Here is a 50,130-nt window from a genome sequence, read left to right as displayed (position 1 = left end):
GGATAAAGCCTAAACGTAGAGTGAAGTAAATACCCACACCCACTAAAAGATAAACCAGAATCGATCCCCAAAGCAGATCGTTCATTAAGTTAATTAAGTCTGTCACAAGAACCTCTCGTAGAGTGATTGCGCTGATCTGAGTGTCACTCAGCATGACAAATGCACTTTCGCATCCCGCGAAGTTATCTGAATTGTGGTTACATTTGATGCCATTAAGCCAGCCGAAAAGGCTGTCCAAATAAACCAGCGTATTTTTTGACGGGCGGATAATGCAACCTGAGGTGGCAAAAATCAATATGCAATGTATTGCTTTTGATTGTTATTTTTTACTATAAAATCACTATTCATTAACACGCAACCAATCAAACCAGCTACAACAACAGAGCAAAATACTATCTTTTTCGCAACATTTCAGAGCAAAAAGCAACCATAAAAACCTTATTGCATAAAGTTAATCTCACCCCCTGAGAATAAAGGGGTTCGACGTTCAGGCAGGGAAATTTGTCAGTAAAAAGTCATATTTTGAAATCAATTGGACATTTATTAACCACTCAATCATTCCACCGCGAACTCGTCAACACCTTTTTAACAACCGCTTGAACGCAATAAAAACGTTTGCGCGATTCAACTGCTGCTTTTTTACTCAAAAATTTGGCCTAAAAACTGTGAATCACAGTAAAAAAACTCATCAAAGCTTCATCCAAACGAAACAAATGAGAAACAAATCAAAGTTACGCTTCGGCTAACTGTGCTATTTAGACAGCACTCATGAAATGATGACAACGACAATGAGGCTAGATTATGGATGACTTGCACTTCGATGAACTGTTGGATAGGGAAATCACGAAGATCCGCGCGAACCGAGCCAAACCGGTCAAGCGTATGTGGAGAGAAATCGAAGCCATTCGTGATAAGAAGCGACTGGAAAAAGAGCTTCTCGATATGGATATTTGTCTGGAGATCAACGACATCAAATTATGAAATAAAAAGGCACCTTCGGGTGCCTTTTTATTTCCGTGCATTGACTGGCATCAGGTGCATTCAGATTCGCTTTTACGGACGCGACGCGCCAATTGCGCGAACCGCTCAGCGATGGTTTCCCCAAACACCGGATCGTCTTCATTTTCATTCCATTGTGATTCGACGTTCTGCCAATCGCTGACCGTAAAGGTACGGTTGATCAGCGGTAGAATGGACTGTTCTTCCATCTCCAAGTGGCGGCGCTGCGCATCGATAAACGCTTCCAGCTTCTCAATGATCACCGCTTGAGGCACCACGGCATCTTGCAAAATCATCTCCACGATATCGAGAAACGCATGCGTCTGCTCAGACAACGTCACGTGTTCCTTCTCCAAATCGGCCACGGTTTGAAGCTCACCATAATGCGCCATATAGTAGCGGTAGATGATGTCCTCTTTTGGGTGATGGACCGTTTCAGAGTGACTGCCCAGGTAATCCACGATTTCTTTTACCAAGGTATAATTGATGGCCTGTTCGGATTTGAGCAATTTCAGCTTGTCACGCAGAATCGCCAGTAACCGAGTCATATAGCCATGCTCGCGTCTGATTCTCTCAATCATCATCGTGTTTCTCCCTTACACATACTTTCTGTAAGTGTATATAAGGTTTCAAAAACACGCTTTGATTCTGGTCGAAAAAACGCCAATCTATCGGTTAATCGAGGTGCGGTTGCCAATCGATCGGGGCTTTGCCTTGCGCTTCAAGCAACTGATTGGTTTGCGAAAAGTGGCGACACCCTAAAAAGCCACGATGCGCTGATAACGGGGACGGGTGCGGCGCCATCAGCACATGATGACGCTGACGATCAATCATACGGCCTTTCTTCTGAGCATGTGCCCCCCACAACAAGAACACGATGCCTTCGCCATTCTGATTGAGCGCATCGATCACGCGATCCGTAAAGGTTTCCCAGCCCGTGTTAGCATGCGAATGGGCTTTGCCCTGCTCCACCGTCAAGACGGTGTTGAGTAAGAGAACGCCTTGGTCAGCCCAGCTTTTGAGGTAACCGTGATTGGGGATTTGAAAACCGGGAATATCTTGCGCCAGCTCTTTATACATGTTGACTAAAGAGGGCGGTGTTTTGATGCCGGGTTGCACAGAAAAACACATCCCGTGAGCCTGATTCGGCCCATGGTAAGGATCTTGGCCCAGAATCACCACTTTGACTTGGTCAAATTCGGTGTAGCGAAAGGCGTTAAACACATCTTTGGCTGGCGGAAAAATCACCTTCCCCGCGTGTCGCTCCGCTTCCACAAATGCCAGTGTGTGCTGAAAATAGTCTTGCTGTTTCTCTGTGCCAATAACGTCATGCCAAGTCAGTGACTGAGTCATAAAAGATCCTTATTCCTTGAACAATAAGGGCGATTGTACCCTGATTTGCTCTTCGTCGTCAGGCGTCTATGATGACTCAGTGTTTGACGGGCATCGCACCAACTAATGGTGGGGACGACTACGTTGTGGTGAACGATGATGCCCTTGCCCATGCACATGGCGGTTTGGCACCGGCATGCGAGGAACAGCGCGAGCAATGGCGTGAATTGCAACAGGGTGAGCTGAGTTCATATTGACATCCTTACTGACATGACACTTACACGAAAATGTAATGAAAGAAAGATGCCAATAGTGTGAATCCGCTTGAAATTATGACACCTGACGATGAAATTCGCGCAATGTGTTGATCTCATCCGCCCAAATATCCGGATCAATCGTTTCTAAAATCAATGGGATACCATTGAAGCGAGGATCTTTGGCAATGTATTCAAAGCAGTGCCAGCCGATCTCCCCTTTCCCCAGCGAATGATGACGGTCGACACGGCTGCCATGGGCCGACTTTGAATCATTAATATGCATTGCCCTTAAATAGTGCATGCCCACAATGCGGTCGAATTCGGCGAATGTGGCTTCACACGCTTCAGGGGTGCGCAGGTCGTAACCGGCGGCAAAGGTGTGGCAAGTATCCAGACACACACCGACGCGCGATTTATCTTCAACCTGATCAATGATTTCCGCTAAGTGTTCAAAACGCCACCCGAGGTTAGTCCCCTGCCCAGCAGTGTTCTCAATGACCGCAATCACCTCAGGAACCGCCTGATGCGCAAGGTTGATTGATTCCGCGATCGTACGCAGGCATTCGCTTTCGCTCACTTGCTTTAAATGACTACCGGGATGGAAATTCAACAGCGTGAGCCCCAATTGCTGACAACGTTCCATCTCATCAATAAAGGCTTCACGTGATTTTGCTAGCTTGTCAGCTTCCGGCGCGCCGAGGTTAATCAGGTAGGAGTCATGCGGCAAAATATGTTCTGCGGCAAAGCCCAAACGCTGGCAATTGGCTTTAAAGGCACGAATGGTTGCCGCTTCAAGCGGTTTGGCCACCCATTGGCGCTGGTTTTTGGTAAACAGTGCAAACGCATTGGCGCCAATCTCTTTGGCACGCAATGGCGCCTGATCAACCCCACCCGAGGCGGACACATGGGCGCCAATAAACTTGTTTTCAGAATCGATTTTACTGTTTGTCATTTAATCACTTCACACTTTCAGTTTGGCCGCCTAACTGCCTGATCTCATGTCATCGCCGACGGGTTATAGGTTTATTTTGTAGTAAAATTACAACAAAATACAAATTAAACTATGTTTTAAACTTTAAACTAAATTGTAAATACTTTGTTTTTAAACAACTTATTGACCAAAATCAAAGTATTCCCCTTGAAGAAAATAAGGTTTTTTGTTGTTTTTTGACCTAAATCAATACTATCATCATGGATATTGGCTATATAATACGAAGCTCAATAAAATTTGAAAATTAACACCAATAAATGCCACGTTTGTGGACTAGGAGATAGTGATGATCCAAGGTATTCAAATTACTAAAGCCGCTAATGATGACCTACTTAACTCCATTTGGCTAATCGACAGTGAAGCCAATGAAGCACGTTGTGTTGCCGCCGTTGCCGGTTACGACGCTGATCAGGTTGTTGCGATCAATGAACTGGGTGAATTCGAAAGCCGTGAAGTGGCGATTGAAACCACACCTCGTATTGAAGGGGGTCAACACCTGAACGTGAACGTGCTAAAACGTGAAACGTTGGAAGATGCGGTTGCGAATCCAGAAAAATACCCACAGCTGACCATTCGCGTGTCAGGCTACGCGGTACGTTTTAACTCGCTGACGCCAGAGCAGCAACGTGACGTGATCGCACGTACATTTACAGAATCTCTGTAATCTCAGATGCATGAAAAAAGCGGCGCCGATGAGGGCGCCGCTTTTTTATTCTCTTTAGCCACTCACGTGAGCCAATTAAGGCTGCACTTTGACCAGCAAGGCTTTCAGTGCGTCAAAGTCATTGTCGAGATCAACCGACAGCAACTCCATGACCGCATGTTTGGCAAGCGGCGCCGGCAGTTCGATATCCGTCCCTAAAATCTCATCGACGACTTCTTTAAATTTCGCCGGATGCGCCGTACACAAGAACAGACCGGTTTCGCCCGGTTGCAGTTGCTCGTTGAGTACGCGGTACGCAATCGCGCCGTGTGGTTCACACAAATAGCCGAGCGCATTGAGCTCTTGCACCGATTGCGCACTTTCGTGGTCAAGCACCGCCCCTTTGCCCAATGTTTCCAGGCCCCAATCTTTCAGGCGGCATAGCTCTTCAATGCGTGGCCAGTTGTTTGGCTGACTCACATCCATTGCATTTGACGTGGTCGCGACCGTCGGTTTCGGATCCCATTGACCGGTTTCCAGATAACGAGGCACCGTATCGTTGGCGTTCGTTGCGGCAATGAACCGTTTGATCGGCAGACCCAGCGCTTTGGCCAGCAGGCCCGCCGTCAGGTTACCAAAGTTACCACTCGGGACCGAGATCACCAGATTCTCGCGCTCTGCCTTGCTCATCTGCGATGCTGCTTCAAAGTAGTAACAGATTTGCGCCATCAGGCGGCTGATATTGATCGAGTTCGCAGAGTTGAGGCCGATCTGCTGACGCAGCTCAGCGTCATCAAACGCTTTTTTCACTAGCGCCTGACAAGCATCGAAGTCGCCATTGATGGCCACAGTATGAATATTTTGACCCAGCGTGCAGAACAGCTTCTCTTGCAATGGGCTGATCTTGCCTTTCGGATACAGAATCACCACGTTGATGTCTTCCATGCCGTAGAAGGCGTGGGCCACCGCCGCACCGGTATCGCCCGATGTTGCGGTCAGAATGGTGATTTTACCGCCGTTCGACACCGCTGCCAGAGATTGGGCCATAAAGCGCCCCCCGAAGTCTTTAAACGCCAGGGTTGGACCGTGGAACAGCTCCAGCGCATAGACGCCATCTTTGACTGACTGAATCGGCGCAGGGAATTGGAATGCCGCATCCACCATCGCATTCACTTTGTCTTCCGGTAGCTCATCGCCAATCAGCGCAGACAGAATCTTGGTGCTGCGAGAGACGAAATCTTCCGCCAGCAGCGCATCAATATCGTCAAACTTGGGTAATTCCGACGGGAAAAACAGACCTTGGTTGCGGCCTAACCCTTGGCGCACGGCTTGGCCAAAGGAGACTTGTTCATCATTTTCTTTTATGTTGTAAAGCTTCATAGCTCACTTCCTGTAACTTTCGAACCGTTCTTGTCGAGGCGACAAATGTGCACGAATCCTTCTTCATTTTGGACGTAGTTTTGTTCAAGCCAACGAGCGACACGCTCTGCGACATCTTTATCTTTGCATACGCTAAACAGCGTTGGACCACTGCCTGATATCCCGGTCGCCAGTGCCCCTGCAGACGCCGCGTATTTACGCGCATCGGCAAAGCCCGGCAGCAGTTTCTCACGATATGGTTCTGCGATCACGTCTTTGATCATCTTCGCCGCCAGCTCCGGCTGGTTGGTATGACACGCATGAATAAAGCCCGCCAGATAACGGCCGTGTGCGATGATGTCCTGACGACGATATTGCGACGGCAGAATCGCACGTGCTTCCGCGGTCGAGACTTTGATGCCCGGATACGCCATCACCCAGTACCACTCATCAAAACAAGGCACTTCCTGGCTGATGATACCGAGCTCTTCCAACATCAGTTGCACGCCGCCCAAATAGCATGGCGCCACGTTGTCGTAATGCACACCGCCGGAAATTTTACCTTCCATTTCTCCCATCAGTGCCAGCAACTCAGTGTCGTTCAGCGGTTGGCCATGGAAACGGTTCAGTGCATCGAGTGCAGCCACAATCGAGCAGGCACTGGAACCCAGTCCTGAGCCGATCGGCATGTTTTTCTCCAGCGTCATGTCCAGCGGTTTGAGGGCAATCTGCTTTTTATCCAGCTCGCGCGCAAACACGGTCCAACAGTCGTACACGATGTTTTCTTTGGGATCCGTGGGCAGCTTAGAGACGAAGCTGCCCGCTGTTTTCAGTGTGAATGGTTCGCTGCCCGACTTGACCTGCACGCGGTCACCCAACAGAGTGCCGTCGACTGGGGACACCGCGGCCCCCAGCACATCGAACCCCACACTGACGTTACCAATGGATGCCGGCGCATAAACAACGACACTCATATCACTTGAACTCATGGATTAAACCCCTAATTTCCAGCCTAACGTACGCATCACATCCGCGAATACGCCTGCGGCAGTTACTTCTGTCCCGGCGCCATAACCGCGCAGCACCAGAGGAATTGGTTGATAGTAGCGGCTGTAGAACGCCAGCGCGTTCTCGCCATCTTTAATTTTGAACATTGGGTCATTTTCATCGACCATCGCCAGACGCACGCGGCATTGACCATCGGCAATTTCACCCACGTAGCGCAGGACCTTGCCCTCTTGAGCCGCTTGATCGCCCAAGGACTTAAAGTACGCATCGGCCTGTGGCAGACGTGCCATAAACTCATCCACACTGCCCGACGCATCAAAACCCGGTGGCAGTGCCTGTTCCACGATCACGTCGTCTAGTTCTAACACCATGCCCGATTCACGCGCCAAGATCAGCAGCTTACGTGCCACATCCATGCCCGACAGGTCATCGCGCGGATCCGGTTCCGTAAAGCCTTTGTCTTTGGCAACCGAGGTCGCTTGGCTGAACGACAGCCCTTCATCGAGTTTGCCGAAGATAAACGACAGTGAACCCGACAAAATACCGTTGAATTTTTCCAGCTCATCGCCTGCGGCAATGAGGTTTTGCAGGTTCTCAATCACCGGCAAACCCGCACCAACAGTTGTTTCATACATCAGCTTACGGCGAGAGTGACGCGCCACTTCACGCAACTGGTAGTAATACGCCATGCTGGCGGTGTTGGCTTTCTTGTTGGGGGTAACCACATGGAAACCCGCGGCCAAGAAATCGGCGTATTGACGCGCGATGTCATCGCTTGACGTGCAGTCCACCAACACCGGGTTAATGATGTGGTTGCGTTGTACAAGAGCAATCAAACGCGCCAAAGAGAACTCTTCGGTGGCAGCGGTCATGCGATCGCGCCAGTGATCTAGCGGCAGGCCTTCGCTATCAAGCAGTAACCCTTTGCTGTTGGCAAGGCCACATACGCGGATCACGATGCCTTTATCGGCCAGTTTGCTTTGTTGACGGTGGATCTGATCGACCAGCTCACCGCCCACACCACCCACGCCGACCACAAACACATCAAGGAAGTGTTTGGAATTGAAGAGGTTCTCGTGACACGCTTTGATCGCCGAAGAGACTTTGTCTTCTGGGATCACCGCGGAGATCGCGCGCTCAGATGAGCCCTGCGCAATCGCAACAATGTTGACGTGCGCTTCGGTCAGTGATGCAAAGAACTGCGATGCAACGCCACGCGAAGTTCGCATTCCATCGCCCACCAACGTGATGATCGATAGATCTTCCATGAACTCAACCGGCTCGAGCAGGCCATCTTTGAGTTCAAGCTCAAAGGTTTCCGCCAACGCTTGTTGCGCCAGTTGTTTGTGCTCTGCTTCAATACAGAAGCTGATGCTGTATTCCGACGACGACTGTGTAATCAGCACAATGGAGACGCCCGCAGCGGACATGGAGCCAAACACGCGGCTGGCCATCCCGACCATGCCTTTCATGCCTGGGCCAGACACGTTCACCATGGTCAGGTTGTTGAGCGTGGTGATGCCTTTGATGGCCAGCTTATCTTCGCCGGTATCTTGGCCAATCAGTGTGCCTGGGCCTTGTGGATTGAAGCTGTTTTTAATTAAGCAGGGAATGTGGAATTGAGCAATCGGCGCGATGGTTTTCGGATGCAGAACGGACGCACCGAAATACGAGAGTTCCATCGCTTCTTGATAACTGAGGGATTTCAGCAGGCGCGCATCGTCTACCAAACGCGGGTCACAGTTGTAGACGCCATCCACATCGGTCCAGATTTCGCAGCACTCGGCGCGCAGACACGCGGCCAAAACCGCCGCTGAATAGTCGGAACCGTTGCGGCCAAGGCAAACGAGCTCGCCTTTTTTGTTCCCCGCGGTAAAGCCCGGCATGATGTTGACGTGATGCGCTGGCAGTGGATTTTGCTTGAACAGCTGTGTCGACGCATCGACATCCACCATGGCTTCTAAGTAATCGCCTTTGGCCAGTAAGTACTTCACGGGATCAATCAGGTTGGCAGCCAGCCCTTTGGCTTCCATCACCGCTTTCATCAGTTGAATGGAAATACGTTCCCCTTTACTGATGATGCGCGCATTCACGTTGTCGGGACACATGCCCAGCAAGCTAATGCCGTGCACGTACTGACGCAGTTTCGACATCGACGTACGCACTTGGTTGTCAAAACCGCTGCCGTCCAGATGGGGCAACACCGCTTTGATCGCGTCAAACAGCGCTTGGAATGATGCTTCCAGCTCGGCGATCTGTAATTCCGCCTCACCATTGCGCAGTGCATTCTCAATCACAGCCACTAACTTATTGGTTGTTTTCCCTGGCGCGGACAGTACAACGGCCACTTCTTCCTGCTGTGCATTGTTGGCAATGATGTCAGCCGCTCTTAAAAAACGGTCAGCATCTGCTAACGATGAACCTCCAAACTTTAATACTCGCATCCCTTCCTCCAAACTCTCTGAAAATTGGTATAAAAAAAGGCCTGTATCGGTTGGGATACAGGCCTTTTTTGTGAATTTTTTACGCTCAGCAGCCTGCCCCAACATGCGTCATGTCGGTAATAATAATGGTCGTGGTCATTACTACTAGGCTGTTATTAATCATAGGAATCTTGCGTAACTCGTGTGTTTGCGTGCCTTTACGTTTAACCCATTTTTGCGCAAAGAGTCAACGAAAAATTTGTTTTTTTTCGCTTCTCTTTCAATTCTTACGTCTAAATCGCTAAATCATCAGGATTCATATGCTAGGGTGACACACAGATAACCGAACCATCATTCCGACATAACCAATCGCTATAACAATTTGAGCAGCAACCGGTGATATTTTGTGCTTAAATTGGGGTTGCCGCAGTGGAAAGCGAACACCCAATCATCACAACAAGGAGGGTATCATGAAGCACATTCTTGGTATGGTATGCCTCGTGATGGGTTGTGCCGCGCACGCCGTAGAACTCCCCGCCTTGCCTTCCGAACAAAACCGGTCTTCACACAGTATGTTCTTGTACAGCGAACCGGGTAATCAGGGCTTTGACAGTTGGGTGGTCGATGGCGGGTACATGTATAACGTATTTCGCAATGTGGATTTATATGTCGGCGCACGCGTCAACTCATCGATAAACGGCGGCGAAAATGGGTTTCTCAGTGGCGTCAGCTACAAGGTGAGCGAGCGCTTCTCACTCAAAAGCACCCTCTATTCGGTGAACAAACTTAGCGAAGACAATAAACGCGTTGACGTCTTGTCGGCCGAAGTCTCCAGCCGCTTGCACCTCACCGAAAATCTCGATTTGCACGCCACTCTCGACTATCAGGAGTGGCAGCAAGGCATCGAGTTCGGTCTCGGCTTTCGGTTCTAACTCAGCGTCAGCTCAACAGGCGACAGGAGAACCCCATTCCAGTCGGCGTAGAGGTAATCGCCCGGCTGAATCATCTGGTTATGAATCGTCAATGTGACATTGACATCCCCCGCACCGCGCTTCTCTGTTTTGAACGGGCAAGCCCCCAGCGCTTTAATGCCGAGATCCATCTGGGACATCGCCACCACATCGCGCACCGCACCATTGATGATCACGCCTTCCCATTCATTCTCAATGGCGGAAATGGCAATTTGGTCGCCCATCAGCGCTTTTTGGCAAGAGCCATGACCATCGACCACCAACACTTTTCCTTTGCCGTTTTGGCTGAGTATTTCTTTCACTTTCGAATTGTCGTGATAACAGCGTACGGTGACGATTTGTCCCCAGAAGGCACTGCGCATACCGAAATTTTGTAACGGTAGCTCCAACAATGTCACTTGCGATTCATATTGATCACAAATATCCGGTGTAATATCTCTCATCATTCCTCCATGATTCTTGTTGTGCTTGTTATTTAAGTTTTTCTTGTAACGAGCCTAACGACACCGCCCTCCCGTCAATACAAGAGTGCAACATCAGCTCATCGTTCATAACGTAATAAATCGCATTCTGGTCAAAGTCTCTGGCCAGCTGCAGCGCCGTGTCTAAAGGCATGACCACGGCAAAACTCTCTTCAAACCAGTCGAAATGGTCATCTCCGACCACCACTTCAGACCAATCATAATTCATCAACTTCTGTTGTAAACGTTGATTATTTACGCAATTCTCATTATTCGACAACCTTTGGCTTTTCGGGTTCCATGCCGTGATGATGGCGAACGATCGCTTGCGCAACGGGGATTCAAAGGCAAATCGGACACGGGAGTAGGCTTGCCACAGTTTTTTATCTATCGTCATTGTTCTCGTATTTTTACAACTCGTTATTACTATTCATATCTGTTACATTCCAACTCTTGATGTAAATCAACAAAGTTGTTGGAATTAACAACAGGCCGTTGTTAGCATGCTGTTAACATTATAGAATTCGCTGCAAAGCCTAGTAGAACTGTCGAGGTATTGGATCTCAATCGCTAGTGTTATCCATGGATGGCGGGCAATCAAAGTCGAGACTTTGTCTAAAAACTTTGGTTTATTATCAACATAATTTTACTTGTATGTTATGTTTTTGCCTAGAATGAGTTCTATTAGCACATTTTTTTCACAAGTTTAGGTACCGCCAATGCAAACCCCGCAGATTCTAATCGTTGAAGACGAGCAGGTAACTCGTAACACTCTTAAGAGTATTTTTGAAGCAGAGGGATACGCTGTTTTTGAGGCCAGTAACGGTGAAGAGATGCACCATGTGCTGTCCGACAACCCAATCAATTTGGTGATCATGGATATCAACCTGCCAGGTAAAAACGGCTTGCTGCTGGCTCGCGAACTTCGCGAACAAGCAGATGTAGCGCTGATGTTCCTGACTGGTCGCGACAATGAAGTAGACAAGATTCTGGGTCTGGAAATCGGTGCAGATGATTACATCACGAAGCCATTTAACCCACGTGAACTCACCATTCGTGCACGTAACCTGCTTAGCCGTTCAATGAACGCAAGCACAACACACGAAGAGAAACGTTCTGTTGAGAAATACGAATTCAACGGTTGGGTACTGGACATCAACAGTCGTTCACTGGTTAGCCCTGACGGCGACAGCTACAAGCTGCCGCGTTCAGAGTTCCGTGCACTACTGCACTTCTGTGAAAACCCAGGCAAGATCCAGACTCGTGCGGATCTGCTGAAGAAAATGACTGGCCGTGAGCTCAAACCTCATGACCGCACCGTAGACGTGACCATTCGCCGCATTCGTAAACACTTCGAATCTGTGTCTGGCACACCGGAAATCATCGCAACGATTCACGGCGAAGGTTACCGTTTCTGTGGTGATCTGGAAGAGTAATTTTCCAAATCAACGAACACAAAAAAGCCTCTGCATGCAGAGGCTTTTTTATGCTTTACCGATCAGTACACTTTGTCGATCGTGACTTTGTGTTCTACCAGCCAAGTTTCGCCTTGGCTGTCACTTAAGCCCAACGCCACGCTGACTGGCTTGTTCAGATCGATTTCAATGTCACTCTGGAACACCACTTCCCACATGTTTTCACTTTGGGTACGCAGTTCCACGTCATCACCGTCAATGGTCCACATCTCATCGCCCTGCTTAATCACCACCATGCTGACATTCAGATCCGCCGGAAGCTGACCGGACGTTTCCAGCGTCAAGGTGCCGTTGAGATTCTGCGAATCAACATCCTCTCCGACCTTAGGCATTTGATCGGTCCAGAGGTTACTTTTGAGCTGAATCGCCGTGTCTGAGAACATGGCCAAATTGCTGTGCTGCCAGTTGACGGTATGCGTCGCACACGCGGCCAAAACTGTACTCGCTAAAACCAAAAGCCACTTTTTCATGTTATTTCCTCTGCGCTAACCACTGTTTCAGCACCAGAATATCATTCTGGTATTCATTTTTAATTTCATCGACCCAATCGGTGATGTTTTCCCACCATGCCGGCGCATCCGGCGATTGCGCTTTCTGGGCCACACTCTGAATGTGTTTCAAACCAATCGAGCCTGCCGCCCCTTTAATTTTGTGCGCTTCCGACGCAATCCCCGCCTGATCTTTGGCCACCATATTGGAATCAAGAACCTCGATATAGCTTGGCATCATCTCGGCAAACATTTCAATACTGTCGAGCACCGGCTGCGGCCCCACAATGTCAATGTAGGACTCCAACATGGGCAAATCGAGTAAACGTTGATACAACTCATCTTGCGCATCCAGCAGCTCTGGCTGCGGCGAAATGGCCTGCACACTCGGTTTGTCGATGTGATGCACCACCTTGTTAATCACATCCTGCACGGCTTGTACGGACAGCGGTTTGCTGATCACATCATCCATGCCTTTACGTTGATATTCGCCTTTGTCTTTCAGCACGTTGGCCGTCAAAGCCACCAATGGCGGCAGATGCGGATACGTGTCTCGGTAGTACTGAGCAATGTCAAAGCCGGTCATGTCCGGCAATTGAATATCGAGGAACACCAAATCGTATTGATCCGGTTCGAATACGGCTTTGGCCTCTTCCCCGGTCATCGCGACCGACACGGTATGACCTAAGCTTTCCAGCAGCGAGCGAGCCACGGTGACGTTGAGTTCAATATCTTCCACCATAAAGATATTTAAGCTCTGTTGCTGTATAGGTTGCGGCTCAGCCACGCTCGCGTGTGACAATGGCACGCATATGGTGACGGTGAAGGTGCTGCCAAATCCCTCTTCACTGCTAACACTGATGTCGCCGCCCATCAGATTGATCAACTGGCGAGACACCGCCAGCCCAATGCCGGTGCCGACCGCGTGTAAGTTATCTTTGCCTGATTTAACCTGATAATACATGGCGAAGATCTTATCGAGCTCCGATTCTGGAATGCCGATCCCGGTATCTTCAATGTCCATCACGATATTGGCGAAATCCCCCTCAACCTCAGCGCTGACCGACATCACCACGCCCCCTTCTTTGGTGAATTTCATCGCGTTGCTGATCAAGTTCCACAGCACCTGACGCAGGCGCGTCGCATCCACTTCCACCAGCGCTGGTAAATCCGTCAACCGTTCGAGATCAAAACGCAGTCCTTTCTGCTCGGCCATCAACGCCGAGAGGCTTTCGAGCTCAGCAACAAACTCCTCGAAATTGAGCGGCGCCGGGAATAACTCCAGTTTGCGACGGTCAAATTTATCCATGTCGATGATGTCGTTGAAGATATTGCCCAGCGTCACCGCACTGACATTGATGGTCTGCATGTGTTTACGCTGCTCGGGATCAAGCTGGGTATCCAGCAGCATACGGCTTAGCCCCACAATGCCGTTGAGCGGGGTACGCAATTCATGGCTGATGGTCGAAATAAAGGTAGTTTTGTCACGGCTGGCTTTTTCCAAAGACTCTTCATGACGCTTACGTTCCGTGATATCGCGCCCAAAGCCCACCAAGCCCAAATGACGACCATCTTTGCTGTAAAATGGCACTTTGCGCAGCTCGAAATAACTTTTACGCCCATCCGGGTATTCCAGCCACTGCTCATACGTGAGCGAACGGTTGTTATCAAACACTTGCTGGTCGGTTTCAACGATCGACTGCGCGATCTCTTTGCGATACACATCCCATGGCGTCAACCCAACCAGATCACTTTCGCGCTTGCCGGTCAGCTCTTCCATGGCGCGGTTACAGCCGGAGAATTCACATTTGGAGTTGCGGTAGTAGATCAGATCCGGTGACGCATCGATGAACGAGCGCAGCAGCGCAGTCCGTTCTGCCAATTCAACCTGGGTTTTTTCACGCTGATAGACTTCGTTCTCCAGATCCACCATCGCCTCTTCACGCGCTTCTTCGGCTTTGATCCGCTCTTCAATTTCTTGATTGAGCTTGACGATGTTCTGTTGCAGCTTCTGATTGAGTTCCTGATCGCGTGATCGCATGTCCTTGAGCTTAGAGACCAGTTTGGACAAGCGTTGACGTGACTCTTCCAACTGATCGACCACCACCGACAGGAAATAGACCGCCCAGGGCGTGATCAACAAGCCAAAAAACACCGAGCGAACAATATCAATGTCGTCGACAAAACCTTTCAGCGCCAGCGTGATGCCAACTTGCACTACCACGGCCAAAGCCACTAAGGCCAGCGCCAGCAAAATTGAAAAACGGAGGATGCCCAGCTTGACCAGCAGATCGACATAATACTGGGCGAGATTTTTCATGGGTTTCATGCAAAGCTCCAGGATAAACGTTGGCGTTAGTCTAGCGTGTTTGGCCTATGAACGTCAGCCATAACCGTGATAAGTCGTGGATGAATCCCCCCACGCATGCTCAAAGTGAGATGGGGTGCACGCTGGTTTGATTGCGGCCATTGGCTTTGGCTTGATACAGCGCGCTGTCGGCCCAAGCCAACATGGTTTCTGGGGTATCCTCGGGTTGAGGAATGCAGGTCACCACACCAATACTGATGGTGATATAAGGCGACACAGTAGAACTCTGGTGCGGGATCGCGAGTTCTGCCAAACGATCGTGAATGCGCTGCGCCACCAATTGAACGCCCGCCAACTCGGTGTTGGGCAAAATGATGGCAAACTCTTCCCCACCATATCGGGCGACGCAATCGGACGAACGGTTAATCACGTCATTGAACGCTTGCGCCACCAAGCGAAGAATATCGTCCCCTTGTAAGTGGCCATAGCGATCGTTGTACCCTTTAAAGTAATCGACATCGCACAGCATCACGCTCAGTGGACGCTTTTCACGGGCATGTAGGTGCCACAGCGCTTGCATCTGCGCATCAAAACGGCGTCGGTTTGCCACTTGCGTCAAGCTATCTAAGTAACTCAACCGCTCTAACTCTTGGTTGGCCGCTTCCAGTTTTTGCGTGCTGAGATAGCGCTCCGACACATCTCGCGCCATGATCAGCACGCCTCGCGTCCCGGAAATGGGATCACGAAAAGGCGATTTCACCACGTCGTACCACACTTGACGCCCGTTGGCATAGTCCACTTTATCCAGATAACGCAGCGAGTGGCCACTTTCCAGCACGCTGCTGTCGGTTTCCGACAAACGGGCATACACACTTTCTGGCACCACATCTTGCAAGCGCTTGCCGATCAATTCACGCACATCATGCAGCCCCAGCGCGTCAATAAACGGTTCATTACACGCTTGATAAACCATGTTCTCGTTGAAAATGCCGATGGAATCGGGGCTGGCATCCAGAATGCTTTGCAAAATCGTATCGCGCTGCGCCAGTGCCACTTCCGTGTCTTTGCGCTTTTCCATTTCATCACGCAGATTGCGCTCAATGTTGTGCCAGTCCGTCACATCATGACTGATACCCAACACGCCCAAGTTCTCGCCACTGGGCGACATCAGCACCGTTTGATGGGTTTCCAGCAGACAACTGCGCCCATCCGGTGTGGTGGTCCAGCGCTGCTGACTGGCGCGCCCTTTCATCACACCGGAAAATGCTTCACTGCCTTCGGCTTCACGGCCATGCCAGAATTGATCAAACGCGCGGTTGGTGGTGATGCGTTGCCCATCTAAGTCTTTGACGTAAATCAGTTCCGACAGAGAATCGAAGGCGGTTTTAGAAATGGTCAACGTATTGAGTTCGTGGTGATGTTCAGAGGCAGCATGGTGGTAAGCGACCGCATTGACCAGCCAGACTTGCTGGCCACGATAATGGGTCGCGCGCGCGGTCAGTTCAATTTTGTGTTCACCGCCACTGGACAGTGGCCAGTCAATCACCGCCGCAACATGTGTTTCAGCGCAGCCCGCAACGGTTTGCAGCAGCGATTCTAGCGCCTGCGTTGGTAATGTATGAGGAAAGAAAAAATTTTTGCCCACGCGGCGAATGCCAAACAGCGAGAACGCGGCTAAATTGGCAAACACCAATTCGCCTTTTTGTGCTTGAAATAGCAGCAGCGCCGCCGGTGAACTGGCCATCAGCAACACCAAATGCCGCTGCAAACGACGATACAGATAGAGGAAACCGGCGCCGATCACGGCGATCAGCGAGACAAACCATCCCCAGTGTTCCATAAATCCTGTCGCTGCCCACTGCAGTTGATCCATGCTGATGAAAACCTTCAAACACTACCGTTTATTGAGAGGGCAAAAGATAACAGTTTCTCTCGGTTTGATCCGCAACTATTCGATTGAGTGATATTGAAATGGCCGTGCGATGAAGGATCCTTGAGCGCCGTCACGATCCAGTCGGCGTCCAATCTCCGTCATCGCCAGCCAGCGGTTCTCACACCACAACGGTGACAGCAGGGTTGGCCGACGTGCCGACGAAGCCACGCGATGAAAGACCACCTCTGGCGGTGTGCGCTGAATCATTTCACACGCAATCGCGACGTATTCGTCTAACGTCGGCGCTTCCAATTTGCCCGCACGCCATGCTTTGGCCATGGTGCTGCCTTCGACAATGTGCAGACCGTGCAATTTGATGCCGTCAGTGCCCACGGCAAGCACTTGCTCTAAAGTGGCGAGATTGTCGTCTCGCCCCTCTTTTGGTAGCCCGACGATCAGGTGCGTACAAACCTTGATACCTAGCGCGCGGGCTCGACGAGTGATTTCAGCGTAACAGGCAAAATCGTGGCCGCGGTTGATGCGTTTGAGTGTTTGGTCGTTGGCCGTTTGCAGCCCCAATTCAAGCCAAATCTCAAACCCTTGCTGCGCGTATTCAGCCAGCAGTTCCAACACGGCATCCGGCACACAGTCCGGGCGCGTTCCAACACACAAGCCGACAATATCCGCCGCTTTGAGCGCCTGTTCATACATCGATTTCAGCACCTGAACCTCGGCATAGGTACTGGTATAAGCCTGAAAATAGGCCAGATATTTCTTCGCCCGCTGCACTTCACCCGCGCGATCGGTCAGCTGGTCTTCAATGCTTTTGGCCTGGCTCGCTTCATCGGCAAACGACGCCACATTGCAAAAAGTACAACCGCCGCGGCCAATGGTGCCATCGCGATTCGGGCAACTGAATCCGCCATGTAAGGTCAACTTATGTACACGCACTCCGTAGCGGCGCTGGAGATCTTGTCCAATCGTGTTCACTAACTCATGTAACTGCATGGCGACACCCAAATAAATACAAATAATTCTCAATTACAAAATGTAATTAAATTACATAATTACACTATTTAGTCACAAATTTTAGGTGTATGAAACGCAGACATCTCTAACCAAAATCAATAAACATTCATAAAAACAGCATTTAACCCTTAATGTTTTACAAATGTTAAACAAGTTATGCATTTGCAAACAAAAAAAGCCCGTAAAAATCGCCTACTTTTCGTTGCATTTTTGCACAACAAAATTGTAGGATACTTACAGTTTTGCGCTGTTTTTTGATTATTTTATTACAAGAAACGCTGCGAAACGTCGGTGATATTCCGCTCCTACCTATATAAACCACTACAAAAGTGGCCTGACAAAAGGGATATCACTAAGGATTGTTTTTCTCACAAAATTTTTCCTGTGAGAGACGGAAAGGAAGCGAACCCGCCACCACTGGCAGGTTTAGATTCATAACAATAAGGACAGGATACAGCGCTGGGGCTTGCCTTGGCTTGCTTGTGTCCGCTTGAACTGGAAGGATGTATCTATGGTAGATCGAGAGCAACGTTCGCGAGGTCTTTACACGCCGGAACTCGAGCATGATGCTTGTGGTATCGGTTTTGTTGCCCACCTCAAGAACCGCAAATCTCACCAAGTTGTGACTCAAGCACTGGATATGCTGGCACGCATGGAGCACCGCGGTGGTCAAGGTTGTGACCCTTGCAGTGGCGACGGCGCGGGTATTCTGCTGCAAAAACCACACGAATTTCTATTGGAAGAAGCCGTAAAGCTGGGCATCAAATTGCCAGCATTCGATAAATACGGCGTCGGTGTGGTGCTGTTTCCCCAAGATGAGCACAAACGCGCGCAATGTCGCGATATTTTAGAACGCAACGCCAAGCGTCTGGATCTGGACGTGATTGGTTACCGCGTATTGCCAACCGACAACAGCATGCTGGGTGCAGATCCGTTAAGCACCGAGCCTCAATTTGAGCACGTATTTATTTCCGGCGGTCCGGGCATGAGTGCCGACGAGCTGGAACGTAAACTGTACGTCTTGCGTAATTACACCGTCCGCGTTTGTCTCGAAAGCGTGTCGAACATCGGTGATGACTTCTACATCAACTCGCTGTCGTACAAAACGCTGGTCTACAAAGGCCAGTTGACGACCGAGCAAGTACCACAATATTTCCTAGATCTACAGAATCCGACCATGGTGACGGCGCTGGCGTTGGTGCACTCACGTTTCTCCACCAACACATTCCCGAAATGGCGTCTGGCTCAGCCTTTCCGTTACATTGCGCACAACGGTGAAATCAACACGGTACGCGGCAACCTGAACTGGATGAAGGCGCGCGAGGCGATTCTGCAATCGAGTTTATTTACGCAAGCCGAAATCGACATGTTGCTGCCGGTGTGCCAAGAAGGCGCGTCTGACTCTGCCAACTTCGACATGGTGCTTGAGCTTTTGGTGCTCTCTGGCCGCAGCCTGCCACATGCCCTGATGATGATGATTCCGGAAGCGTGGCAAGAAAACAAAGCCATGGATCCGAAACGTCGTGCGTTCTACCAATACCACGCCAACGTGATGGAACCGTGGGATGGCCCAGCCTCGGTCTGCTTTACCGATGGCGTGCAAGTGGGTGCGACGCTAGACCGCAACGGCCTGCGTCCGTCTCGCTACACCGTGACGAAAGACGACTTCCTCATCATGGCGTCCGAGTCGGGCGTGGTGGAAATTGCACCGGAAAACGTTGAATACCGTGGCCGTTTGCAACCGGGTCGTATCTTTGTGGCCGATTTAGAACAAGGCCGCATCATTTCGGATGAAGAAGTGAAAGATGGCATTGCCAACGCCCAGCCCTATGAACAATGGGTAGAAGAAAACCTGCTGAGCCTGAAGAAGCTGCCGGATGCCGATAACGTGCACAGCCAGCCTTCGCCAGAACGTCTGCTGCATCGTCAGCAAGCCTTTGGAGTCAGCAGCGAAGAAGTGAACGACATCATTCTGACACTGGCGCAAACCGGTTATGAACCGCTCGGGTCGATGGGCGCCGACTGGCCTGTGGCCGTGCTGTCGCACCAGTCCCAGCATCTGTCGAACTACTTCAAGCAGCTGTTTGCTCAGGTGACCAACCCACCGATCGACCCGATTCGTGAACGCATGGTGATGTCACTCAACACCTACATCGGCCGCGATCAAAACCTGCTCGCTGAAACGCCTGCGCACTGCCGTAAAGTGGAACTTGAATCGCCCGTGATTTCCAACGCTGAGCTGGAAAAACTGCGCGCGATCGATAACGAACACCTGCAAGCCAAAACGCTGGATATCGTATTCCAGGCCAGCGGCGAACCGGGCAAACTCGAACGCGCGCTAAAACGCATCTGTCAATACGCAGAAGACGCGGTCATCGACGGTTACTCGATCATTCTACTGACCGATCGCGCAGTGAACTCCAACCACGCTGCGATTCCTGCCATGCTGGCTGTGGGCGCAGTGCACCATCACTTAATCCGCAAAGGTCTGCGCTCGAAGTGTGGCATTGTGGTTGAAACTGGGGATGCGCGTGAAACGCACCACTTCGCGACCCTAGTCGGTTACGGGGCCAACGCAGTCAACCCATATCTGGTCACAGAGACCATTTTCGATCTGAAACGCCGCAACAAACTGGATGCCGAGATTCCGGTCGACAAATACTTCGAAAACTACCGCAAAGGCATCAATGCTGGCCTGCTAAAAATCTTCTCAAAAATGGGGATTTCAACCCTGCAGTCCTACCATGGTGCGCAAATTTTTGAAGCGCTGGGGATCAGCAAAGCGGTGGTCGATAAATACTTTACCGGCACCATCACCCGCATTCAGGGCATGACGCTGGATGACATCGCCAAAGAAGTGGGCGTGCGTCACCGCATCGGTTACCCAACGCGTGAAATCCCGCTGCAAGTGCTGGATGTCGGCGGTGTGTATCAGTGGAAACAACGGGGTGAAAAACACCTGTTCAACCCAGAAACGATCCACCTGCTGCAACACTCGACGCGCAACAAAGACTTTGAAGAGTTCAAGAAGTACGCCGCAGAAGTCGACAGCCAAGGCGACAAAGCCGTTACTCTGCGCAGTCAGCTCGACTTTGTGAAAAATCCGGCCGGCTCGATTCCAATTGAAGAAGTGGAGTCAATTGACAGCATCGTTAAACGCTTTGCCACGGGCGCAATGTCGTTTGGTTCGATTTCTTACGAAGCGCACTCCACATTGGCAGTTGCGATGAACCGTCTGGGCGCGAAATCAAACTCGGGTGAAGGCGGCGAAGATCCAATGCGCTTCCTGCCAAAAGAGAATGGCGACTGGGAACGTTCGGCGATCAAACAGGTGGCGTCTGGCCGCTTTGGGGTGACGTCGTATTATCTGACCAACTCGGAAGAGATTCAGATCAAGATGGCGCAAGGCGCGAAACCGGGTGAAGGCGGTCAATTGCCGGGCGATAAAGTCGATGACTGGATCGGCGCAACGCGTCACTCAACCCCGGGGGTCGGCCTGATTTCGCCACCACCGCACCACGACATCTACTCCATTGAAGACTTGGCGCAGCTGATCTTTGACCTGAAAAACGCCAACCGCAAAGGCCGCGTGAACGTCAAACTGGTCTCGGAAGCGGGTGTTGGCACCATCGCATCTGGCGTCGCCAAAGCGAAAGCGGATGTGGTCCTGATTGCTGGCCACGATGGTGGCACGGGCGCATCTCCGGTGTCGTCGATTCGTCACACGGGTCTGCCGTGGGAACTAGGTCTGGCTGAAACGCATCAAACCCTGCTGAAAAACGGCCTGCGCAACCGCATCGTCGTGCAAGCCGATGGTCAGATGAAAACCCCACGCGATATCGCGATTGCGACGCTGCTGGGCGCTGAAGAATGGGGCGTGGCTACCGCCGCACTGGTGGTTGAAGGCTGTATCATGATGCGTAAGTGTCATAAGAACACCTGCCCGGTCGGCATTGCGACACAAAACAAAACGCTACGTGAACGCTTTGACGGCCGCGTCGATGACGTGGTGACCTTCTTCCAATACATGGCGCAAGGTCTGCGTGAAATCATGGCAGAGCTGGGTTTCCGCACCATCAATGAGATGGTGGGTCAGGCGCACAAACTGAAACTGCGCGACGATGTTGGCCATTGGAAATACAAAAATCTGGATCTGTCTCCGGTACTGTTCCTTGAGCCGCCGCGTGAAGCCGATGGCATCTACTGTCAAACGCAGCAGAACCATAATCTGGAAAGCGTGCTGGATCGCCAGTTGATCGAGGTCGCTAAACCGGCGCTGGAGAAAGGTGAAGCGGTGCAAGCACAATTCCCGATCATCAACACCGACCGCAGCACTGGCACCATGCTGTCGAACGAAATCTCCAAAGTCTACCAAGACCAAGGTCTACCGCAGCCAATGCAGGTCAAGTTCAACGGCAGCGCCGGACAATCGTTTGGCGCATTCTTGGCCAAAGGCGTGACATTTGAAGTGGAAGGTGATGCGAACGACTACTGGGGTAAAGGGTTATCCGGCGGCACGCTGGTGCTCTACCCGAACCGCGATTCCAGCCTGATTGCCGAAGACAACATCGTGGTCGGAAACGTCTGTTTCTACGGTGCGACGTCTGGCGAATCTTACATTCGTGGCCTGGCGGGCGAGCGTTTCTGTGTCCGTAACTCCGGCGCCAAAGTCGTGGTTGAAGGCGTGGGCGACCATGGCTGTGAATACATGACGGGCGGCGTGGCCGTGATCCTTGGCGCAACCGGTCGCAACTTTGCGGCAGGCATGAGCGGCGGAACCGCCTATGTCTGGAATAAGTCGGGTGACTTCGAATCAAAACTCAACCCTGAACTGGTGGATCTCGATCCAATTGAAGCAGAAGACAAAGCGCTGCTGAAAGCGATGCTCACCAAACACGTTCAGTTCACAGGAAGTGAAGTGGCACAGTCCTTCCTCGACAACTTTGAAGCCAGCCTTGCCGATATGGTGAAGGTGATGCCGCGTGATTACAAAGCGGTACTTCAAAAACGTCAGGAAGCAGCAGCGGCAGAAGTGGAGGCAGTGTAATGGGTAAGCCTACTGGATTTTTAGAATTTGGTCGTGAACTACCGAAGAAGATCGACCCGAAAGAACGCATCAAGAACAACAAAGAGTTTGTGTTGAACGCCGAATTTGGCAACAAGATCAACCAACAAGCGTCACGTTGTATGGATTGTGGCGTGCCGTTTTGTCATAACGGCTGCCCGATTGGCAACATCATTCCAGAGTTCAACGATGCGGTGTATCGTGAAAGCTGGGAAGAAGCGTGGCACATCCTGAGTTCAACCAACAACTTCCCGGAATTTACCGGTCGTGTGTGTCCGGCGCCGTGTGAAAGCGCGTGTGTGCTGGGCATCAATCAGGATCCGATCACCATTTGTAATATCGAAAAAACCATCGTTGAGCGCGCGTATCAAGACGGCTATGCTAAGCCCAAAACGCCGCGCACTCGCACCGGTAAATCGATCGCCATTATTGGCTCTGGCCCAGCAGGGTTAGCTGCTGCAGAGCAGCTCAACAGCGCGGGCCACACTGTGACCGTGTTTGAGCGTGATGAGAAAGTCGGCGGCCTGCTGCGTTTTGGGATTCCGGATTTCAAACTGAGCATGGATGTGATTGATCGCAAGATCAATCTGATGGCCGAAGCGGGCGTGAAATTTGAAGTCAATGCGCATGTCGGCGTCGACATCAACGCCCAGCAACTGCGTCAGGAATTCGATGCCGTGCTGCTGACGGGCGGATCCACCGTCCCACGCAACCTGCCGATTCCGGGCCGCGAGCTGAGTGGTGTGTATTTTGCGATGCAGTTCCTAGCGCAAAACAACCGCCGTGCCAACAACATGGATCTCAAAACCGACGAGATCCATGCCAAAGGTAAACACGTGGTAGTGATTGGCGGTGGTGACACCGGGTCTGACTGTGTCGGCACTTCAAACCGTCACGGCGCGGCAAGCATCACTCAGGTGGAAATCATGCCCATGCCAGCGGACAAACGTCCGGCGAACATGCCTTGGCCGCAATACCCTATGATTCTGCGTACGTCGACCTCCCACGAAGAAGGCTGCGAGCGTCATTGGAACATTCTGACCAAAGAGTTCATTGGCAACGCCAACGGTGAGGTCACCGGCCTGCGCATTGCTGATATCGTTTGGAAAGAAGCCGCAGCGGGCGAGCGTCCGAGTTTCGAAGAAGTAGCAGGCAGCGAGCGAGTGATTCCATGTGACATGGCGTTTCTGGCGATGGGCTTCCTCCATCCGGAACCGCATGGCGTCTTGGCTCAGCTCGACATCAAACTGGATGAACGCGGGAATGTGGCTACACAACACTTCGCGACCAACCAAAAAGGGGTGTTTGCTGCGGGGGATATGCGTACGGGCCAATCGTTGGTGGTTCGTTGCATCAACGAAGGTCGCGAGTCTGCGCGTGCCGTCGATGAATACCTGATGAGCAATACGCATCTCGAAGCCAAAGCCGACTCTTTGATGCTTTCAGCATAAAGGTCTATTCAACAAGGTTCTTAGAGAGTATCTCCCTAGGAACCTTGCTGTAAACACAACAAATTCCTTCCAAACAGTTCCTATTTGGCTAGCCCTCCCGCTAGCCTTTTTTCTTTGTTTCTCATCTGGCGAGATTTAAATGTTAAAAAGTCGTAACATTTAAAAACCTATCATATTGAATTTATTGATATTAATTAGAGTAATGCTTGGTAAATCGCTGACACACATGATTAATCACCAAAAACTTGACCTTTTTCACAATAAGCTATAGGTTGTGAATTCAGTGCAAATTAAACTGTCCGAAATTGTTAAATTTTTAATCAGTTTTAATTAATAATTATCTAAATAATAACAATATAAACGAATAGTTAGTCATTTACTGTCTGGATGACAGAGAAGCAAAGGGAGAATTGCAATGGCTCTATATGATCCAAGTCTTGAGAAAGACAACTGTGGATTCGGCTTGATCGCGCATATGGAAGGTCAAGCCAGTCATAAATTGGTTCGCACCGCGATTTCTGCTCTCGACCGCATGACCCACCGTGGCGGTATTGCCGCCGATGGAAAAACCGGTGATGGTTGTGGTCTTCTACTCCAAAAACCCGATACTTACTTGCGCCTGATTGCTGAAGAACAGCACTGGAAGCTGGGTAAGCAATACGCGGTTGGGATGATATTTCTTAGCCGAGATCCGGTCAAAGCGCAGTCTGCGCGCGACATCATCAATAAAGAGCTAGCGCAAGAAACACTCACGGTCTCCGGCTGGCGTACCGTGCCAACCAATACGAAGGTGCTGGGGCCGATCGCCGCAGCTTCACTACCGGATATTCAACAAGTCTTCATTTCTGCTCCCGCGGGCTGGCGTGAACGCGACATAGAACGTCGCCTATACATCGCGCGCCGCCGCATCGAAAAGCAAATCTCCGAAGACAAAGATTTCTACATCTGTTCGCTGTCGACGCAGGTTATTGTTTACAAAGGCCTGTGCATGCCAGCGGACTTACCGCGTTTTTATCTCGACTTGGCCGACCTGCGTATGGAATCGGCGATCTGTCTGTTCCACCAGCGTTTTTCAACCAACACGCAACCCCGTTGGCCATTGGCTCAGCCGTTCCGCTACTTAGCGCACAACGGTGAGATCAACACCATCGAAGGGAACCGTCAGTGGGCGCGCGCGCGTGCTTACAAATTCTCGTCGCCGCTGCTGCCAGACTTACAAACGGCTGCACCTTTTGTGAACGAAACCGGTTCAGACTCGTCCAGCCTCGATAACATGTTGGATCTGTTCCTCGCGGGCGGTATGGATATCTTCCGTGCCATGCGGATGCTGGTGCCGCCTGCGTGGCAAAACCACCCGGATATGGACGACGAACTACGCGCCTTCTACGACTTCAACTCCAAACACATGGAGCCGTGGGATGGCCCGGCGGGTATCGTGTTATCCGATGGCCGCTACGCCGCGTGTAACCTTGACCGCAACGGTCTGCGCCCTGCCCGCTACGTGATCACCAAAGATAAGCTGATCACGCTGGCCTCGGAAGTCGGTATTTGGGACTACGCCCCGGATGAAGTGGCAGAGAAAGGCCGCGTGGGTCCGGGTGAACTGCTGGTGATCGATACGCGCAAAGGCAAGTTATGGCAATCGGCCGAGATCGACAACGATCTTAAGAGCCGCCACCCCTACCGTGAGTGGATGCAAAACAACGTTTATCCATTAACCTCGTTTGCTGAACTGCCAGACAATCAGGTGGGCGAGCGCAGCTTTGATGCGGATCAGCTCAACACCTATCAAAAGCAGTTTGCAATGACCAATGAAGAAGTGGATCAAGTGCTGCGCGTCATGGCCGACATGGGTCAGGAAGCGGTTGGTTCAATGGGCGATGATACGCCGATGGCCGTCCTCTCATCGAAAGAGCGCCTGATCACGGACTACTTCCGTCAGAAATTTGCACAAGTGACCAACCCGCCGATCGATCCGCTACGTGAAAAACACGTCATGTCGCTGGCCACCAGTATCGGTCAGGAGATGAACGTTTTCTGCGAAACCGATGGTCACGCACACCGAGTCACGTTTGAATCGCCGGTGCTGCTCTACTCGGACATGCAACAGTTGCTGACCCTGAGCGATCAGCACTATCGCAATACGATCCTCGACATCAACTACGATCCGCAGGAACACGATCTCAAGCAAGCGGTCTTGGCGCTGTGCGATCAAGCCGAACAAGTGGTGCGCGAAGGCACCGTGCTAATCGTGCTGTCGGATCGTGCGCTGACCAAAGGCAAGCTGCCGATCCCAGCGGCGATGGCCGTTGGCGCCGTGCAAACGCGCCTCGTGGAATCCAACCTGCGTTGTGATGCCAACATCATCGTCGAAACCGCCACCGCGCGAGACCCGCATCAATTCGCGGTGCTGATCGGCTTTGGGGCCACGGCGGTTTACCCTTACCTCGCATATGAAGTGGTCGGTAAATTGGTCGATGACGGCGTATTGGAGAAGAGCTATCGCGATGCGATGCAAAACTACCAGTACGGCATCAACAAAGGCCTGTACAAGATTATGTCCAAAATGGGCATCTCAACCGTGGCCTCTTACCGCTGTTCACAGCTGTTTGAAGCGGTGGGTCTACATAGCGACATCGTCGAACTGTGCTTTAAAGGGGTCACCACCCGCATTCAGGGCGCCAACTTTGACGACTTCCAGCAGGACTTGTTTAACCTATCGCGCAAAGCATGGACCAAACGCAAGTCAATGGAACATGGTGGTCTGCTGAAATACGTGCACGGCGGTGAATACCACGCCTACAACCCTGATGTGGTTGGCACGCTGCAAACGGCGGTGAAATCCGGTGAAACATCAGACTACGCTCAGTTTGCCAAACAGGTGAACGAGCGTCCGGTGGCGATGCTGCGCGATTTGCTCAAACTGAAAAAATCAGACAACCCGCTGGCTCTAGAACAAATTGAGCCGACCACTGAGCTGTTCAAACGCTTTGACTCGGCCGCCATGTCTATCGGCGCACTGAGCCCGGAAGCGCACGAAGCGCTGGCGACCGCGATGAACCGAATTGGCGGTCACTCGAACTCCGGTGAAGGGGGCGAAGATCCGCGCCGTTTTGGCACCGAACGTAACTCGCGCATCAAGCAGGTCGCTTCGGGTCGTTTCGGTGTGACGCCACACTACCTGACCAACGCTGACGTGCTGCAAATCAAAGTCGCGCAAGGAGCAAAACCGGGTGAAGGCGGTCAGTTGCCGGGTCACAAAGTGACGGCGGAAATCGCGAAATTACGTTACTCCGTACAAGGCGTGACGTTGATTTCGCCGCCTCCGCACCACGATATTTACTCGATTGAAGACTTAGCCCAGCTGATCTTCGACCTAAAACAGGTCAACCCGAAAGCGCTGGTGTCGGTCAAACTGGTTTCTGAACCGGGCGTCGGCACGATCGCGACCGGTGTGGCCAAAGCTTACGCCGACCTCATCACCATTTCCGGCTATGACGGCGGCACAGCGGCGAGCCCACTGACCTCAGTAAAATACGCGGGCAGTCCTTGGGAACTGGGGCTGGCGGAAACTCAGCAAGCCTTGGTGGCGAACGGTCTGCGTCATAAGATTCGCCTGCAAGTCGATGGTGGTCTGAAAACCGGCCTCGATGTCATCAAAGGCGCGATTCTGGGTGCAGAAAGCTTTGGTTTTGGGACCGCGCCCATGGTAGCCATGGGCTGTAAATTCCTGCGCATCTGTCACCTCAATAACTGTGCAACCGGGGTGGCGACTCAGGATGAAACCCTGCGCCGAGAGTACTTCAAAGGTCTGCCTGAGATGGTGATTAACTACTTCACCGGCTTGGCTGAAGAAGTGCGTGGTTATCTAGCTGAATTAGGCGTAGAAAAACTCACCGATCTGATTGGCCGAACCGATCTGCTGGAAGCGGTACAAGGCATGACGGCGAAACAGAGCAAGCTGGATCTGTCTGGCATCCTCGAAGCACCGGTGTCACCGGAAGGTTTGCCACTGTTCTGTACTCAACCGAACACCCCGTTTGATAAAGCGGCGCTGAACCAGAAAATCGTGGATGACGCACTGGAAGCGATTGAAAACCAGTACTCAACCGAACTGTACTACGACGTGATCAACACCGACCGCTCCGTCGGGGCGCGGTTGTCGGGTGAAATCGCGAAACGCTACGGCAACGCAGGCCTCTCCGCCACGCCGATCAAAGTGGTGTTACAAGGCACTGCGGGTCAATCGTTTGGCGTATGGAACGCGGGCGGTGTCGAGCTGTACCTGACGGGCGATGCCAACGACTACGTCGGTAAAGGCATGGCGGGCGGTAAGATTGTCATCAAACCGCATCTGGGAACGGCATTTACCTGTAACGAAGCCACCATCATCGGGAACACCTGTTTGTACGGTGCTACTGGCGGCAAACTGTTTGCAGCCGGCAAAGCCGGCGAACGTTTTGGCGTGCGAAACTCTGGCACTATTGCCGTGATTGAAGGGGCCGGTGACAACGCGTGTGAATACATGACAGGCGGCATCGTGGCGATTCTGGGGGCAACTGGCGTCAACTTCGGCGCGGGGATGACGGGCGGTTTTGCTTACGTCCTTGACGAAAATGGCGATTTCCAAGGCCGCGTGAACGAGGAATCTGTCGAAGCGATTGCGCTGAACGATCTCTACATCCATCAAGAGCACCTGCGTGGCTTGATTGCAGAACATCTGGAAGAAACTGGCTCTGTTCATGCCGAACATATCTTAGCGAACTTTGATGAATGGATTCCGAAGTTCTACCTTGTTAAACCTCAGGCAGCGGACCTGCAGACTCTATTGGGTCACCAAAGCCGCAGCGCTGCTGAACTGCGCGTTCAAGCACAATAATTGGAAGGAGCCGAAGTCATGAGCCAGAACGTATACCAATTTATTGATGTCAACCGAGTGGACCCGGCAAAAAAGCCGCTCACCATTCGTAAGATTGAATTCGTAGAGATTTATGAACCGTTTACCAAACAGCAAGCCACCGCTCAGGCGGATCGCTGTCTGGATTGCGGCAACCCGTACTGTGAGTGGAAATGTCCGGTACACAACTACATTCCTCAATGGCTGAAACTGGCCAATGAGGGCCGCATTCTCGAGGCAGTGGAGTTGTCACACCAAACCAACAGCCTACCCGAAGTGTGCGGCCGTGTGTGCCCACAAGATCGTCTGTGTGAGGGGTCGTGTACGCTGAACGCCGATTTCGGCGCCGTGACCATTGGGAACGTTGAAAAATACATCACCGATACAGCCTTTGAGATGGGTTGGAAACCGGACATGTCCAACGTGGAATGGACGGATAAGAAAGTCGCCATCATCGGGGCTGGCCCGGCAGGGCTTGCCGCGGCTGACGTCCTCGTTCGCAACGGTGTGAAACCGGTAGTGTACGATCGTTATCCTGAAATCGGCGGCCTGCTGACGTTTGGTATTCCGTCATTCAAACTGGAAAAAGGCGTGATGGAAAACCGCCGCCGCGTATTTAGCGAAATGGGGGTCGAATTCCGCCTCAATGTTGAAGTGGGCAAAGATGTTCAACTGCAACAACTGATTGACGAATATGATGCGGTGTTCCTTGGCGTGGGCACCTACAAATACATGCGTGCGGGTCTGGACAACGAAGACGCGCAAGGCGTGTACGATGCGCTGCCATTTTTGATCTCCAACACTTACAAAGTGATGGATCTGCCGTCGCCAGAGCGCTTCATCGACATGGCCGGCCAGAAAGTCGTGGTACTCGGTGGCGGTGACACCGCGATGGACTGTGTGCGCACGTCGATTCGTCAAGGAGCCTCACGCGTCGTGTGTGCTTACCGACGCGACGAAGAGAACATGCCTGGTTCTCGCCGTGAAGTGAAGAACGCCAAAGAAGAAGGCGTGGAGTTCATGTTCAACCTGCAACCGCTGGGCATTGAAGTGGATGCATCCGGTCAAGTGACGGGCGTGAAAGTGGTGCAAACCGCCTTGGGTGAACCGGATGACGCAGGTCGTCGCCGCCCAGAACCGGTTGCAGGCAGTGAACACGTGCTAGAAGCCGATGCGGTGATCATGGCATTTGGTTTCCAACCACACCACATGAGTTGGCTGGAACCGTTTGGCGTCGAGCTGGATCAATGGGGCCGCATTAAAGCGCCGCTCAGTCAGGCATTTAAGTTCCAAACCAGCAATGAGAAAATTTTTGCTGGCGGTGATGCCGTGCGCGGTTCAGATTTGGTGGTGACCGCCATCGATGAAGGACGCAAAGCAGCGGAAGGCATAATGGATTACCTCGAGGTATAAAATCCGTGACCTAACTTCACGGTTGAGCAAAAGGATTCATCAACGATGAATCCTTTTTTCATTTTCGGCCTATAATTGTCACCAGTTGTAACGTATTGACATGACAGAGGAATAAATCGATATGCTGACCACCTCTGCTCACTCTGAATTCCATAAGGCAGCATGCATGTTAAAAACTGTAACCCTATCGATGGCTGTGGTCCTGCTGAGCGGCTGTAGTCAGGGAGTGGCTCCGATGACTGACCGCACCAACACCCTTTGTGGCGACAAGCCCAACTGCGTGTCGACCCAAGACAATCGTGAGAAATTCACCCTCGCGCCGTTTATTCTGCGTCCGGGCGTGACATTAGAGCAAATTGAGCGCGTGGCGCTGACCCTGCCCGGCGCGAAAACCGCCGACAAAGATGGCCCGTACTTACGCATCGAATGTACCACGCGCATTCTGCGTTTTGTCGACGATCTGGAGCTGAAATTGACCGATGATCACCTACTCGTCCGCTCAGAATCACGCGTCGGCTACAGCGACTTTGGCGTCAACCGCCGCCGCGCAGAAAGCCTGCGTGAAAAACTGGCCGAAGCCGGCATGCTGCGTCAACCATAACGCACACCGAACCTCGCGCAAACGACTCGGGTCGTGATAAACTTCGCCCTGATTTTTCGTAATTCAAAAAGAGACACTGCATGAAAATTGGCATCATCGGCGCAATGCAACAAGAAGTCGCCATTCTGAAAGACGCACTGAACAACTGTCAGGAAGTCAGCAAAGGCGGCTGTACTTACTATTCTGGTCAGCTGCATGGCGTTGACGTTGTGCTCCTGCAATCGGGGATCGGCAAAGTCGCCGCAGCCATTGGCACCGCGATCTTGCTCGATGAATACCAACCAGATGTGGTGATCAATACCGGGTCTGCGGGCGGTTTCGATGCAACCCTCAACGTGGGTGATGTCGTGATTTCAACCGAAGTGCGCCACCACGATGCCGATGTGACCGCGTTTGGTTACGAAATCGGCCAAATGGCAGGTCAACCTGCGGCCTTCCAAGCCGACGAAAAACTGATGGCTGTGGCAGAAAAGGCGCTGGAATCCATGGTCGGCAAACACGCGGTTCGCGGTCTGATCTGTACCGGCGATGCGTTTGTCTGCACTGCAGAGCGCCAAGCGTTCATCCGCGCAAACTTCCCATCCGTGATTGCGGTAGAAATGGAAGCCTCTGCGATTGCACAAACCTGTCACCAATTCCAAGTGCCGTTTGTAGTCGTGCGCGCGATCTCCGATGTGGCGGATAAAGAGTCCCCGATGTCGTTCGATGAGTTCCTGCCGCTGGCTGCACAGAGTTCATCAGAAATGGTGAGCAAAATGGTTGAATTGTTGAAGTAACCGATACGCCCTCATGGACGAGATTTTTCACACGATCTATGCCAACGGTGCGCTCCTCGTCATGTGGGGCGCATTGTTGTTTCATCTGATCTTACCGATCCCGCGCGGCGCGCATCCGGTGACTTTGTGGCACAAGTTTGCTGAAATACTGGCGGACAAGGTCAATACCAACGCCAGTTATGCGCAAAGCCAGCTCTCCGGCACACTCGCTTGGCTACTGATGATATTGCCGGCAATGGTGGTATGCATTGCGCTGAAACCATTGGTGTGGCAACCGCAATTATTTGAGCTGGCACTGCTGTTGCTGGCGCTGGATTGGCGTAGCCAAGAGCAATTGGCCAATCGCATGGCCGTTGCACTGGCCAAAGAAGACAAAAAACTCGCGCGCAGCTTGTTGATGCCATACGTCAATCGCGACACCGCGACGCTTTCACCACTGGGCCTTGGCAAAGCGGGTGCCGAAACTATCATTATGGGCTTTGGCCGCAATGTGGTTTGCGTGTTGTTTTGGTATGCGCTGCTGGGAGGAATTGGCGCATTGATCTATCGATTGATGGTGGAATTGGCGCGCGCTTGGTCGCCATCGCGCCCACGATTTCAACCATTTGGTCTGCCTGTAGTGCGAGCGGTCGCGGTGCTTGAATTCATTCCACTGCGCCTATTCAGCATGCTGATCATTGCTGGGCATCACGCGGCACAAACGCTGCACCGAACGCTGCAACAAAGCCGCTCATGGCCACTGCCTGGCCCCGCTTGGCTGCTATGCGCCGTGGGCAACAAACTCGAACTGTCACTCGGTGGTCCGGCAATTTACGGCGAACAAAAAGCCGTTCGCGTCAAAATCGGTGGCCGCATCGCCCCTTCTGCTATTCATTTATCCCAACTGCACACGCTACTGGCTTGGCGAATTTTCGCTTGGATCCTGATTGAAAGCCTGTTGCTGGTTGTGATTTATCGAGGAGTTTAAATGCGCCTTTGGACGCTGACGCTACTATGCTTCACCTCTATCTCCGATGCGGCGCACCCCGTGCAACGAGTCATCAGCCTTGCACCACATGCCACCGAACTGGCTTTTGCTGCCGGGCTGGGTGACAAGCTGGTCGCGGTGAGCGAATACAGCGATTACCCGCCGCAAGCACGTCAGATCGAAAAGGTATCCAACTACCAAGGCGTCAAAGTTGAACGCATTGTGGCGCTGAAACCAGACTTAGTGATCGTCTGGCCTGGAGGCAACCCGGCACGTGAATTAGACAAACTGAAACAGCTTGGTTTGCCTCTGTATGAGTCCAACACGCGCACGCTGGACGACATTGCTACCAACATCGAACAGCTCAGCCAATACGCCGACGATCCAACCATCGGGCAGCGTGCCGCCGACGACTTTCGCCACCAATTGACGACGTTGCGTGCGCAATACGCCGATGCCAAGCCTGTGCGTTACTTTTACCAGCTGAGTGAAAAACCGATCATTACACTTGCGCAAGGCAGCTGGCCCAGCGAGGTCTTTCGTTTTTGTGGCGGAGAGAACGTGTTTGAGCGCAGCCCAAGCCCTTATCCGCAAGTCGGTTTGGAGCAAGTTCTGCTCGCGCAACCCGAGGTGATCTTCACCTCCGAGCATGCCATCGACAACGGCAACATGTGGCAGCGCTGGCAAGCACAGCTTCCAGCAGTCAAACAGAACCACGTCTGGGCCTTAACATCGGATTGGTTAAACCGCCCCACCCCCCGTACACTCAATGCGATTCAACAAGTGTGTCATTACTTCGATCAGGTGCGAAAATAAGTAACAGATCGAACAAAAATCTCGTACAATTTGCGGCCAATTTTGCCCATGACTGACTTAACTGAGCGATACACACTTTGGATACTTCACTGCTCTATCTGATCGATATGTTCGGTACCGCTGTTTTTGCTATCTCCGGCGTTTTGCTTGCTGGCCGTCTAAAAATGGACCCATTCGGCGTCATCGTTCTGGCCAGCGTCACCGCGATCGGCGGCGGAACCATTCGTGACATGTCGCTTGGTGCCACCCCCGTATTCTGGATTAAAGATCCCACCTATCTGTGGGTCATTTTCATCACTTGTATTCTGACCATGCTGATCGTGCGCCGCCCTAAACGGCTGGCGTGGTGGATCCTGCCGGTGTGTGACGCAATTGGTTTGGCGGTATTTGTCGGTATTGGCGTTGAAAAGGCACTTATTTATCAAGAATCATCGCTAATCGCGATCATCATGGGCGTCATTACTGGCTGTGGTGGCGGGATCATTCGCGACGTATTGGCCCGTGAAATTCCGATGGTACTGCGCAGCGAAGTTTACGCAACAGCCTGCATCATTGGCGGCGTGTTCCATACCACGGCATTGGCGATGGGGTATGACAGCTCGACTGCATTTATTTCTGGCGTGTTATCCACGCTGATCATTCGCCTGGGCGCCATTCGTTGGCATTTATCACTGCCCACCTTTGCCATTACTCGCTAAGTTTGATTCAGGCCGCTCCATGCGGCCTTTTTTATATCTCCCCACGCATTCCTCTCCAGCTTTCAGCCTTCTTTCTCTGGTTGGCACTTTGTCGACGACCTTCGCCTGTTGCACGAAAAATACACCACAATGAGATCATTGATCACAGAAATACGATCACTAAACAGATAAATAAAGTTTTATGTTTACTTAATGGTATTTTGAACTAGTTTAATAAACAAATAACTTTACTTAGTAGCCATGGAGGCAACGATGCAAGCTTATGTCGAACACGCCAACATTACGGTCGCCGATATCGATCAGGCGATTACGTTTCTACAAACCGCGCTGCCCGATTTCAAGATTCGCCATCAGGGGAAGCAGGACTATCGCTGGTGCCATATTGGCACAGAGCAGACGTACATCGCGTTACAGGAAGTGCAAAACCGTACGGAGGTGGATCGTATGCCTTACCGGGATGTGGGCATCAATCATGTCGGTATCGTGGTCGATGATGCCGAAGCGGTGAAGCAGCGCCTGTTGGCAGCGGGGTATCAACTCAATGAGCTATCCGAGAACAACGAGTATCGTCATCGGGTCTATTTTTTTGATCCCAGCGGGACGGAGTGGGAATTCATTGAGTATTTTTCTGACGCTCCTGCCCAACGAAACCATTATCCCGCGTAATCACTCATCAATATCAGGACCAACTATGAAACGCATTGCGATTGTTTATTTTTCTCAAGATGGTGCGACTCGCTTGCTGGCTCAGCACGTCGCGGAAGGCGCTCAACACCAGGGCGTAGAAAGCATCACGTTAGAGATCAAGGCCACTGACATCGTGGCCGGCCGATACCAGAATGACGCGTTATTTCGCCAGTTGTTGGCATGTGACGCCATCGTCTTCGCGAGCCCAACCTATATGGGCGGACCCGCCGCTCAGTTCAAAGCATTTATGGATACCAGCAGTGACGGTTACGCCAACAAGTTGTGGCGCAACAAACTGGCGGGCGGCTTAACCATGGGTGGCAGCGTCAATGGTGAGCAACAGCAGACGCTGTACAGTTTCGTCACGCTTGCCTGCCAACACGGCATGATTTGGGTCGGGCTGGATGTCTCCAAACACACCGATTCCCGTGGTTTGAATCATACAGGTTCAAGTATTGGTGTGGTGGCGAGCTACCTTGATAACACCTCTCAGGTGAACCCGAACGATCTGGCCACGGCATTTTATTATGGTGAACGCATGGCCTCACTGCTCAATCAATAGGAGGGCCTATGTTACAAATCCTGATTTATCGACTGGTGCTGGCGCTGCTGGCACTTAACCAACGTCAGCAACATCAGCTCTGCCAGCGCAAGTTTCATCACTGGCTCAGCACCCGCGATCATCTGCCCGCGTATCTGCAGCATGATATAGCGCTGAATGCGGCCAGTGCTCTCGATGAGTGTCAGCAGCAAAGCACAGCGCGCCATCGCCGGCAGTTACGCGCCGTGATTCGAAGCCTCAAACCGTGTGGCTGTTAAATGGGCAGGAGTGAAGTACAATGACTGTCATCTATTCCCATTTGTCATTGGAACGCCATGCTACTGGAAGGCATTGAGACCCTGCTGGTTCTCAGTAAAGAAAAAACCATGAGCCGCACAGGCAGCCAGCTGTACATCAGCCAGTCTGCTGTCAGCAAACGCATTGCGAATCTGGAAAAGAAACTGGGCAAGAAACTGATCGTTCCGTCAGGGCGCCACATTAAGCTCACCGCGGAAGCTGAGCAGTTAATTGCCAACATCGGACCGACATTCAATGAACTACGCGGCCTGATCTTTGAGCAGCAAACGCTGGAGGATGATACGCTGATTCGCCTCGACTGCTCAGAGACTCTGGTCGCGGGTTATCTGACTCAGGTGATGGGTGACTATCGCCAGCGCGATCCGCACTTCACCATCACCACTCACCATACGCCGCGTATTGTGGAACACGTTCAATCGGGCAAAGCCACGCTGGGATTTTGCGCAGGCTATCTGCCGGGTAACCATGGGTTGATGACGCTGCATCTGTTCGATGAGCCGTTTTACATTGTCAGTCGCCAGCCACTGTCCGGCTTGCCCGACGAAGTGGTGACCAATGACTTGGCCAACCCGGCTAACACCTATCAGGCCGCTATCCTCGCCAGGCTTGGCATCAATCCGGTGATGGAAATGGACTCCTACACCGCATCTGCGCAGTTAGCATTGGGTGGTATGGCCCCAGCCCTCGTGCCCCTCTCCATCGTTAATGCGCTCAAAATCGAACCGCAATATTGCTTTGACTTTGCCGAATTAGCGCCGCTGTTTCGCCCGATTCACATTTGTGTCCGGGCGACTAGCTACCGCTCACCGCGTGTCAGAACATTGATAGAAACGATTGTGAATGCTGTTCCCACAGCAGTTTAAGTGCCATCAGCATCGACATGGTGATCACCAGCGGGCGAATCCATTTGTGGCCTTTGGTGACCACGACTTTCGCGCCCATGCGAGCACCGATAAAACCACCGACCGCCATCGTCAGACCAATTTGCCAAATCGGCAGGCCAGCAATCAAAAAGAAAGTCAGTGCAGCGATATTGGAGGTGAAGTTCAACACTTTGGTACGCGCGGTCGCATCCACCAGACTAAAATGGCCTAACACCACAAAACAGACCGTAAAAATGGAGCCGGTTCCTGGCCCGAAAAAGCCATCATAAAAACCGATACCACCACCAATACATAACGCGAACAGCGCTTCCGGCAGTGGCTTTTTACCCGAGTCGGCACGGGTTTGCGGGGCCAGTAGAAAATAGAGTGAAATGGCGATCAGCAGCAAGGGAATCAAGCTGGTCAGTAGTGAGGCATCAAACTGTTGCACCAGTTCTGCGCCAATCGCCGAACCGATAAAAGTACACACAATCGCCAGGCGCATCTCTTTAAGACTGACAATGCCATTGCGCACAAAATACCATGTGGCCGAAAAGCTACCAAAAGAGCTTTGCAATTTATTGGTCGCCAGCGCCTGAGTCGGTGGCACGCCTGCGGCCAACAAGGCCGGTAGCGTTAACAAGCCCCCGCCGCCTGCCATCGCATCAATGAACCCGGCCACACCGGCAACCAAAAACAACAATCCTAAAACTTCTATTGAGACTTCCATGAACGTCCACATCACCCACAACTAAAAAACACAAACTAGCATTGGCTTTGCGGTGATAACAGTGAATTGAAAGAAAACAATTCATTCCAATTATTCATCAATAAAAAAGAGCAAACCACCTCGGCGGTGGTTTGCTCGTTCAGACAGTCGATCGTAAGGACTTAATTTACGTTGGACTACAGATTATTTGGGAAATCGGCTGGCAACTCGCTGGCTGCACAGTTGATCACCTCGTCATTGTCACGGCCACAATCACGCACGAAGGTGATGGTCGCGAACTCGTCGATCACTTCAGTTGGGTACGCTGGACCGGCATCGCGGTACGCTTCCATTTGAGGAATGTGATCGTTTTGGAAACAAACGGTTTTTTTCGGATCGTTGATAATCCAACGTGGGAAGAAAATCGTACCGTGGAACACGTTGTCAGCCAGGTTGATGATCAAACTCACATCCGTACCGGTTGGCTCTGTCCACGAAATTTTGTAAACATCTTGGGCCACTTGCACCAGATAGATGCGTTGTGATTTCACCCAACGATTGCCGACGATACCACTGTGGATACGGTAATCCATGGTTGTTTCGTTTTTCACGTAAACTTCGTAATTCCAACCATTGTCATAAGTGTACACCAAGTGTTTACCAACGATGCCGCTCAAATCATTTTTATCAAACATCTTAATTTCTCCTGTATCTTGTCAACACAGACACTATAACCTATGATTTTTTTATTAAAAAACGCGTAATTTTGATATTAACCATCCAATAATTTTATATGTTTAAAACCAACCTAGAACAATGGGCATTGCTGAGAGCCGTCGTCGAACACGGCAGCATTGCCAAGGCGGCTGAGCAGCATTTTCGTAGCCAACCCGCCGTCAGCTATCAACTCAACCAATTGCAAGACAAGTTGGGATTTCCACTGTTGGAACTCAAAGGACGCAAACTGGAGTTAACGCAATCGGGTCAGGTGCTGCTCGAGCAAGCAAGCGTGCTGCTCGACAACTGGCAACTGCTAGAGGAAAAAGCAGTCGCGGTGAAAAACGGCGAACGTACCGTCATCAGTTTGGTGGTGGATAGTTTGTTTCCCAAATCCTGCCTGTTTGACGCCTTTGAGCAGTTCCATCAACGGTTTCCTCATACGCACATTCACTTGAAAGAGACCGTTCGAGATGAAGGCATCGTCCACATCCATCAGCAAGAGGATGAGTTGTACGTCATCAGTTTGAGTCAAGATATTGCATTGCCGAAAGAGAAAATGTTGGACGTGCCCGTCATGCTGGTTGCCCACCGCGACCATCCGATTTTTTCCTATCGCGAGGAGCTGCGCGCAATGAAGCTGGCAGACTACCCCACCATACAAGTGGTGGATAAACACCATCAGCAGGGTGAACGCCCAACGCATTATCAGGAGTCGTGGTACTTTACCTCGATCACCTCAGCCGTTGCCGCTATCACCAACAAGCTTGGATGTGGCTGGCTGCCAGCCAGTGAGATTCAACAACAACTCAGCGATCAAACCCTTCGCCCGATTACTGAACATGAATCTTACCGCCGTATCACCTCCATCTATGCGGTCAAAAATCCGAAGGTCGAACACGATCCCTGTATTCAGGCGTTAGCGGAACTGCTCAAAACTGCCGTCAGCTCACGCCAGCAGAAGATGTAAACCGAGCCAAACACAGCCTGCTGAGAACAGAGCATAAAAAAGCCCGCTCAAATTGAGCGGGCAATGAGGTTGTCAGATAAGCCGAAGTCTTTCCGATCGTAATGTGTTACGCCAAACTTGCTTTCACTTGCGCGTGCAGCTCTTGTACTGACGTCACGCTCGCTTTTGCATCGGCAGTATGCGACATACAGGTTGCAAACGCCGCGTTCAGCGTCGTGGTGTAGTTCACTTTCTCAGCCAGTGCGCCGCGGCGCAGAACTTTCGAGTCTTCAATCGCCTGACGGCCAGCTGCCGTGTTGACGATGTAGGTGTACTCGTTGTTCTTGATGCGGTCAAGAATGTGCGGACGACCTTCGTGTACCTTGTTCACCAGACGTGGGTTAATACCCGCTTCGCCCAGAATCACAGCGGTGCCGTGCGTCGCATCCAGTTTGTAACCCAGTTTCACCAGTTTAGAAGCCAGGTCAACCACACGCTCTTTGTCACCTTCGCGAACCGATAGCAGTGCACGGCCACCTTCAGGGTAGACGTTGCCACAGCCCAGTTCCGCTTTCGCGTATGCTTCTGCAAATGTGGCACCCACGCCCATCACTTCACCGGTTGAGCGCATTTCAGGGCCAAGCAGCGGGTCAACACCCGGGAACTTGTTGAATGGCAGCACCACTTCTTTAACCGAGTAGTATGGTGGAATGATTTCTTTGGTAAAGCCTTGCTGTTCTAGCGTTTGACCTGCCATCACGCGCGCAGCGATTTTCGCCAGCGGCGCGCCAGTCGCTTTCGACACAAACGGTACGGTACGCGCAGCACGAGGGTTCACTTCAATCAGATACACTTCGTTGTCTTTAACCGCAAACTGCGTGTTCATCAGGCCGCGAACGCCCAATTCCATCGCCAGTTTCTCAACCTGCTCACGCATCTTGTCCTGAATTTCCTGACTGAGCGTGTAAGCAGGTAGCGAACAGGCGGAGTCACCCGAGTGAACACCTGCTTGTTCGATGTGTTCCATGATGCCGCCAATCACGACGCGTTCGCCGTCACAGATAGCATCCACATCCACTTCCGTTGCGTCATCTAGGAAACGGTCCAGCAGAACCGGAGATTCGTTCGATACGCTCACCGCTTCGTTAAAGTAACGACGCAGGTCAGATTCGTCATAAACGATTTCCATCGCACGACCGCCCAGTACGTATGAAGGACGAACCACCAGCGGGAAGCCGATTTCACGCGACTTTTCAATCGCTTGTTCAATCGCTGTCACGGTCGCGTTTTGTGGCTGTAGCAGACCCAGACGGTCGACCGCTTGTTGGAAGCGCTCACGGTCTTCAGCACGGTCAATCGCATCAGGGCTGGTCCCAATGATTGGCACACCGGCTGCTTCCAGCGCACGCGCCAGTTTCAGCGGCGTCTGACCGCCGTATTGCACGATGACGCCTTTTGGCTTTTCAACGCGCACGATAGACAGGACATCTTCCAGAGTCACTGGTTCGAAGTACAGACGGTCTGACGTGTCGTAGTCGGTCGAAACGGTTTCTGGGTTACAGTTCACCATGATGGTTTCGTAACCATCTTCACGCAGTGCAAGTGACGCGTGTACACAGCAGTAATCGAATTCGATACCCTGACCGATACGGTTTGGACCACCGCCCAGAACCATGATTTTGTCTTTATCGGTTGGATTGGCTTCACACTCGTCATCGTAAGATGAGTACATGTACGCGGTGTCAGAAGAGAATTCTGCCGCACAAGTATCCACACGTTTGTAAACTGGGTGAATGTTGAACTGGTCACGCAGACGGCGGATTTCGCTTTCAGACACGCCCAGCAGTTTAGACAGACGAGCATCCGAGAAACCTTTGCGTTTCATGGCGCGCAATACGTTTTCGTTCAAGCCTGCAAAACCGCCCAGCTTCACTTGCTCTTCCATTTTCACCAGTTCTTCAATTTGAACCAGGAACCAACGGTCGATGTTGGTGAGGTTGAAGATGCCGTCAATCGACATCCCAGCACGGAATGCATCCGCGATGTACCAAATACGCTCTGCACCAGCTTCTTTCAGTTCGTAACGAATTTTGGTCAGCGCATCTGGTGCGTCTAAATCCACCATTTCGTCAAAACCGGTCGCGCCCACTTCCAAACCGCGCAGTGCTTTTTGCAGCGATTCTTGTTGGTTACGACCAATGGCCATCACTTCACCCACTGACTTCATTTGCGTGGTCAAGCGGTTATTCGCGCCAGCAAATTTCTCGAAGTTAAAGCGAGGAATCTTTGTCACAACGTAGTCAATCGTCGGTTCGAATGATGCTGGTGTTGCACCGCCCGTGATGTCATTCATCAGCTCATCAAGGGTAAAGCCAACCGCCAGTTTCGCTGCCACTTTGGCAATTGGGAAACCCGTTGCTTTAGAAGCCAGAGCCGAAGAGCGAGATACACGTGGGTTCATCTCGATGATCACCATGCGGCCATCTTTCGGGTTGATACCGAACTGCACGTTCGAACCACCGGTTTCGACGCCGATTTCACGCAGAACCGCAAGAGACGCGTTACGCATCAGTTGGTATTCTTTGTCCGTCAGCGTTTGAGCTGGCGCCACGGTGATCGAGTCACCGGTGTGGATACCCATTGGGTCAAAGTTTTCAATCGCACATACGATGATACAGTTGTCCGCTTTATCGCGAACCACTTCCATTTCGTACTCTTTCCAGCCGATCAGCGATTCGTCAATCAGCAGTTCGTTGGTTGGTGATAAGTCCAGACCACGGCGACAGATTTCTTCAAATTCTTCTTTGTTGTACGCGATACCACCGCCGGTCCCGCCCATAGTAAAGGAAGGACGGATGATACAAGGGAAACCCACCATATCTAGCACGCGGTACGCTTCTTCCATGGTTTTTGCTGTATCTGCACGTGGACACGCCAAGCCAATCGACTTCATTGCTTTATCAAAGCGTGAACGGTCTTCTGCTTTATCAATCGCGTCAGCGGTTGCGCCGATCATTTCCACACCGAATTCAGCCAGTACGCCATGTTTTTCCAGCGCCAGAGCACAGTTCAGTGCTGTCTGACCGCCCATGGTTGGCAGGACGGCATCCGGACGCTCTTTTTCGATGATCTTGCGGACCACTTCCCAATGAATAGGCTCGATGTAAGTCGCATCTGCCATTTCTGGGTCAGTCATGATGGTCGCTGGGTTTGAGTTGACCAGAATAACGCGGTAACCCTCTTCACGCAGCGCTTTACACGCTTGCGCGCCTGAGTAGTCAAACTCACAAGCCTGACCGATAACAATCGGACCCGCACCCAGGATAAGAATGCTTTTAATGTCAGTACGTTTTGGCATTGTTTACTACTCCAAATTAAGCGCGGTGTTGTTTAATCAGTTCAATGAAGTGGTCGAATAGTGGAGCCGCATCGTGTGGACCCGGGCTTGCTTCAGGGTGGCCCTGGAAGCTGAATGCCGGTTTGTCCGTGCGGTGAATCCCTTGCAGCGAGCCATCAAACAGAGATTTGTGCGTCGCACGCAGATTCTCTGGCAACGTCTCTTCATCTGCGGCAAAACCGTGGTTTTGCGAGGTAATCATCACAACATTACGATCCAGGTCTTTCACTGGGTGGTTTGCACCGTGGTGACCAAACTTCATTTTCACCGTCTTCGCGCCAGAAGCGAGCGCCAGAATTTGGTGGCCAAGACAGATACCAAATACCGGAATATTTTTCTCGAGGAAGGTTTGGGTCGCTTCAATCGCATAAGTACATGGTTCTGGGTCGCCCGGGCCGTTTGACAGGAAGATGCCATCCGGATTCATCGCCAACACGTCTTCTGCAGACGTTTGAGCCGGAACCACCGTCAGGCGACAGCCGCGGTCCACCAGCATACGCAGGATGTTACGCTTCGCACCGAAGTCGTAAGCCACCACGTGGTATGGCAGTTCGCTCTCGTCTTTCACTTCAGGCAGGCCGCCTTCCAGCGTCCATGAACCTTGTTTCCATTCGTACGCTTCTTTGGTCGTTACCACTTTCGCCAAATCCATCCCTTTCAAACCAGGGAATTCTTTCGCTTTCGCCAGCGCCAACGCTTCGTCCAGATTGTCACCGGCCATGATGCAGCCGTTTTGTGCACCTTTTTCACGCAGGATACGAGTGAGCTTACGCGTATCGATGTCAGCAATGCCGACAATGTTTTGTGATTGAAGGTAATCGGAGAGAGAACGTTCACTACGGAAGTTAGAAGCGAGAAGAGGAAGATCGCGAATCACAAGGCCTTGAGCATGAATCGATGATGATTCTTCGTCTTCGGCGTTGGTGCCGGTATTGCCAATGTGAGGATAAGTCAGGGTAACGATTTGCTGGGAATAGGAAGGATCAGTGAGGATTTCTTGGTACCCCGTCATCGAGGTATTAAAAACGACTTCACCGACGGAAGAACCATCTGAACCAATGGACACTCCGCGGAACACTGTCCCATCTTCTAGGACTAACAGTGCTGATTTACTCAAGACAACCTCCAGAATAAAAATGCAAAAATATTAAATTAAACTGCAAATTTGCCTTCCTTTTCGCGTTTATAGTTTGCTCTAGGGGGTTTCAGACAAATTGGCGGTATTCTAATGAGCGCCGTGACTTCTGTCAACATTCGTTCAAAAATAAAATTATTTTTTGGTAGGTTACAACTAAAAAAGCACGTAAAGGCACTAAAACTGCATGTTTTAGGCACTTTCAAACGATAGTTATGAATGCGCGAATAAAAAACAGTCAATTTGGAAATTTTTTCCAGACAAATTCATTATTAAAAATCAGGCAAACGATAATCTGAGAAATTAAACTAAAAAAATATCGATTACATTTCAATTCACAAGCCAATGATGAGAAAACCAAACAAAAGTCAGGATTAAATGGCGATATTTTACGAATAGATTTTTGAGGGGTTGGGACGGGATTTATAGAAACGCCGGAGTTACCCGGCGCATAATTATGTATTTAGAGCTCATTAAGTCCGAGGACATCGGTCATGGTATAAAACCCAGCCGGTTTTTCGGCAAGCCAGATCGCGGCTTTGACCGCACCATTCGCAAAAGTCATGCGGTCAGTGGCTTTGTGGGTGATCTCCACGCGCTCACCGATGTCGGCAAACATGGCGGTGTGTTCGCCCACAATGTCACCGGCACGAATGGTCGCAAAACCAATCTCATCACGCGTCCGTTCACCGGTGATGCCTTCACGGGCGTATACCGCAACGTCGCTGAGCTTGTTGCCCATCGCATGCGCGATGGCTTCTCCCATACCAATGGCAGTGCCTGACGGCGCATCCACTTTATGGCGGTGGTGCGCTTCGACGATCTCGATGTCGCAGTAATCCCCCATCACTTTGGCCGCTTTTTCGAGTAGCTTAAAGACCAAGTTGACGCCTACGCTGTAGTTTGGCGCCATGACGATTGGCATCGTTTTCGCAGCTTCATCGATCAGCACGCGTTCGGCGTCGCTGAAGCCCGTGGTACCGATCACCAGTTTCTTACCGTGTTTTTGACACAGTTCGATGTTCGCCAGTGTACTGACGGGGGCGGTAAAATCGATGATGACATCAAATTGATCAATCGCTTGTTCTAGGTTATCAACCAGCGCGACATCAAAACGGCCTTCGCCACACAGTTCACCGACATCAACACCAACCAGTGATGATTCGGGGCGCTCAGAGCCTGCACCCACGGTCGCTTTAGGGTGATGGTGGGCAGCTTTAACCAGATTACGGCCCATTCGACCCGCCGCACCTGCAATCGCAATTCTTACCATTGCGTCTTCTCCATTTTCTTTTCGCACGTGCTCTCGCACGGAGTGTCCAACTTGTGTGTTTAAACTACCAACTATAAAGGTCTGTGGCTAGCACTTACGCGAACTCTTTCAGTACGCGCTCTAGCACCGGCACATTGGCTTCGGGGAAGGTGTAGTGCGCAAGATCTGCGATATTGACCCACTCGCCCTGTTGACCTTCACGTCCGTAGGGTTGATGGTTGAAATCGGTCACTAAAATGAAGTCGAACGTCAGCGACTTCTCGGGGTAATCGTATTCCAGATGTTGAAATGGCGTTTGTTGTGTCACTTCAATGCCAATTTCTTCGTCGAGCTCGCGTGCCATCGCTTGTTCAATCGACTCGCCCGCTTCGACTTTGCCACCGGGAAATTCCCAGAAACCACCTTTATGCAGGTTATCCGGACGCTTGGTGATGAAGATCTGCGACTTGTCCTGATTAAAAATAATGCCTGCCACAATGTGAATACGTTTCATAGTTAGGTCCTGTTGACTGAAATCTGTTTGTTTCTAATCGCAAGCCGACACAATGTCCAGATACTTGCGATAAAAAAAGAGCCGCCAGCGGCGACTCTTCTCTCAAGGTAACGGGATCAATCGATCTTACCGTGACACTGTTTGTATTTCTTACCGCTGCCACATGGACACGGTTCATTCCGACCCACTTTACGCTCGTCGCGCACCATCGGCTGGTGAGCGTCGTCTTGCTCAGGTGAACCGTCGGCATTGGCGTGTTGCGCTTGCGCGTGGCGAGCAGCTTCTTCCGCTTGTGCACGGCGCTGCGCTTCCATACGCTCCACTTCTTCTTGTTGTTGGACGCGAACTTTTGACAGGATGGTGATCACGTCAGTTTTCAGCGACTCCAACAGGCCCTCAAACAGTTCAAACGACTCGCGCTTGTACTCCTGTTTCGGGTTCTTCTGTGCGTAACCACGCAAGTGAATACCTTGACGCAGGTGATCCATGGCCGCCAAGTGCTCTTTCCACAACGTATCCAGCGTTTGCAGCATGACCGATTTTTCAAAGTTACGCATGACGGTTTCACCCACCGCCTCTTCTTTCGCTTTGTAGACCGTAACCGCTTGCTCAAGAATGCGTTCACGCAGCGCTTCTTCGTAAAGTTTGTCGTCTTCATCGAGCCAAGTTTGCACTGGCAGCGGCAAATCGAAGTCGTTTTTCAGGCGCTCTTCCAAGCCCTGAATGTCCCACATGTCTTCCAGCGATTGCGGTGGAATGTATTCATCCATCACAGCTGTCAGCACGTCAATGCGGTTTTGTTCAATCATGTCGCTGATGTTTTCTGCGCTCATCAACTCATCACGCAGCTCATACACCACTTTACGTTGATCGTTGGCCACATCATCGTATTCCAACAGTTGCTTACGAATATCGAAGTTACGACCTTCGACTTTACGTTGCGCTTTTTCGATCGAACGTGACAACATCTTACTTTCAATCGCTTCACCTTCGTCCATACCGCTTTGGATCAGACTCGCCATGCGATCAGAGGTAAAGATGCGCAGCAGCGTATCTTCCATCGACAGGTAGAAACGTGAAGAACCCGCATCCCCCTGACGACCCGCACGACCACGCAACTGGTTGTCGATACGACGTGATTCGTGACGCTCTGTACCAATGATGTGTAGACCACCAGATTCCAAAACGGCATCGTGCACTTGACGCCATTCCGCTTTGATCGCATCAATTTGCTCTTGCGTTGGGTTGTCGAGGCCTTCGACTTTCGTCTGCCAGCTGCCACCCAGCACGATATCCGTACCACGACCCGCCATGTTGGTTGCGATGGTCACCGAACCTGGTTTACCCGCTTCAGCAACGATTTCCGCTTCTTTCTCGTGGAATTTGGCGTTCAGAACGTTGTGTTTGATCTTGGCTTGTTTCAGGGCGTTCGACAGCAGTTCCGATTTTTCAATCGACACCGTACCGACCAGCACTGGTTGGCCTTTCACCACGCGCTCTTTGATGTCTTCAATGATCGCCGCAAATTTCTCCGCTTCGGTGCGGTAAACCACATCCGGCATATCATTACGAATCATCGGTTTGTTGGTTGGAATCACCACCGTTTCCAAGCCGTAGATCGACTGGAATTCAAACGCTTCAGTGTCCGCTGTCCCTGTCATACCAGACAGTTTTTCATACAGACGGAAGTAGTTCTGGAAGGTGATCGATGCCAGCGTTTGGTTTTCGTTTTGAATCTTCACGCCTTCTTTGGCTTCCACCGCTTGGTGCAAACCGTCAGACCAGCGACGACCCGGCATCGTACGGCCGGTGTGTTCATCCACGATGACCACTTCACCATCATCCGTCACAATGTAATCGACGTTTTTCTCAAACAGCACGTGTGCACGCAGCGCGGCATTCACATGGTGCAGCAAGCTGATGTTGGTCGGTGAATACAGTGTATCGCCTTCCTCCATCAGACCGTTTTTCACCAACAGCTCTTCGACGAACTCCTGACCCGTTTCCGTCAGGTAAACTTGCTTGGATTTTTCGTCAACGGTGTAGTGACCGTCACCGCGGTACTCTTCTGAATCTTCTTTGTCTTGTTTTTGCAGATGTGGAATCAGAGTATTGATGCGAGTGTACAGCTCTGAACTGTCTTCCGCCGGGCCAGAAATGATCAGCGGCGTACGCGCCTCATCGATCAGGATCGAGTCCACTTCATCGACCACGGCAAAGAAACGCGCGCGTTGCACCCGATCTTCTGTGCGGAATGCCATGTTGTCGCGCAGGTAATCGAAACCAAATTCGTTGTTGGTGCCGTACAGAATGTCCGCTTGATAAGCTTCTTTTTTCTCTTGAGGTGGCATGTTTGGCACGTTCACGCCCACAGTCATGCCCAAGAATTCAAACAACGCGCGGTTCGTTTCGGCGTCGCGTTTTGCCAAGTAATCGTTCACCGTGACGATGTGAACCCCTTTACCTGGCAGTGCATTCAGATAAGCAGGTAGAGTTGCGGTTAAGGTTTTACCTTCACCCGTACGCATTTCCGCGATTTGGCCTGCGTTTAGCACCATACCACCGATCAGCTGTACGTCGAAGTGACGCATACCAAACACACGTTTCGAAGCTTCACGTACAGTGGCAAAGGCTTCTGGAAGAAGTTGGTCGAGTGTTTCGCCTTGCTCAATACGTTGACGGAATTCAACGGTTTTGGCTTTCAGTTCTTCGTCAGAAAGCGCTTCAAATGCCGGCTCGTAGTTGTTGATCTCTTTTACAATCTTTCTCAAGCGGCGCAGTGTGCGGTCATTGCGACTGCCAATCACTTTTGTCAGTAGCTTAGTTATCATCTGTTGTGAATCTCTCTTTACTTAGATCTTCCCGATCTACTTTTACTGCCTTAAGTCTCTACCTAATTTCAACTAAGGATACTGAGGTAAGTCATGTATCTAGGGATATTGTGATGGTGATATTTATTTTCAAGGCACTAAATGAATTTAAGTGGCGCCTAGTTTAAGGAATTTTTGATGGAACAACCAATAACAATCCGGTTTGTTTGCATTCGGCTTAACATTTTGTGCGCTTCGCCGGATGTTGAGCGATTAAAAAAGCATCATTGGCCGCCTTTTGCGTCCCACGAGGCCTCACCATCAACGTTTTCGTCGCCGTGATTTGTGTATAGAATAGAGTCAGGACACACAGCCGATGAGCATTATGCGAGATCACCGACCCACCAATACCGAAGCGCTGATCGAGTCATCACGACTCAGTCAACTGCAGGAACACGCCAAAGAAATTTTGCAGCTCAATCAGCTCCTCAAAACCCTGCTCCCTCGAGGGACCGAGCAGCACGTGCGCGCCGCCAATATTCGCGGCGGTCATTTGGTTTTGGAAGCAGCCAGCGCGGCGATCAAAATGAAGATCGATTACGATCGTCTATCCTTGCTCAACCAGCTTCGCGCGCATGGATTCGGTCGTTTGATCAGCATTGACATCAAGATCAACCCGGATCTTTATCGTCATCAACCCCGTTCAACGGCAAAACAGGAAGAGGCAAAAGCTCGCCCTCCCCTGACAGAGCATGCCGCCCAAGTGTTGATGACCATTGCCGATAGAGCCTCACCCAAAGTGCGTCAGCGGTTAGAGAACCTCGCGAAACTCGCGAAAAAGTGACATAAAAAAAGCCAGACCGAAGTCTGGCTTTTTTCAATAATCTGTTCGCTTATGCGATAACCATGTTGGGTTCTGCGAATGCCACTGGCGAACCAGCTTCTTCTTCAAACGTTGCCCATTCCCAAGCTTCTTGATCTGCCAGCACTGCGCGCAGCAACTGGTTGTTCAGACCATGGCCTGATTTGTAAGCACAGAATTCACCCACAATCGCATGACCACACATGTATAGGTCACCAATTGCATCCAGAACTTTATGCGTCACAAATTCGTTGGCAAAGCGTAGGCCTTCTTCGTTCAGGATACGGTAGTCATCCAAAACGATGGCACAGTCGAAGCTACCACCCAGACACAGGTTTTGTGACTGAAGGTATTCAATATCACGCATGAAACCAAAGGTACGAGCACGAGAGATTTCTTTCACAAAACCTTGTGAAGAAAAATCAAACACTAAGTGTTGCTCATCGCCGTCGATCGCTGGGTGGTTAAATTCGATTTCGAAATCCATTTTGAAGCCGTTGTGCGGGCGCAATTCTGCCCACTTATCACCATCTTCAAAACGCACCGGTTTCTTAATACGAATAAAACGTTTCGGAGTGTTCAACGTTTCGATGCCGGCTTGTTGCAGCAGGTATACAAATGGGCTAGCACTGCCATCCATAATTGGAATTTCAGGCGCATCCACTTCAACAATAACGTTGTCGATCCCCATCCCCGCCAATGCCGCATTCAGGTGTTCAACCGTTGAGATGCGAATGCCTTCATCATTCACCAGAGCGGTACACAACATGGTGTCGCGTACAGATTCTGGGTCTGCTGGAAAGTCCACAGGTGGGTTTACGTCGGTACGACGGTAAATAATACCAGTGTTTGCAGCAGCTGGGCGAAGAGTTAACGTGACCTTACGACCAGAGTGAAGGCCCACCCCAGTTGTTTTCACTATTTCTTTCAGTGTACGTTGTCTGATCATCTACTTGCCTCTAAATCGATGCCACAAAGCTCGGCCGGTAAAGTTACCGACCGACATCCTACCAGAATTTTGAACAGTGTCAAATTGTGGCGAGATCTGGACGGGCCCGCCGGCGAGCTCGGGATA

Annotated in this window: 41 protein-coding genes and 1 other annotated feature; of the genes, 20 read left to right on the top strand and 21 right to left on the bottom strand. The window is 51.3% G+C overall.

Going from position 1 to position 50,130, the window contains the following annotated elements; translation table 11 throughout:
- A partial coding sequence (locus VFA_RS23865) for a sodium:alanine symporter family protein (RefSeq protein ID WP_148532553.1) occupies positions 1-106 on the bottom strand: 106 nt, incomplete at its 3' end.
- Between the two features lie 695 nt (positions 107-801).
- On the opposite strand from VFA_RS23865, the gene VFA_RS01290 reads away from it, so the two are divergent.
- Positions 802-981: a DUF3545 family protein gene (locus VFA_RS01290; RefSeq protein ID WP_004724158.1), complete on the top strand. Its 180-nt coding sequence runs from the start codon at positions 802-804 to the stop codon at positions 979-981.
- Positions 982-1,031: 50 nt separating this feature from the next.
- Here the strand turns inward: VFA_RS01290 and VFA_RS01285 are convergent, their stop codons facing one another.
- Positions 1,032-1,583: a hemerythrin domain-containing protein gene (locus VFA_RS01285; RefSeq protein ID WP_014205722.1), complete on the bottom strand. Its 552-nt coding sequence runs from the start codon at positions 1,581-1,583 to the stop codon at positions 1,032-1,034.
- A 91-nt stretch (positions 1,584-1,674) separates the two neighbouring features.
- Positions 1,675-2,352, bottom strand: coding sequence for a uracil-DNA glycosylase (gene ung, locus VFA_RS01280; RefSeq protein ID WP_004724156.1), 678 nt, complete (start codon positions 2,350-2,352; stop codon positions 1,675-1,677).
- 68 nt (positions 2,353-2,420) lie between these two features.
- Between ung and VFA_RS23860 the strand changes: the two genes are divergently transcribed.
- The gene (locus VFA_RS23860) at positions 2,421-2,588 is read left to right on the top strand and encodes a hypothetical protein (protein ID WP_004724155.1); all 168 of its coding nucleotides are present in this window, start codon (positions 2,421-2,423) and stop codon (positions 2,586-2,588) included.
- Positions 2,589-2,661: 73 nt separating this feature from the next.
- Here VFA_RS23860 and nfo read toward each other — a convergent pair whose 3' ends face one another.
- On the bottom strand, positions 2,662-3,540 hold the full coding sequence (gene nfo / locus VFA_RS01275) for a deoxyribonuclease IV (protein WP_004724154.1): 879 nt from the start codon (positions 3,538-3,540) through the stop codon (positions 2,662-2,664).
- A 325-nt stretch (positions 3,541-3,865) separates the two neighbouring features.
- Here nfo and grcA point away from each other — a divergent pair, with 325 nt between their 5' ends.
- Positions 3,866-4,243: an autonomous glycyl radical cofactor GrcA gene (gene grcA / locus VFA_RS01270; RefSeq protein ID WP_004724153.1), complete on the top strand. Its 378-nt coding sequence runs from the start codon at positions 3,866-3,868 to the stop codon at positions 4,241-4,243.
- Positions 4,244-4,318: 75 nt separating this feature from the next.
- Here grcA and thrC read toward each other — a convergent pair whose 3' ends face one another.
- Genes thrC through thrA form a run of 3 tightly spaced genes read right to left on the bottom strand, consistent with a single transcriptional unit; the run spans position 4,319 to position 9,033 of the window.
- Complete coding sequence (gene thrC, locus VFA_RS01265) at positions 4,319-5,602, bottom strand: threonine synthase (protein ID WP_004724152.1); 1,284 nt, start codon at positions 5,600-5,602, stop codon at positions 4,319-4,321.
- Entirely contained in the window at positions 5,599-6,555 is a 957-nt protein-coding gene (thrB, locus tag VFA_RS01260; RefSeq protein WP_004724151.1) for a homoserine kinase, read from the bottom strand. Before thrB ends, thrC begins: the two co-directional genes overlap by 4 nt.
- 18 nt (positions 6,556-6,573) lie before the next feature.
- Positions 6,574-9,033, bottom strand: a complete 2,460-nt coding sequence (gene thrA / locus VFA_RS01255) for a bifunctional aspartate kinase/homoserine dehydrogenase I (RefSeq protein WP_014205728.1) — start codon at positions 9,031-9,033, stop codon at positions 6,574-6,576.
- 30 nt (positions 9,034-9,063) lie between these two features.
- Positions 9,064-9,183: a sequence feature (Thr leader region), on the bottom strand.
- A 299-nt stretch (positions 9,184-9,482) separates the two neighbouring features.
- Here thrA and VFA_RS01250 point away from each other — a divergent pair.
- The gene (locus VFA_RS01250) at positions 9,483-9,944 is read left to right on the top strand and encodes a hypothetical protein (protein ID WP_038150648.1); all 462 of its coding nucleotides are present in this window, start codon (positions 9,483-9,485) and stop codon (positions 9,942-9,944) included.
- Here VFA_RS01250 and VFA_RS01245 read toward each other — a convergent pair.
- Together VFA_RS01245 and VFA_RS01240 are read right to left on the bottom strand one after the other, a co-directional pair.
- The gene (locus tag VFA_RS01245; RefSeq protein WP_004724148.1) at positions 9,941-10,426 is read right to left on the bottom strand and encodes a putative 4-hydroxy-4-methyl-2-oxoglutarate aldolase; all 486 of its coding nucleotides are present in this window, start codon (positions 10,424-10,426) and stop codon (positions 9,941-9,943) included. The two genes, VFA_RS01250 and VFA_RS01245, sit on opposite strands and share 4 nt — an antisense overlap.
- A 28-nt stretch (positions 10,427-10,454) precedes the next feature.
- A complete protein-coding gene (locus tag VFA_RS01240) occupies positions 10,455-10,841 on the bottom strand; it encodes a DUF3293 domain-containing protein (protein WP_038150646.1) in 387 nt (128 codons plus the stop codon).
- 322 nt (positions 10,842-11,163) lie between these two features.
- On the opposite strand from VFA_RS01240, the gene arcA reads away from it, so the two are divergent.
- Positions 11,164-11,880 carry a two-component system response regulator ArcA gene (arcA, locus tag VFA_RS01235; RefSeq protein ID WP_004724146.1) on the top strand — a complete coding sequence of 239 codons (717 nt, stop codon included), beginning with the start codon at positions 11,164-11,166 and terminating at the stop codon, positions 11,878-11,880.
- Positions 11,881-11,942: 62 nt separating this feature from the next.
- On the opposite strand, the gene VFA_RS01230 is transcribed toward arcA, so the two are convergent.
- The 4 genes from VFA_RS01230 to mnmL all read right to left on the bottom strand — a co-directional run bounded on the left by VFA_RS01230 (position 11,943) and on the right by mnmL (position 17,596).
- On the bottom strand, positions 11,943-12,389 hold the full coding sequence (locus VFA_RS01230) for a hypothetical protein (protein WP_004724145.1): 447 nt from the start codon (positions 12,387-12,389) through the stop codon (positions 11,943-11,945).
- A 1-nt stretch (position 12,390) separates the two neighbouring features.
- Entirely contained in the window at positions 12,391-14,727 is a 2,337-nt protein-coding gene (gene arcB / locus VFA_RS01225; RefSeq protein ID WP_370447167.1) for an aerobic respiration two-component sensor histidine kinase ArcB, read from the bottom strand.
- A 109-nt stretch (positions 14,728-14,836) separates the two neighbouring features.
- On the bottom strand, positions 14,837-16,588 hold the full coding sequence (locus VFA_RS01220; RefSeq protein ID WP_004724143.1) for a GGDEF domain-containing protein: 1,752 nt from the start codon (positions 16,586-16,588) through the stop codon (positions 14,837-14,839).
- A gap of 75 nt (positions 16,589-16,663) precedes the next feature.
- Entirely contained in the window at positions 16,664-17,596 is a 933-nt protein-coding gene (gene mnmL, locus VFA_RS01215) for a tRNA modification radical SAM protein MnmL/YtqA (protein WP_004724142.1), read from the bottom strand.
- Positions 17,597-18,128: 532 nt separating this feature from the next.
- On the opposite strand from mnmL, the gene gltB (VFA_RS01210) reads away from it, so the two are divergent.
- From gltB (VFA_RS01210) to VFA_RS01150, 13 genes are all read left to right on the top strand, one after another.
- The gene (gltB, locus tag VFA_RS01210; RefSeq protein ID WP_004724141.1) at positions 18,129-22,664 is read left to right on the top strand and encodes a glutamate synthase large subunit; all 4,536 of its coding nucleotides are present in this window, start codon (positions 18,129-18,131) and stop codon (positions 22,662-22,664) included.
- Positions 22,664-24,133, top strand: a complete 1,470-nt coding sequence (locus VFA_RS01205; protein ID WP_004724140.1) for a glutamate synthase subunit beta — start codon at positions 22,664-22,666, stop codon at positions 24,131-24,133. Before gltB (VFA_RS01210) ends, VFA_RS01205 begins: the two co-directional genes overlap by 1 nt.
- Before the next feature lie 415 nt (positions 24,134-24,548).
- A complete protein-coding gene (gene gltB, locus VFA_RS01200; RefSeq protein ID WP_004724139.1) occupies positions 24,549-29,012 on the top strand; it encodes a glutamate synthase large subunit in 4,464 nt (1,487 codons plus the stop codon).
- Between the two features lie 18 nt (positions 29,013-29,030).
- Positions 29,031-30,443: an FAD-dependent oxidoreductase gene (locus VFA_RS01195; RefSeq protein ID WP_004724138.1), complete on the top strand. Its 1,413-nt coding sequence runs from the start codon at positions 29,031-29,033 to the stop codon at positions 30,441-30,443.
- Positions 30,444-30,678: 235 nt separating this feature from the next.
- Complete coding sequence (locus tag VFA_RS01190; RefSeq protein ID WP_004724137.1) at positions 30,679-31,044, top strand: DUF1499 domain-containing protein; 366 nt, start codon at positions 30,679-30,681, stop codon at positions 31,042-31,044.
- Positions 31,045-31,124: 80 nt separating this feature from the next.
- Positions 31,125-31,820 (top strand): 5'-methylthioadenosine/S-adenosylhomocysteine nucleosidase, encoded by a 696-nt coding sequence (gene mtnN, locus VFA_RS01185; RefSeq protein ID WP_004724136.1) that lies wholly within the window; start codon positions 31,125-31,127, stop codon positions 31,818-31,820.
- A 13-nt stretch (positions 31,821-31,833) separates the two neighbouring features.
- Positions 31,834-32,787, top strand: a complete 954-nt coding sequence (locus VFA_RS01180; protein ID WP_038150643.1) for a cobalamin biosynthesis family protein — start codon at positions 31,834-31,836, stop codon at positions 32,785-32,787.
- Positions 32,788-33,603 carry a vitamin B12 ABC transporter substrate-binding protein BtuF gene (gene btuF, locus VFA_RS01175; RefSeq protein WP_004724134.1) on the top strand — a complete coding sequence of 272 codons (816 nt, stop codon included), beginning with the start codon at positions 32,788-32,790 and terminating at the stop codon, positions 33,601-33,603.
- Between the two features lie 77 nt (positions 33,604-33,680).
- A complete protein-coding gene (locus VFA_RS01170; protein ID WP_004724133.1) occupies positions 33,681-34,301 on the top strand; it encodes a TRIC cation channel family protein in 621 nt (206 codons plus the stop codon).
- Between the two features lie 252 nt (positions 34,302-34,553).
- Complete coding sequence (locus VFA_RS01165; RefSeq protein ID WP_004724132.1) at positions 34,554-34,967, top strand: VOC family protein; 414 nt, start codon at positions 34,554-34,556, stop codon at positions 34,965-34,967.
- Positions 34,968-34,992: 25 nt separating this feature from the next.
- Entirely contained in the window at positions 34,993-35,550 is a 558-nt protein-coding gene (locus VFA_RS01160) for a flavodoxin family protein (protein ID WP_004724131.1), read from the top strand.
- A gap of 8 nt (positions 35,551-35,558) precedes the next feature.
- Complete coding sequence (locus tag VFA_RS01155; protein WP_004724130.1) at positions 35,559-35,807, top strand: hypothetical protein; 249 nt, start codon at positions 35,559-35,561, stop codon at positions 35,805-35,807.
- 57 nt (positions 35,808-35,864) lie between these two features.
- On the top strand, positions 35,865-36,710 hold the full coding sequence (locus tag VFA_RS01150; protein WP_004724129.1) for a LysR family transcriptional regulator: 846 nt from the start codon (positions 35,865-35,867) through the stop codon (positions 36,708-36,710).
- On the opposite strand, the gene VFA_RS01145 is transcribed toward VFA_RS01150, so the two are convergent.
- Both VFA_RS01145 and VFA_RS01140 read right to left on the bottom strand, forming a co-directional pair.
- Complete coding sequence (locus VFA_RS01145; protein WP_004724128.1) at positions 36,661-37,440, bottom strand: TSUP family transporter; 780 nt, start codon at positions 37,438-37,440, stop codon at positions 36,661-36,663. The genes VFA_RS01150 and VFA_RS01145 overlap by 50 nt on opposite strands.
- Positions 37,441-37,616: 176 nt before the next feature.
- On the bottom strand, positions 37,617-38,114 hold the full coding sequence (locus VFA_RS01140; protein ID WP_004724125.1) for a phenolic acid decarboxylase: 498 nt from the start codon (positions 38,112-38,114) through the stop codon (positions 37,617-37,619).
- A gap of 98 nt (positions 38,115-38,212) precedes the next feature.
- Here VFA_RS01140 and VFA_RS01135 point away from each other — a divergent pair, with 98 nt between their 5' ends.
- Positions 38,213-39,106, top strand: coding sequence for a LysR family transcriptional regulator (locus tag VFA_RS01135; protein ID WP_004724123.1), 894 nt, complete (start codon positions 38,213-38,215; stop codon positions 39,104-39,106).
- A 106-nt stretch (positions 39,107-39,212) separates the two neighbouring features.
- On the opposite strand, the gene carB is transcribed toward VFA_RS01135, so the two are convergent.
- From carB to secA, 5 genes are all read right to left on the bottom strand, one after another.
- Positions 39,213-42,443 (bottom strand): carbamoyl-phosphate synthase large subunit, encoded by a 3,231-nt coding sequence (gene carB / locus VFA_RS01130; RefSeq protein WP_004724121.1) that lies wholly within the window; start codon positions 42,441-42,443, stop codon positions 39,213-39,215.
- Between the two features lie 16 nt (positions 42,444-42,459).
- Positions 42,460-43,599 (bottom strand): glutamine-hydrolyzing carbamoyl-phosphate synthase small subunit, encoded by a 1,140-nt coding sequence (gene carA / locus VFA_RS01125; RefSeq protein WP_038150640.1) that lies wholly within the window; start codon positions 43,597-43,599, stop codon positions 42,460-42,462.
- Positions 43,600-44,080: 481 nt separating this feature from the next.
- Positions 44,081-44,890, bottom strand: a complete 810-nt coding sequence (dapB, locus tag VFA_RS01120) for a 4-hydroxy-tetrahydrodipicolinate reductase (RefSeq protein ID WP_004724117.1) — start codon at positions 44,888-44,890, stop codon at positions 44,081-44,083.
- A 94-nt stretch (positions 44,891-44,984) separates the two neighbouring features.
- Positions 44,985-45,383 carry an 8-oxo-dGTP diphosphatase MutT gene (mutT, locus tag VFA_RS01115; protein ID WP_004724115.1) on the bottom strand — a complete coding sequence of 133 codons (399 nt, stop codon included), beginning with the start codon at positions 45,381-45,383 and terminating at the stop codon, positions 44,985-44,987.
- 116 nt (positions 45,384-45,499) lie between these two features.
- Positions 45,500-48,214: a preprotein translocase subunit SecA gene (secA, locus tag VFA_RS01110; RefSeq protein ID WP_004724113.1), complete on the bottom strand. Its 2,715-nt coding sequence runs from the start codon at positions 48,212-48,214 to the stop codon at positions 45,500-45,502.
- A 364-nt stretch (positions 48,215-48,578) separates the two neighbouring features.
- On the opposite strand from secA, the gene VFA_RS01105 reads away from it, so the two are divergent.
- The gene (locus tag VFA_RS01105) at positions 48,579-49,037 is read left to right on the top strand and encodes a DUF721 domain-containing protein (protein ID WP_038150650.1); all 459 of its coding nucleotides are present in this window, start codon (positions 48,579-48,581) and stop codon (positions 49,035-49,037) included.
- A gap of 49 nt (positions 49,038-49,086) precedes the next feature.
- On the opposite strand, the gene lpxC is transcribed toward VFA_RS01105, so the two are convergent.
- Positions 49,087-50,004, bottom strand: a complete 918-nt coding sequence (gene lpxC, locus VFA_RS01100; protein ID WP_014205749.1) for a UDP-3-O-acyl-N-acetylglucosamine deacetylase — start codon at positions 50,002-50,004, stop codon at positions 49,087-49,089.
- Positions 50,005-50,130: the final 126 nt, after the last annotated feature.

The organism is Vibrio furnissii CIP 102972 (assembly GCF_000176175.1).
Taxonomy (GTDB): Bacteria; Pseudomonadota; Gammaproteobacteria; order Enterobacterales; family Vibrionaceae; genus Vibrio; species Vibrio furnissii.
Note: the sequence above shows the minus strand (reverse complement) of the source record. Positions and strands in the feature narration are given on the sequence as shown.

Excerpts from the sequence above, each read along its gene's own strand:
- VFA_RS01290 (WP_004724158.1), top strand. The coding sequence starts at position 802 with ATGGATGACTTGCACTTCGATGAACTGTTGGATAGGGAAATCACGAAG.
- VFA_RS01285 (WP_014205722.1), bottom strand. The coding sequence starts at position 1,583 with ATGATGATTGAGAGAATCAGACGCGAGCATGGCTATATGACTCGGTTA.
- ung (WP_004724156.1), bottom strand. The coding sequence starts at position 2,352 with ATGACTCAGTCACTGACTTGGCATGACGTTATTGGCACAGAGAAACAG.
- VFA_RS23860 (WP_004724155.1), top strand. The coding sequence starts at position 2,421 with ATGATGACTCAGTGTTTGACGGGCATCGCACCAACTAATGGTGGGGAC.
- nfo (WP_004724154.1), bottom strand. The coding sequence starts at position 3,540 with ATGACAAACAGTAAAATCGATTCTGAAAACAAGTTTATTGGCGCCCAT.
- grcA (WP_004724153.1), top strand. The coding sequence starts at position 3,866 with ATGATCCAAGGTATTCAAATTACTAAAGCCGCTAATGATGACCTACTT.
- thrC (WP_004724152.1), bottom strand. The coding sequence starts at position 5,602 with ATGAAGCTTTACAACATAAAAGAAAATGATGAACAAGTCTCCTTTGGC.
- thrB (WP_004724151.1), bottom strand. The coding sequence starts at position 6,555 with ATGAGTGTCGTTGTTTATGCGCCGGCATCCATTGGTAACGTCAGTGTG.
- thrA (WP_014205728.1), bottom strand. The coding sequence starts at position 9,033 with ATGCGAGTATTAAAGTTTGGAGGTTCATCGTTAGCAGATGCTGACCGT.
- VFA_RS01250 (WP_038150648.1), top strand. The coding sequence starts at position 9,483 with ATGAAGCACATTCTTGGTATGGTATGCCTCGTGATGGGTTGTGCCGCG.
- VFA_RS01245 (WP_004724148.1), bottom strand. The coding sequence starts at position 10,426 with ATGAGAGATATTACACCGGATATTTGTGATCAATATGAATCGCAAGTG.
- VFA_RS01240 (WP_038150646.1), bottom strand. The coding sequence starts at position 10,841 with ATGACGATAGATAAAAAACTGTGGCAAGCCTACTCCCGTGTCCGATTT.
- arcA (WP_004724146.1), top strand. The coding sequence starts at position 11,164 with ATGCAAACCCCGCAGATTCTAATCGTTGAAGACGAGCAGGTAACTCGT.
- VFA_RS01230 (WP_004724145.1), bottom strand. The coding sequence starts at position 12,389 with ATGAAAAAGTGGCTTTTGGTTTTAGCGAGTACAGTTTTGGCCGCGTGT.
- arcB (WP_370447167.1), bottom strand. The coding sequence starts at position 14,727 with ATGAAAAATCTCGCCCAGTATTATGTCGATCTGCTGGTCAAGCTGGGC.
- VFA_RS01220 (WP_004724143.1), bottom strand. The coding sequence starts at position 16,588 with ATGGATCAACTGCAGTGGGCAGCGACAGGATTTATGGAACACTGGGGA.
- mnmL (WP_004724142.1), bottom strand. The coding sequence starts at position 17,596 with ATGCAGTTACATGAGTTAGTGAACACGATTGGACAAGATCTCCAGCGC.
- gltB (WP_004724141.1), top strand. The coding sequence starts at position 18,129 with ATGGTAGATCGAGAGCAACGTTCGCGAGGTCTTTACACGCCGGAACTC.
- VFA_RS01205 (WP_004724140.1), top strand. The coding sequence starts at position 22,664 with ATGGGTAAGCCTACTGGATTTTTAGAATTTGGTCGTGAACTACCGAAG.
- gltB (WP_004724139.1), top strand. The coding sequence starts at position 24,549 with ATGGCTCTATATGATCCAAGTCTTGAGAAAGACAACTGTGGATTCGGC.
- VFA_RS01195 (WP_004724138.1), top strand. The coding sequence starts at position 29,031 with ATGAGCCAGAACGTATACCAATTTATTGATGTCAACCGAGTGGACCCG.
- VFA_RS01190 (WP_004724137.1), top strand. The coding sequence starts at position 30,679 with ATGACTGACCGCACCAACACCCTTTGTGGCGACAAGCCCAACTGCGTG.
- mtnN (WP_004724136.1), top strand. The coding sequence starts at position 31,125 with ATGAAAATTGGCATCATCGGCGCAATGCAACAAGAAGTCGCCATTCTG.
- VFA_RS01180 (WP_038150643.1), top strand. The coding sequence starts at position 31,834 with ATGGACGAGATTTTTCACACGATCTATGCCAACGGTGCGCTCCTCGTC.
- btuF (WP_004724134.1), top strand. The coding sequence starts at position 32,788 with ATGCGCCTTTGGACGCTGACGCTACTATGCTTCACCTCTATCTCCGAT.
- VFA_RS01165 (WP_004724132.1), top strand. The coding sequence starts at position 34,554 with ATGCAAGCTTATGTCGAACACGCCAACATTACGGTCGCCGATATCGAT.
- VFA_RS01160 (WP_004724131.1), top strand. The coding sequence starts at position 34,993 with ATGAAACGCATTGCGATTGTTTATTTTTCTCAAGATGGTGCGACTCGC.
- VFA_RS01155 (WP_004724130.1), top strand. The coding sequence starts at position 35,559 with ATGTTACAAATCCTGATTTATCGACTGGTGCTGGCGCTGCTGGCACTT.
- VFA_RS01150 (WP_004724129.1), top strand. The coding sequence starts at position 35,865 with ATGCTACTGGAAGGCATTGAGACCCTGCTGGTTCTCAGTAAAGAAAAA.
- VFA_RS01145 (WP_004724128.1), bottom strand. The coding sequence starts at position 37,440 with ATGGAAGTCTCAATAGAAGTTTTAGGATTGTTGTTTTTGGTTGCCGGT.
- VFA_RS01140 (WP_004724125.1), bottom strand. The coding sequence starts at position 38,114 with ATGTTTGATAAAAATGATTTGAGCGGCATCGTTGGTAAACACTTGGTG.
- VFA_RS01135 (WP_004724123.1), top strand. The coding sequence starts at position 38,213 with ATGTTTAAAACCAACCTAGAACAATGGGCATTGCTGAGAGCCGTCGTC.
- carB (WP_004724121.1), bottom strand. The coding sequence starts at position 42,443 with ATGCCAAAACGTACTGACATTAAAAGCATTCTTATCCTGGGTGCGGGT.
- dapB (WP_004724117.1), bottom strand. The coding sequence starts at position 44,890 with ATGGTAAGAATTGCGATTGCAGGTGCGGCGGGTCGAATGGGCCGTAAT.
- mutT (WP_004724115.1), bottom strand. The coding sequence starts at position 45,383 with ATGAAACGTATTCACATTGTGGCAGGCATTATTTTTAATCAGGACAAG.
- secA (WP_004724113.1), bottom strand. The coding sequence starts at position 48,214 with ATGATAACTAAGCTACTGACAAAAGTGATTGGCAGTCGCAATGACCGC.
- VFA_RS01105 (WP_038150650.1), top strand. The coding sequence starts at position 48,579 with ATGCGAGATCACCGACCCACCAATACCGAAGCGCTGATCGAGTCATCA.
- lpxC (WP_014205749.1), bottom strand. The coding sequence starts at position 50,004 with ATGATCAGACAACGTACACTGAAAGAAATAGTGAAAACAACTGGGGTG.